At 72.1% G+C, this 55144-nt stretch carries 57 protein-coding genes and 4 pseudogenes (1 of these 61 cut by a window edge); 21 read left to right on the forward strand and 40 right to left on the reverse strand.

The annotated features are described in order from the left end of the window. Positions 1-106 precede the first annotated feature (106 nt). The 3 genes from AC069X_RS20870 to AC069X_RS20880 form a co-directional block, all read right to left on the reverse strand. Positions 107-655 carry a P-loop nucleotide/nucleoside kinase family protein gene (locus AC069X_RS20870; protein WP_478730107.1) on the reverse strand — a complete coding sequence of 183 codons (549 nt, stop codon included), beginning with the start codon at positions 653-655 and terminating at the stop codon, positions 107-109. A 240-nt stretch (positions 656-895) separates the two neighbouring features. Further along, positions 896-1465, reverse strand: coding sequence for a DUF7919 family protein (locus AC069X_RS20875; protein WP_478730109.1), 570 nt, complete (start codon positions 1463-1465; stop codon positions 896-898). Further along, positions 1437-1562 (reverse strand): hypothetical protein, encoded by a 126-nt coding sequence (locus AC069X_RS20880; RefSeq protein ID WP_478730111.1) that lies wholly within the window; start codon positions 1560-1562, stop codon positions 1437-1439. The genes AC069X_RS20875 and AC069X_RS20880 overlap by 29 nt, the downstream gene beginning before the upstream one ends. A gap of 261 nt (positions 1563-1823) precedes the next feature. Here AC069X_RS20880 and AC069X_RS20885 point away from each other — a divergent pair, with 261 nt between their 5' ends. Further along, complete coding sequence (locus AC069X_RS20885) at positions 1824-2444, forward strand: hypothetical protein (RefSeq protein WP_478730113.1); 621 nt, start codon at positions 1824-1826, stop codon at positions 2442-2444. Positions 2445-2618: 174 nt separating this feature from the next. Here AC069X_RS20885 and AC069X_RS20890 read toward each other — a convergent pair whose 3' ends face one another. Then, positions 2619-3629 carry a quinone oxidoreductase family protein gene (locus AC069X_RS20890; protein ID WP_478730115.1) on the reverse strand — a complete coding sequence of 337 codons (1011 nt, stop codon included), beginning with the start codon at positions 3627-3629 and terminating at the stop codon, positions 2619-2621. 186 nt (positions 3630-3815) lie between these two features. Further along, complete coding sequence (locus AC069X_RS20895; RefSeq protein WP_478730117.1) at positions 3816-5177, reverse strand: family 43 glycosylhydrolase; 1362 nt, start codon at positions 5175-5177, stop codon at positions 3816-3818. Positions 5178-5340: 163 nt separating this feature from the next. Between AC069X_RS20895 and AC069X_RS20900 the strand changes: the two genes are divergently transcribed. Further along, entirely contained in the window at positions 5341-7554 is a 2214-nt protein-coding gene (locus tag AC069X_RS20900) for an AAA family ATPase (RefSeq protein ID WP_478730119.1), read from the forward strand. Between the two features lie 330 nt (positions 7555-7884). Next, the gene (locus AC069X_RS20905; protein ID WP_478730121.1) at positions 7885-8430 is read left to right on the forward strand and encodes a hypothetical protein; all 546 of its coding nucleotides are present in this window, start codon (positions 7885-7887) and stop codon (positions 8428-8430) included. Between the two features lie 66 nt (positions 8431-8496). On the opposite strand, the gene AC069X_RS20910 is transcribed toward AC069X_RS20905, so the two are convergent. After that, the gene (locus AC069X_RS20910) at positions 8497-8970 is read right to left on the reverse strand and encodes a nitroreductase family deazaflavin-dependent oxidoreductase (protein WP_478730123.1); all 474 of its coding nucleotides are present in this window, start codon (positions 8968-8970) and stop codon (positions 8497-8499) included. 248 nt (positions 8971-9218) lie between these two features. Here AC069X_RS20910 and AC069X_RS20915 point away from each other — a divergent pair, with 248 nt between their 5' ends. Beyond that, positions 9219-9674, forward strand: a complete 456-nt coding sequence (locus tag AC069X_RS20915; RefSeq protein ID WP_478730125.1) for a hypothetical protein — start codon at positions 9219-9221, stop codon at positions 9672-9674. Positions 9675-9771: 97 nt separating this feature from the next. Here the strand turns inward: AC069X_RS20915 and AC069X_RS20920 are convergent, their stop codons facing one another. Beyond that, positions 9772-10755, reverse strand: a complete 984-nt coding sequence (locus AC069X_RS20920) for a LuxR family transcriptional regulator (protein ID WP_478730127.1) — start codon at positions 10753-10755, stop codon at positions 9772-9774. A gap of 153 nt (positions 10756-10908) precedes the next feature. On the opposite strand from AC069X_RS20920, the gene AC069X_RS20925 reads away from it, so the two are divergent. Both AC069X_RS20925 and AC069X_RS20930 read left to right on the forward strand, forming a co-directional pair. After that, complete coding sequence (locus tag AC069X_RS20925; RefSeq protein ID WP_478730129.1) at positions 10909-12321, forward strand: aminopeptidase P family protein; 1413 nt, start codon at positions 10909-10911, stop codon at positions 12319-12321. Between the two features lie 93 nt (positions 12322-12414). Then, positions 12415-12969 carry a hypothetical protein gene (locus AC069X_RS20930; protein ID WP_478730131.1) on the forward strand — a complete coding sequence of 185 codons (555 nt, stop codon included), beginning with the start codon at positions 12415-12417 and terminating at the stop codon, positions 12967-12969. 59 nt (positions 12970-13028) lie between these two features. Here the strand turns inward: AC069X_RS20930 and AC069X_RS20935 are convergent, their stop codons facing one another. Continuing rightward, positions 13029-13691, reverse strand: coding sequence for a hypothetical protein (locus AC069X_RS20935; RefSeq protein WP_478730133.1), 663 nt, complete (start codon positions 13689-13691; stop codon positions 13029-13031). Between the two features lie 141 nt (positions 13692-13832). After that, positions 13833-14144 (reverse strand): hypothetical protein, encoded by a 312-nt coding sequence (locus AC069X_RS20940; protein WP_478730135.1) that lies wholly within the window; start codon positions 14142-14144, stop codon positions 13833-13835. Between the two features lie 652 nt (positions 14145-14796). Here AC069X_RS20940 and AC069X_RS20945 point away from each other — a divergent pair. Together AC069X_RS20945 and AC069X_RS20950 are read left to right on the forward strand one after the other, a co-directional pair. Then, the gene (locus tag AC069X_RS20945) at positions 14797-15390 is read left to right on the forward strand and encodes a carbonic anhydrase (protein ID WP_478730137.1); all 594 of its coding nucleotides are present in this window, start codon (positions 14797-14799) and stop codon (positions 15388-15390) included. Between the two features lie 73 nt (positions 15391-15463). Continuing rightward, entirely contained in the window at positions 15464-16918 is a 1455-nt protein-coding gene (locus AC069X_RS20950; RefSeq protein ID WP_478730139.1) for a SulP family inorganic anion transporter, read from the forward strand. Positions 16919-17151: 233 nt separating this feature from the next. On the opposite strand, the gene AC069X_RS20955 is transcribed toward AC069X_RS20950, so the two are convergent. The 9 genes and pseudogenes from AC069X_RS20955 to AC069X_RS20995 all read right to left on the reverse strand — a co-directional run bounded on the left by AC069X_RS20955 (position 17152) and on the right by AC069X_RS20995 (position 24428). Next, positions 17152-17289: a hypothetical protein gene (locus AC069X_RS20955; protein WP_478730141.1), complete on the reverse strand. Its 138-nt coding sequence runs from the start codon at positions 17287-17289 to the stop codon at positions 17152-17154. Between the two features lie 99 nt (positions 17290-17388). Continuing rightward, complete coding sequence (locus AC069X_RS20960) at positions 17389-17916, reverse strand: hypothetical protein (protein WP_478730143.1); 528 nt, start codon at positions 17914-17916, stop codon at positions 17389-17391. A 442-nt stretch (positions 17917-18358) separates the two neighbouring features. Next, positions 18359-19069, reverse strand: a pseudogene (locus AC069X_RS20965) (IS256 family transposase); the annotation flags it as partial. Positions 19070-19362: 293 nt separating this feature from the next. After that, on the reverse strand, positions 19363-20388 hold the full coding sequence (locus tag AC069X_RS20970; protein ID WP_478730145.1) for a hypothetical protein: 1026 nt from the start codon (positions 20386-20388) through the stop codon (positions 19363-19365). Between the two features lie 134 nt (positions 20389-20522). Beyond that, positions 20523-20822: pseudogene (locus tag AC069X_RS20975) on the reverse strand (transposase); the annotation flags it as partial. A 3-nt stretch (positions 20823-20825) separates the two neighbouring features. Continuing rightward, positions 20826-21446, reverse strand: a complete 621-nt coding sequence (locus AC069X_RS20980; protein WP_478730147.1) for a hypothetical protein — start codon at positions 21444-21446, stop codon at positions 20826-20828. Positions 21447-22140: 694 nt separating this feature from the next. Continuing rightward, complete coding sequence (locus tag AC069X_RS20985; protein ID WP_478730148.1) at positions 22141-22686, reverse strand: hypothetical protein; 546 nt, start codon at positions 22684-22686, stop codon at positions 22141-22143. A 173-nt stretch (positions 22687-22859) separates the two neighbouring features. Then, positions 22860-23978: pseudogene (locus AC069X_RS20990) on the reverse strand (transposase). A 147-nt stretch (positions 23979-24125) separates the two neighbouring features. Beyond that, the gene (locus tag AC069X_RS20995; protein ID WP_478730150.1) at positions 24126-24428 is read right to left on the reverse strand and encodes a ferrous iron transport protein A; all 303 of its coding nucleotides are present in this window, start codon (positions 24426-24428) and stop codon (positions 24126-24128) included. A gap of 282 nt (positions 24429-24710) precedes the next feature. Between AC069X_RS20995 and AC069X_RS21000 the strand changes: the two are divergent. After that, positions 24711-25404 (forward strand): annotated as a pseudogene (locus AC069X_RS21000) (transposase); the annotation flags it as partial. A gap of 2 nt (positions 25405-25406) precedes the next feature. Here the strand turns inward: AC069X_RS21000 and AC069X_RS21005 are convergent. Together AC069X_RS21005 and AC069X_RS21010 are read right to left on the reverse strand one after the other, a co-directional pair. After that, positions 25407-26000, reverse strand: coding sequence for a CbrC family protein (locus AC069X_RS21005; protein ID WP_478730152.1), 594 nt, complete (start codon positions 25998-26000; stop codon positions 25407-25409). A gap of 531 nt (positions 26001-26531) precedes the next feature. Beyond that, positions 26532-26960, reverse strand: a complete 429-nt coding sequence (locus tag AC069X_RS21010) for an NHL repeat-containing protein (RefSeq protein ID WP_478730154.1) — start codon at positions 26958-26960, stop codon at positions 26532-26534. Positions 26961-27123: 163 nt separating this feature from the next. Between AC069X_RS21010 and AC069X_RS21015 the strand changes: the two genes are divergently transcribed. Further along, complete coding sequence (locus AC069X_RS21015) at positions 27124-27498, forward strand: VOC family protein (RefSeq protein WP_478730156.1); 375 nt, start codon at positions 27124-27126, stop codon at positions 27496-27498. Between the two features lie 43 nt (positions 27499-27541). Here AC069X_RS21015 and AC069X_RS21020 read toward each other — a convergent pair whose 3' ends face one another. The 3 genes from AC069X_RS21020 to AC069X_RS21030 form a co-directional block, all read right to left on the reverse strand. Next, positions 27542-27982 carry a VOC family protein gene (locus AC069X_RS21020; protein ID WP_478730158.1) on the reverse strand — a complete coding sequence of 147 codons (441 nt, stop codon included), beginning with the start codon at positions 27980-27982 and terminating at the stop codon, positions 27542-27544. Positions 27983-28007: 25 nt separating this feature from the next. After that, on the reverse strand, positions 28008-28658 hold the full coding sequence (locus AC069X_RS21025) for a hypothetical protein (protein WP_478730160.1): 651 nt from the start codon (positions 28656-28658) through the stop codon (positions 28008-28010). Positions 28659-28833: 175 nt separating this feature from the next. After that, a complete protein-coding gene (locus AC069X_RS21030; RefSeq protein WP_478730162.1) occupies positions 28834-29499 on the reverse strand; it encodes a class II aldolase/adducin family protein in 666 nt (221 codons plus the stop codon). A gap of 137 nt (positions 29500-29636) precedes the next feature. Between AC069X_RS21030 and AC069X_RS21035 the strand changes: the two genes are divergently transcribed. Then, entirely contained in the window at positions 29637-30038 is a 402-nt protein-coding gene (locus AC069X_RS21035) for a MerR family transcriptional regulator (RefSeq protein ID WP_478730492.1), read from the forward strand. A gap of 460 nt (positions 30039-30498) precedes the next feature. Continuing rightward, entirely contained in the window at positions 30499-30903 is a 405-nt protein-coding gene (locus AC069X_RS21040) for an aggregation-promoting factor C-terminal-like domain-containing protein (RefSeq protein ID WP_478730164.1), read from the forward strand. A gap of 192 nt (positions 30904-31095) precedes the next feature. Here the strand turns inward: AC069X_RS21040 and AC069X_RS21045 are convergent, their stop codons facing one another. Then, a complete protein-coding gene (locus AC069X_RS21045; protein ID WP_478730166.1) occupies positions 31096-31392 on the reverse strand; it encodes a hypothetical protein in 297 nt (98 codons plus the stop codon). A gap of 166 nt (positions 31393-31558) precedes the next feature. Next, positions 31559-32734, reverse strand: coding sequence for a winged helix DNA-binding domain-containing protein (locus AC069X_RS21050; RefSeq protein ID WP_478730168.1), 1176 nt, complete (start codon positions 32732-32734; stop codon positions 31559-31561). Between the two features lie 205 nt (positions 32735-32939). On the opposite strand from AC069X_RS21050, the gene AC069X_RS21055 reads away from it, so the two are divergent. Together AC069X_RS21055 and AC069X_RS21060 are read left to right on the forward strand one after the other, a co-directional pair. Then, complete coding sequence (locus AC069X_RS21055; protein ID WP_478730170.1) at positions 32940-33701, forward strand: class E sortase; 762 nt, start codon at positions 32940-32942, stop codon at positions 33699-33701. A 50-nt stretch (positions 33702-33751) separates the two neighbouring features. Continuing rightward, positions 33752-35359: a phospholipase D family protein gene (locus AC069X_RS21060; protein ID WP_478730172.1), complete on the forward strand. Its 1608-nt coding sequence runs from the start codon at positions 33752-33754 to the stop codon at positions 35357-35359. Between the two features lie 38 nt (positions 35360-35397). On the opposite strand, the gene AC069X_RS21065 is transcribed toward AC069X_RS21060, so the two are convergent. From AC069X_RS21065 to AC069X_RS21085, 5 genes are all read right to left on the reverse strand, one after another. Beyond that, positions 35398-36018 carry a nucleoside/nucleotide kinase family protein gene (locus tag AC069X_RS21065; protein WP_478730174.1) on the reverse strand — a complete coding sequence of 207 codons (621 nt, stop codon included), beginning with the start codon at positions 36016-36018 and terminating at the stop codon, positions 35398-35400. A gap of 47 nt (positions 36019-36065) precedes the next feature. Continuing rightward, the gene (locus AC069X_RS21070; RefSeq protein WP_478730176.1) at positions 36066-36887 is read right to left on the reverse strand and encodes an ABC transporter permease; all 822 of its coding nucleotides are present in this window, start codon (positions 36885-36887) and stop codon (positions 36066-36068) included. Further along, positions 36884-37969, reverse strand: a complete 1086-nt coding sequence (locus AC069X_RS21075; protein ID WP_478730178.1) for an ATP-binding cassette domain-containing protein — start codon at positions 37967-37969, stop codon at positions 36884-36886. Before AC069X_RS21075 ends, AC069X_RS21070 begins: the two co-directional genes overlap by 4 nt. Positions 37970-38178: 209 nt before the next feature. After that, positions 38179-38844 (reverse strand): response regulator, encoded by a 666-nt coding sequence (locus AC069X_RS21080; RefSeq protein ID WP_478730180.1) that lies wholly within the window; start codon positions 38842-38844, stop codon positions 38179-38181. Continuing rightward, a complete protein-coding gene (locus AC069X_RS21085) occupies positions 38841-39794 on the reverse strand; it encodes a sensor histidine kinase (protein WP_478730182.1) in 954 nt (317 codons plus the stop codon). Before AC069X_RS21085 ends, AC069X_RS21080 begins: the two co-directional genes overlap by 4 nt. Positions 39795-40074: 280 nt before the next feature. On the opposite strand from AC069X_RS21085, the gene AC069X_RS21090 reads away from it, so the two are divergent. From AC069X_RS21090 to AC069X_RS21100, 3 genes are all read left to right on the forward strand, one after another. Further along, positions 40075-40545 carry a cation:proton antiporter regulatory subunit gene (locus AC069X_RS21090; protein ID WP_478730184.1) on the forward strand — a complete coding sequence of 157 codons (471 nt, stop codon included), beginning with the start codon at positions 40075-40077 and terminating at the stop codon, positions 40543-40545. A 7-nt stretch (positions 40546-40552) separates the two neighbouring features. Continuing rightward, entirely contained in the window at positions 40553-41809 is a 1257-nt protein-coding gene (locus AC069X_RS21095; protein ID WP_478730186.1) for a cation:proton antiporter, read from the forward strand. Positions 41810-41917: 108 nt separating this feature from the next. After that, on the forward strand, positions 41918-42898 hold the full coding sequence (locus tag AC069X_RS21100) for a GNAT family N-acetyltransferase (RefSeq protein WP_478730188.1): 981 nt from the start codon (positions 41918-41920) through the stop codon (positions 42896-42898). A gap of 51 nt (positions 42899-42949) precedes the next feature. Here AC069X_RS21100 and AC069X_RS21105 read toward each other — a convergent pair whose 3' ends face one another. The 8 genes from AC069X_RS21105 to AC069X_RS21140 form a co-directional block, all read right to left on the reverse strand. After that, positions 42950-44026 (reverse strand): serine hydrolase domain-containing protein, encoded by a 1077-nt coding sequence (locus tag AC069X_RS21105; protein WP_478730190.1) that lies wholly within the window; start codon positions 44024-44026, stop codon positions 42950-42952. 354 nt (positions 44027-44380) lie between these two features. Next, the gene (locus AC069X_RS21110) at positions 44381-44893 is read right to left on the reverse strand and encodes a hypothetical protein (RefSeq protein WP_478730192.1); all 513 of its coding nucleotides are present in this window, start codon (positions 44891-44893) and stop codon (positions 44381-44383) included. A gap of 148 nt (positions 44894-45041) precedes the next feature. Continuing rightward, positions 45042-45395: a hypothetical protein gene (locus AC069X_RS21115; RefSeq protein WP_478730194.1), complete on the reverse strand. Its 354-nt coding sequence runs from the start codon at positions 45393-45395 to the stop codon at positions 45042-45044. 108 nt (positions 45396-45503) lie between these two features. Then, positions 45504-46148 (reverse strand): GNAT family N-acetyltransferase, encoded by a 645-nt coding sequence (locus tag AC069X_RS21120; protein WP_478730196.1) that lies wholly within the window; start codon positions 46146-46148, stop codon positions 45504-45506. Between the two features lie 118 nt (positions 46149-46266). Next, the gene (locus AC069X_RS21125) at positions 46267-47202 is read right to left on the reverse strand and encodes a RimK family alpha-L-glutamate ligase (RefSeq protein WP_478730198.1); all 936 of its coding nucleotides are present in this window, start codon (positions 47200-47202) and stop codon (positions 46267-46269) included. A gap of 145 nt (positions 47203-47347) precedes the next feature. Continuing rightward, on the reverse strand, positions 47348-48091 hold the full coding sequence (locus AC069X_RS21130) for a hypothetical protein (protein ID WP_478730199.1): 744 nt from the start codon (positions 48089-48091) through the stop codon (positions 47348-47350). 271 nt (positions 48092-48362) lie between these two features. Then, positions 48363-49103, reverse strand: coding sequence for a class I SAM-dependent DNA methyltransferase (locus AC069X_RS21135; protein ID WP_478730201.1), 741 nt, complete (start codon positions 49101-49103; stop codon positions 48363-48365). A 153-nt stretch (positions 49104-49256) separates the two neighbouring features. Then, entirely contained in the window at positions 49257-49664 is a 408-nt protein-coding gene (locus AC069X_RS21140) for a RidA family protein (RefSeq protein WP_478730203.1), read from the reverse strand. A gap of 106 nt (positions 49665-49770) precedes the next feature. Between AC069X_RS21140 and AC069X_RS21145 the strand changes: the two genes are divergently transcribed. Beyond that, positions 49771-50154, forward strand: coding sequence for a winged helix-turn-helix transcriptional regulator (locus AC069X_RS21145; RefSeq protein ID WP_478730205.1), 384 nt, complete (start codon positions 49771-49773; stop codon positions 50152-50154). Positions 50155-50251: 97 nt separating this feature from the next. Here the strand turns inward: AC069X_RS21145 and AC069X_RS21150 are convergent, their stop codons facing one another. Then, positions 50252-50827 carry a TetR/AcrR family transcriptional regulator gene (locus AC069X_RS21150; RefSeq protein WP_478730206.1) on the reverse strand — a complete coding sequence of 192 codons (576 nt, stop codon included), beginning with the start codon at positions 50825-50827 and terminating at the stop codon, positions 50252-50254. A 101-nt stretch (positions 50828-50928) separates the two neighbouring features. Here AC069X_RS21150 and AC069X_RS21155 point away from each other — a divergent pair, with 101 nt between their 5' ends. Beyond that, positions 50929-51822 carry an SGNH/GDSL hydrolase family protein gene (locus tag AC069X_RS21155; RefSeq protein WP_478730208.1) on the forward strand — a complete coding sequence of 298 codons (894 nt, stop codon included), beginning with the start codon at positions 50929-50931 and terminating at the stop codon, positions 51820-51822. Positions 51823-52191: 369 nt separating this feature from the next. On the opposite strand, the gene AC069X_RS21160 is transcribed toward AC069X_RS21155, so the two are convergent. Beyond that, a complete protein-coding gene (locus AC069X_RS21160; RefSeq protein ID WP_478730210.1) occupies positions 52192-53094 on the reverse strand; it encodes an RNA polymerase sigma-70 factor in 903 nt (300 codons plus the stop codon). A gap of 170 nt (positions 53095-53264) precedes the next feature. On the opposite strand from AC069X_RS21160, the gene AC069X_RS21165 reads away from it, so the two are divergent. Beyond that, entirely contained in the window at positions 53265-54323 is a 1059-nt protein-coding gene (locus tag AC069X_RS21165; RefSeq protein ID WP_478730212.1) for an NAD(P)/FAD-dependent oxidoreductase, read from the forward strand. 302 nt (positions 54324-54625) lie between these two features. Beyond that, positions 54626-55144, forward strand: partial view of a hypothetical protein gene (locus AC069X_RS21170; protein ID WP_478730214.1) — the 5' portion only. It continues 351 nt past the right edge of the window; 519 of the gene's 870 nt are visible here — the first part of the coding sequence; it begins with the start codon at positions 54626-54628; its stop codon lies off the right edge, out of view.

Here is a 55144-nt window from a genome sequence, read left to right on the forward strand (position 1 = left end):
AGCCCTCGTACTGGACGTACTCGGGCTGCCGCCCGGTGCGGCGAGAGCGCGTGCAAGGCGTCGCGGGGCAGACGGAAGTTCGACGACAGGCCCTAGCCCACGGCCCTCAGCGGACGAAGGCGGCGATCACCGAGGTGTCCGGCCGGTACCCGTCGGACGTGTCCACCAACAGGGCGGGTGCGTCGAGGGAGATGCCGGCGAACGCCTCCGGCGTGTAGGCGCCCGACGCGATGTCCGCGAGGAACCGCCGGTCGCCGTGAGCCGCCCGGTGCCGGTCCCCCTCCGCCCGTACGGTCATCCGCTCGACGATGACCGCCGTGGGCGCCGTACAGCGGATGATGCGGAGGTCGGCGATCGCCGCGAGGGGTTCGAGGCCGGGGCGCCAGAGCCGGTCCTGGTACGCGGCCTCGGCGACGACGGTGACGCCGGCCCGGAGCAGCACGCGGAGCGTGTCGAAGAAGGCGTGGTTGGCCGGGACGTTGAGGGGGTCGTCGCGGTCGGCGTCGTGGGCGGCGGCGTTCATGACCAGGCCCTGCTTGATCTCGTCACGGATGATCGCGGGACATCCGAGCTCGCGCGCCAGGCTGCGCGCGAGGGTGGTCTTTCCCGTGGCGGGTGGTCCGCTGACCACCACGAGGGTCGGCCGTGCCGGCATGAGTCGTCCTCCCCGGGGCGTGCGCGCCGACCGGAGGCCGGACGCCTGGCCGGGCGACGGATCCCGCCCGGACCTCGATGAGCCGGAAACGGGCGGATCCGGCCCGTCGGCCCAGTCTCCCGTACGCGACCGGGTGCCGGTGCCGCATCGAGACGGCGGGTCGGTGTCCCACGAGGTGCCCGATGACGAGCCCGGCTCGCCGGACGGTGCCGACGGGGGCGCGCGCGGAAGGAAACGGACCTACCGCCGACGTCCGCGCTCCGCCGCGTCATCCGGCACGCCGAGCGCGTCCGGTCCGGACATCCATCCTCCAGGGCAGATCAGCACGGAGTCGACGAACGATGCCGGCGGCAGGTAGTCGTGGTGGCTCACGTAGTGGGCTATCAGCGTTGGTGCGGCGAAGACCTCCCCAGGGGCACCAGGGACACGGATCTCACCGTTTCCCATCGAGATCGGACGACCCTCGTGCCCAAAGGCCAACGGGCCGCCCGTCTCCCTCTCGCGGCGTGGGCACAACCCGCAGACGTGGAAGCCCCGCATGGTGTTCACGCGTTGCCGGTGGATGATGTCGAAGAGCCGGGCGCGGAAGTCCGCAGAGCTGCTCCCTGTCGGGTACCGGTGCCATCTGCTGAGCCACCCGACGTTGATCCGGCGATAGACGGGAACGAATGAAGCCCTGCAGTGCCCCTCCGCCACGATGTCCTCGGGGTGGTAGGTGTAGTCACTCAGATCACGGAAGTAGGCCACAACGCTGTTTAACACGCCGTGCCCAGGCGCGTGATCACTTCCCGTCGGCCTCTCCCGGGTCACCGCGCCAGAGCACCACGGCCGCTCCGATGGGGGTGTGGACCCGGACCGGCATGTGCTGCTGCGGGGTGCGCGGCAGGCGTTGCGTGCGGACGAACATCGCCTCATCATCCACGAGGTCACGTCTCACCCGCTTGAGCACGCCCGTGCGGTGACCGACGGGCGGGCCTACGCGGATCGCTTCCCGGTCGGCGACGGCGCCGTGCCCTTCCCGGGCTGGGGCCCATGCGACGGGGCGGACTCCGCCGACCGGGACGACAAGGCCCGGAAGGGCTTCGCGCCCGCCGCTGCTCCCGCCCCCGCGAGCTCGCCCGCGTCCCGGCGGAGGCCGCGAACTCGTGGTCCTGCCTATGCTGCCGCCATGGGTTTGGGTCTCACACTGTTCATGGCGGACTGGAAGCATCTGAGCGCCGTACCCGTCCACAAGCGGGCCGAGGCGCTGGAGGATGCCGCCTGGCCACCGGAGCCGGACGACGAGGACTGCCTCAGCAGGCCGCGCCGCGGCTGGACGTGGCTGCCGGACCGCGAGTCCGCATGGTGCGCCGCGTACGACTTCTTCACCACCACGGGCGCCTACCGCCCGCACAGCCGTGCGGGGGATGGGTGGGCCGACATGCGGCCCCTCGTCGACGCGTCCTTGCGGGAGGCGACGGACACCTTCCTCGGTGGTCTGATCTGGGACGCGGACCCGGCCGACGACCCCGCGCTGACCGGGGGCGGAGGATTCTTCCCGCCCCCCACCGACCGCTGGCACCCATCGCTCCTCCTGGTGTGCCCGCCCCAGGAGCTGCCGGCGAAGGCCCGCGCGTGGACGCGGGTGGAACCCCGCCTCGCAGAGCTGCGCGAACCGTTCGCCGCCGAGTGCGAGGGCTGGGCAGGACGCCCGGACACCTTCGAGGACTTCACCGCGCTCCTGCGTGAATGGGGCGAGGTGACCGGCGAGGCCGCGCGCCGTGGCTGGGGGCTGGTGGGCCTGCCCTAGGTGCCTGGGTGTGCTGGCCCGGGAGGTCGTGGGCGGGTGAGCCAGGTCTCGGCCGAGGGATCTCGAAGCGGTGTGACCCGCTGAGCACCTGACGCCGTCGGGGATCTCGGCGAGGACGGTCGGGCATGCCCTCGACGTCTCAGTCTCCAGGATCCCCGACTTCGTCACCCACGGTCAGCTCCGCGTCTCCTCGCGGCGTCCGATGGCGGCCGCATCGGGTACGAGGAGCAGCTTGCCGGTGGTACGCCGCGCCTCCAGGTCGCTGTGGGCCCGGGCGGCCTCGGACAGCGCGTAGCGGCCCGTCACGGTGACCTCGAGCGCCTTGGAGCGCACCCACTCGAACACATCGGCGGCCCGTCGGAGCAGTTCGGACCGATCGGCGATGAAGTGCCCGAGGCTGGGCCGGATCAGGGTCAGCGAACCGCCCTGGGCGAGCCGCATCGGATCGAACGGAGGCACGGCACCACTTGCCGCGCCGAAGAGCACGAGATGGCCGCGGGTTCGCAGGCTGGCGAGGCTCGCATCGAAGGTGTGCGCGCCGACGCCGTCGAAGACGACCGGCAGTCCCTGACCGCCGTTGAGCCGCCTCACCTCGGCTGCGAGATCGTCGACCGCGGAGGAAAGGATCACCTCGGCGGCCCCGGCACGCTTCGCCAGCTCGGCCTTCGCCGTGGTCGACGTCGTGCCGATCACCCTGCCGCCGAGATGGGTGATGAGCTGGGTCAGGAGCAGCCCCATGCCACCGGCGGCCGCATGCACGAGCACCGTGTCGCCCCCCTGAACCGGGTAGGCGTCCTTGACGAGATAGTGCGCGGTCATGCCCTGGAGGAGCACGGCGGCGGCTGTCTCGAAGCCGATGTCGTCGGGCAGCGGCACCAGCCGGGAGGAGTCCACGACCGCCCGCTCGGCATACGTGCCGGGAATCTCCACCCAGCCGACCCGGTCCCCGACTGCGACGTCAGTGACGCCGGGTCCGACTTCGACGACCGTGCCGGCGCCCTCGGAGCCCGGGGTGAAGGGCAGCGGGAGGCTGTACCGGCCTTCGCGGTGGTAGACGTCGAGGAAGTTGACCCCGGATGCGGCGACCTCCACGACCGCCTCGCCCGGACCCGGCCGCGGCTGGTCCACCTCGGCCTCCCGCAGCACCTCGGGACCGCCCACTTCGTACACCTGAATCGCTCGCATGACCCTCCAATATCGGCTCGTCCACCACCAACTCCGTTGACGGCGATCCGATTCCCGGCAAGCAGACCGCTCCGCCGGCCACGCCGGCTCCTCCCGCGTCGGCGCGAAGAACACGGAGCTCATGCGCGGAGCCGGCCGCGCCGCACGGGGCGTTCCCCTTCGCCCGCCGCAGCCGGGGCTCCGTCGTCAGGCCACCTCCACGCCGTCCAGCTCGGCGAAGTACTCGCCCTTGGACAGGCGGATCGTGTTCCACCCTTCCTTCAGCGTGACGGAGGCCTCCGCCGTCGCCCAGTGGTCCCAGCCGGTGTGCCGGTAGCGGACGGTGCCCGCGGCCGTGCCGTTGACCGTCAGGCCGTGCGTGGCGTCCACCGGGGAGCCCGCACCGTCACGGGAGCCGTTGCCGAACCACACCGACAGCCGGTGCTCGCCCGGCGACGCGGCGAAGACCGTGAACTCCACGTGGCTGTCGGCGTGGTCGATGCCTCCGACCGCCCTGCCGTCGGAGGCCTTCGCGGCGTCGCGGACGGCCGCGTGGTGCACCCGCGCGTTCTCCGCCTGGTAGATGACCTTGCTGCCGCGCACGACGGGGTAGCCGTTCGCGAAGCCCAGGTCGGCCGCGTACATCACCCGCCGCCGCGGCTCGTCGCGCCAGCCGTGGAAGAGGATGCGGTCCCGGCCGCCGGGGCCGGCCACCACGTCCTGACCGCCGGGCCCGCGCACCGCGCCGGAGAGGGTCTCCGTCGTCATCAGCGGCCTGGCCGCCTTGGTGTACGGGCCGGTCAGGGACCGCGCCACCGCGTAGCCCGTCCTGTAGTGGTCGCCGCCGTAGTCGTCCGCCGAGTAGAACAGCACGTAGTGGCCCGCGCGCTTGACGAGGGTGGGTGCCTCCACCACCTTCCCCTCCCGGAGGGGGTCCTGCCTGATCAGCCTGACCGGGTCCCCGGTGGTGCGGGTGCCGTCCCACGAGGTGGGCTGGAGGTGGAGCCAGGTGTCCTGGCCGCAGCAGTTGCCGTCGTTCTTCCACAGCAGGTAGCGCTGCCCTCCCTCGGTGTAGGAGCCGGCGTCGATCGCACCGCCCTGCGCGGCAGGGCACACCAGCGGCCCGTCCCCGGCCGGCCGGAACGGCCCGTCCGGCGACGGGGCCAGCGCGACACCGATGCACTGGCGGTCGCTCGCCCGGTCACGTGCCGTGTAGTGCATGGTGAAGCCGTCGCCGTTGTCGTACACCTCCGGCGCCCACACCAGGTCCCGGCGGGGCTGCGCCCACGCGCCGAGCACTGGCAGGACGTCACTGCCGTCGGCCTTCCACCGCAGCAGGTCGCGGGAGGTGGCGTGCTGGATGTGCTTGCCGTCGCCGTTGGTGGCGTACGCGTGGTACGTACTGCCGGCCTTGACGACGTCCGGGTCGGCGAAATCCCGGTCGAGCACCAGGGCGGCCCCGGCCGCGGGGGCGGTCGACGCCTCTCCCGGGACGAGGGCCGTGGCGGCGGCGACCGCGAGGAGGGCGAGGCAGCGCCCGATCCGGGGCGTGCGGGGACGGGGTGGCATGGTGGTGCTCCGATCCGGCGTCTGGACGGTCAGAACTGACCAACGCCTCACCGTGCCCCGGGTTGCGCACGCGACCGTCACACCCCCACGGCACCCGCCGGCCCCCCACCGGGAGGGAGCGGCCCTTGCTGCGTTTCCCGGACGAGCGCGTGCCGCGGCTGCCATGGTGAGCACAGCGGACGGGGCCGGGCCGGGGGACATACATGAGCGCGGAGAACGAACAGCGGGCCAGGCGCGGATCACCCAGATCCAGGTGGCGGGCGACTACTACGCCACCGCCCGGCCCCCGCACTCCGGGGCCGCCGCGCACGGGGTGCCCGAACCCCCGCGCGTCCTCGTCGGCCGGGACGAGGAAGCCGCCGAGCTGCTCGGCCTGCTGGCCCCCGACGGCGCCCGCACCGTGGTCGTGACCGGGCTGGCCGGCGTGGGCAAGAGCGCGCTCGCGCACGCGGTCGCCCACCGGGCGCTCGCCGCCGGGACGTTCACCGGCGGGGCGCTGTACGTCTCCCTGCGGGGGTACGCCCCGGACGGCGGGGCGGGGCCCGAGGAGAGCGTCAGCGCGCTGCTCGAACAGCTCGGCGTGCCCCAGGCGGACCTGCCCGCCACCGCCGACGGCCGGCTGGCCCGCTACCGGTCCGAGCTCGCCGTACGGGCGGCGGCCGCGCAGCGGGTCCTCATCGTCGCCGACGACGCCGGGGACGCGGGGCAGTTGCTGCCCCTGGTGCCGCCGGGCGGGGAGGCGCACCGGCTGCTCGTGACCTCCCGGGACGTGCTCGTGACCCCGGACTTCACCCCCCGGGTGGTGTCCCTCGCGGAGCTGCCGGCCGGTCCGGCGGTCGAGCTGCTGACCGCACGGATCTGGGAGACCCGCCCCCAGGACCCCCGGCCCGGCGCGGAGCCGGACGCGCCCTGGGAGATCGCCGCGCACTGCGGCTACCTGCCGATCGCCCTGACCGTGGCCGCGGCCCTGGCCGCCGGCGACCCCGGCCTGCCGCTCGGCGTGCTGGCCCGACGGCTGGCGAACGCCCGGACCCGGCTGCGGACGCTGAGCCCGCTCGTGGGGCGGGACCGCATCCCCACCGGCGTGGCCGCGGCGCTGGACCTCTCGTACGACCGCCTGCCGGCGGAAGAGGCCCGGCTGCTGCGGCTGTTGACACTCGTCCCGGGGGAGTACGCACACACCCTGCTGGTCAGCCTCATGGTGGTGGTGGGGGAGGAGGAAGCCGACTGGCACGGCACCCGGGAACAGCTGGCCGCGCTCGCCCGGGCCGGGCTGCTCGCGGAGCAGCCGGTGGGCTCCGACCGCTGGCGGATGCACGACCTGGTCCGGCTGTTCGCCGCCGAAGCCGGCCGGCGGCACGCCGAGGACGACGGGCGGGACGATGCCGCGGGCCGGCTGCTCGACGCGTACGAGGTGCTGAGCACGGAGGCGGACCACGGCATGCGGAGCGAGCCGTCGCAGGAGCCCGGTCCGTACGGCCTCACCCTGTTCCGCGACAGCGGGGAAGCGGAAGCCTTCATGGCGCAGGAGTACACCGCGCTGCGGGGCCTGCTGCCGCTGGCCGCGCGGCTCGGGCGGCACGCCAGCGTGCCGGTGCTGTTCCAGAACACGTGGACGTACGTGATCCGGACCGGCCGCTTCGAGGACTGCGTCGAGGGAGCGCGGCTCGCGGTGGCCGCCGCCCGGACCCTGGGCGAAGCCGCCCTGGAGGCCCAGATGCTGAGCCTCCTCGCCGTGGTACTCGGCCACACCGGCGCACCGGAAGAGGCCGAACGGGTCTTCGACGAGGCCTTCGCCCGTCACGAAGCGGAGGAGGGGGAGGGCAGCCCGCTGGACCGGGCCGTGCTGCTCTGCAACCGTGCCGACGCCCTGGCCGCCGCCGGCCGTTTCGACGAGGCCGTCGTCGCCTCCGCGGAGGCCGTGGACCTGATGCGGAGTGCCGGCAGCCGGGAGGGTGAGGGCGAAGCGCTGTCGCAGCACACGCTCCTGCTCCTCCGGCAGGGCAGGGTGTCCGAGGCGGTGGCCGCCGGCCGCCGGGCCATGGGGATCCTGACGAAGACCCCGCACGCCCGTGCCGCCGCCCTCGCGGTGCGCAACCTCGGCTCGGCCCTGCTGGTGAGCCCCGATGGCCGGGAGGAGGGCCGACGTGCCATGACCTATGCGGTCCAGAGATTCGCGGAACTCGGCGAGTACCGCGAAACGGCCCGCACCATGGAGATGATCGCCGCCTTCCTCCTGGAGGAGGAGAACCTGGAGGCCGCCCTGGGCGCCCTGCGCATCGCCGCGGACAACTACGCCCTGGCGGACGACGTGGCCGACGAGTCCCGGGTCCGCTCGGTGGTGGCCCAGGGGGAAGCCATGGGACGCCAGGCGTAGCCGGACGCCGTGGAGTTCCGGCCCGGGGCCGGCCCTGAGGTCCCGGGGGCCGGGGACCCGAGGCCCCGGCACCCCAGTACCCCGGTACCCGAGACCGCGAACAGTTCGCGTCGCGTTCGCCGGTGCTTTCCCCGGGCCCTTCCAGACGGCCTGTGCGACCAGTCCCGCCAGGTCACGAACGGCGCACCGCGCGACGTGTCCCCCCGCGCACCCACACCAACTCGTGTCTCATACACCGACCCTGGCCGAATGTGCCCCTGGCCCGTGCGGGCCGGGGGGGGCGGAAGCATTCACGGTGTCGGCAGAACGTCCACGAGACAGGAGCGACCCATGTTCGCCCGTACGTCACACCTCGCCCTCGCCACGGCAGCCACCGTGCTCGCCCTGGGTGCGAACGCCGCGCCCGCCGCTCCCGAGAACTGCGTGCTCGACGTCGATTCGGGCAGCACGCGGTGCTACGGCACGTTCCGCGAGGCCATCGCCTCCTCCACCCATGGCCGGATCACCGACGCGCCGCTGTCGGGCAAGCACATCGACCAGAAGCTCGCGGACCGTCTCAAGAGCACCACGGACAGCACGGACACCACCGGGGCCCAGGCCGTACAGCTCGGCGTCGTCTACACGGACTCGAACTACGGCGGCAACGCCCTCGTCCTGACCGGCGGGAGCGGCTGTCAGAGCGGCAACGGCCGGGACGCCCAGATCAACCTCGAAGGCACCTGGAACAACTCCGTCAGCTCCCTGACCACGCTGTCCTGCTGGCTGGAGCTGTGGGACGCCCCCAACACCTCCGGTGTCCACCAGGAGTACCAGCAGTCGACCTCGTACATCGGGGACGCGATGAACGACCGGGCGAGTTCCGTCGCCCTGCTGTAGCACCCCGGCTCCCCGGCCCCCGGCTCCCGACCCCCCGGCTCCCCGGCCCCGGCCCCCGCCCCTGGATCAGGACGGCGGGGCGTCCGCGGTCCCCGCCGCCGGCGGGGGCTCCAGCACGAAGACGGGGATCACCCGGTCGGTCCTCGCCTGGTAGTCGGCGTACGGCGGGTACGCCGCGACCGCGCGCCCCCACCACTCCGCCTTCTCGTCCCCGCTGATCTCACGGGCCGTCATCTCCCGGCGCACGGATCCGTCCTGGAGCTCGACCCGCGGGTCGGACTTGACGTTGAAGTACCAGACCGGGTGACGCGGAAAGCCGCCGTTCGAGGCCACGGCCGCGTACCGCCCCTCGTGCTCCACGCGCATCAGCGGAATCTTGCGGATCTTGCCGCTCCGTACGCCCCGCGTCGTGAGGACGACGATGGGCAGACCCGTGTCCCAGAGCGTCCCCGCCTGCCTGCCGCCGGAGCTCTCGTACAACTCGGCCTGCTCGCGCACCCACTGCACCGGACTCGGCCCGTACTCGCCCTCAAGAGGCATCGTGGTCCCTCTCACCGCGTATGGATGGTGGGGAGCAGTTCAGCACAGGCGCCGCGCGGATTCACCCTCGCCGCACGGCCGCAGCCCCGCCCGACCCGTGCCCGGGCTCCTGCCACGCCGTCAGCGGGCTTCCGGTTCCCCGGTTCCGCGGCTCCCCGCACGTCCTGTGCTCCGCAGCACCCGGCCTGTCCTACGGTGGGCCCATCGCCCTGCCACTGACCGGGCAGGAAGCCCGAAAGGGGGATCTCATGCGAGTATTCGTCCACACGGCGTCCCGGACCGCAGTCCTGGCCGCGGTGGTGGTGGCGTCCGTCATGACGGGGACGAACGCCCAGGCGGCCGACGGCGGCGGCTGCGGCACCTACTACGCCGGGACCGGCAGCCAGTACGTCAAGATCAAGCCCTGTATCGGCTCGCCCCGGCGCGGGGTCGGCCGGCCCGACGCGTACATCAGCCTCGCCGCGGGGCACCCGGCCTGCAGGATCGCCATTCGGACGGTCCGGACGGGCAACTCGCAGGTGGTGTCGGACAAGGTGCACCCCTGCCCCGCCGGGGCCGTCCACGACAAGCACTTCACGGCTCCCGACTTCGGCGACACCACGGCCGAGACCGGTGAGGCGTACGCCAACTACACCCAGATCAACTGGACCGCCGACGGAACGTGGACCCTGCCGTTCCGCAGCCCCTGGCTGAAGCTCCCCTAGGCCCTGGACACCACCCCGTCCACGGACGACCCCGGCCGCCGGCCGGGCCTCGGACGGACCCGCCCCGCCCCACCCGGACCGCATGCCGGTCCGGGGTTCACAGCCAGCCGCTGCGCTGTGCCTGGAGGGCCATCTGGAAGCGGTTCTCGGCTCCCAGCCGGGCCATCAGGATCTGGAGCCGGCGGAAGAACGTACGCCGGCTGATGCCCAGTTCACGGGCGATGACCTCGTCGCTCGCACCGCCCGCGAGGAGGCGGAGCAGGCGGCGGTCCGCAGGCGGCAGGCCGGCCGGGCGGGTGGCGCGGCCGTGGAAGGGGAGTGCCTGCTGCCAGGTCTGCTCGAACAGCGCGAGGAGCGCCGAGAGCAGGCCGCACGGCTGCACCACCAGCATCGTGTTGTGCACGTCCGCCTCCCTGATCGACAGGGACACCAACGCGTACGCCTCGTCGATGATCACCAGCTTGACCGGTACCGTCGGCGCCACCCGGGCCTGCTCGCCGGCCTCGATGCATGGCTCGATCGCCGTCTCCAGCTGTCCGGGCACCTCCAGTGACGCCTTCGAGTACACGACCCGCTGCGTCACGCCCCGCGCGAGCGTCCCCAGCGCGTCGTCGAGGGCACCGGGCAGCGGGAAGTACGGCGGCGAGTCGAGCTGGCGGATCTGTTCCCGGGCGCTGGTCCAGGCACGGCGCATCCTCGGGCCGATGGCCTCGCCGGTCACCACCTCGACGAGGTCGTCGTTGTACGCCGCGAGCCGCTGCCTGCGGAACGACTCGAACGCCCCGCCCACGGCGATGCGCGACCCCTCCAGCTCCGCCGCCCGCTGCCGGGCGAGGAGCTCCAGCCCCGCGGCCGGAGGCACCGGCGCCACCACGTCGGCACCCTCGGCGGCGGCGCTCGCCAGCCCGGCGTCGACCAGCTCGCCGTACGCCGCGGCGAACCCGGCACCGTCCAGCCCCGCCGCCCGGCCGATCTCGGCGAGCGGGGCGGGGGCCAGTTCGAGGAGGGCCACGTACACGCGGCCCGCCGCGGGGCCGATCCCCAGCATCCGCAGGGCCTCGGTCAGTTTCGCGTTCGCCATGCACCGCATTGTCGACGACCCGACCGGTCGGGAGTGGCCGATCAGTGCCACTGGCACCGCCGCGTCTCCCCGGCCTGCCGTCCCGCAGTACCGTCCGGAGGCCGCCGGGGTCCCCCGGCAGCCGACGAAACCATCCGGAAGAAGGTGCACGCCGTGGCGAAGGGTCGCAAGAACGGCCTCTACTCGGAGATCTCCGGGGAACTGTCCGCCCTGATGAAGACGGGCTGGGCGGACACCGAACGGCACGACCTCCCGCTCGACGAGCAGTCCCCGTACGCGGCCCGCCGCCGCGCCGCGCTCTCCGCGCGCTTCCCCGGCGAGCGGCTGGTCATCCCGTCCGGAAACCTCAAAGTCCGCTCGAACGACGACACCTACCCGTTCCGCCCGTACTCCGGCTACGTCCACCTGACCGGGGACCAGGCCCGCGACTGCGCGCTCGTCCTCGAACCCCGCCCGGACGGCGGCCACGACGCGCACTGCTACCAGCTGCCGCGCGACGGCCGCGACACCGACGAGTTCTGGCTCGGCTACACCGCCGAGCTGTGGATGGGCCGCCGCCGCTCCCTCGCCGAGTCGGAGCGCGTGCTCGGCCTGCCCTGCCGCGACGTCCGGACCGCGACGGACGACCTGGCCGCCGCCTCCGGCGTGCCCACCCGCATCGTCCGCGGCGTCGACCCGGCGCTGGAGGCGGCCGTCACCACCGACCCGGAGCGCGACGCCGAACTGGAGGAGGCCCTGAGCGGGCTCCGCCTCGTCAAGGACGACTGGGAGATCGGCGAGATGCGCAAGGCGGTGGACTCCACCGTGCGCGGCTTCACCGACTGCGTCGCGGAGCTCTCGCGGGCGGTGGCGTCCTCCGAGCGCTGGATCGAGGGCACCTTCTTCCGCCGGGCACGCCTGGAGGGCAACTCCGTGGGCTACGGCTCGATCTGCGCCGCGGGCGACCACGCCACGATCATGCACTGGACCGACAACGACGGCCCGGTACGCCCCGGCGACCTGCTCCTGCTCGACGCCGGCGTCGAGACGCACACCCTCTACAGCGCCGACGTCACCCGCACCCTGCCGATCAGCGGCACGTTCACGGCCGTGCAGCGCAAGGTCTACGACGCGGTGTACGAGGCCCAGCAGGCCGGCTTCGACGCCGTGAAGCCGGGGGCCGCGTACCGCGACTTCCACGTGGCGGCGCAGCGGTACCTGGCGGAGAAGCTCGTCGAGTGGGGCTTCATCGAGGGCCCGGCGGACCGCGCCTACGAGCTCGGCCTGCAGCGCCGCTTCACCATGGCCGGCACCGGCCACATGCTCGGCCTGGACGTCCACGACTGCGCCGAGGCCCGCAACGAGGAGTACGTCGACGGCGTGCTGGAGCCGGGCATGGTGCTCACGGTGGAGCCCGGCCTGTACTTCCAGCCGGACGACCTCACGGTGCCCGAGGAGTGGCGCGGCATCGGCGTCCGCATCGAGGACGACCTGCTGGTCACCGCCGACGGCCACGAGAACCTCTCGGCGGGCCTGCCGCGCTCGGCGGACGAGGTCGAGGCCTGGATGGCCCGCGTCGCGGGCTGACGGCCGCAGGACCCGGCGGGCGGGCCCCTGACCGCGTCGGCCCGCCGGGCACCCCCTAGCCTGTGGCGAGCGCCGGGCCACAGGCTAGGGGGGATGAACGTGGGCAGGACCAGGGGCGCGGCCGTCGCCATGGCCGCAGCCGTAGCCGCGGGCATCGCCGTACTCGCGGGCGGCCTGCTCGTGGTCGGCGGGGCCGTCCGGGCTCCGGACGCCGGGCCCGGCGAGGACGGCTGGGTCAGGGAGCCCGCGGCGGCCGAAGTCCCGGCCCGCGCCGGGCGGGAGCTCTCGCGCGGCACGGTCACGGCGGAACTCGCCGCCGCCGCCACGGCCGCCGGCCTCACTCCGGGCGCTCCGTCCCCCGCCGAGGAGGGCGAGCTCGCCGACTGCATCGCGTCCTGGGCGGGCGACGGCCCCGCCGACACCGGCCGGCTGACGGCCCTGGAGGCCGCCCTGGAGGAACGCGGCTGGCAGGTCACGGCCCGGCGGGGACAGCCCGTTCCGGCCGTGGCCCTGAAGAGCGGCCCCTGGCGCCTGGAGTTCACCAACGGCGGCCTCCTCGACACCCTCTCGCTGGTGGCCACCCGCTCCGGCCGGACCTGCGACGAGGCCTTCCGCCGCGCGGAGGCGACCCGGGAACCCTACGGATAGGGGACGGATCCGCTCGTGGGCGTACTCGTCCCCCTGCCCCGTGCGGTCAGGGCGTCAGGTCACCCCGCCCCATGACCACGTGAACGGGGACGGCTTAGGGCACCAGGTGCGCGGCCCGCGAGCCAGACGGCGATCCGCTTCCGCAACTCCTTGTCGGTGCGGGGATAGTCCCACTGCGCGTACCACTCCAGGGCTTGCAGGACGTTCTCGGAGCGGGCCGGATCGGCCACCGCACTCACGTCGACGCCGCTCTCGCCCGTCGAGCAGCTGATGTACACGCTGCTGTCGAGCGCCATCATGCCGAAGCCCGGGTGGCCCGCACGTATGCCGAGGAACGCCGATGCCGCACCCCGGCCCATGATGTCCCAGCGGTCCAGGAGCCGGACCCGGGTCCAGACCCACGATGGGGTATGGCGGCCATAGTGCAGGTGCTCCTTCGGCAGGAGGGCCTGGTGCGTGTGGGTGCCGTGGGGAAGCAGGACGAGGAACTCACGACGGTGGTCGAAGAGGCCCGAGGAGACCGCCAGGTCGTACCAGTCCTCGTTGAGGCGCTCGATGAGCCGTGGAGTCTCGTACCGGTGGGAGAAGCCGCCGGCGAAGTCCTCGCGACGGTATCCGGAGACGAACGGCATCGTGCCGTCCGGCACGGCGTCCGGGATCACCTCGAGGCCGGCCCGCCGCAGCGGCCGGTACATCTTGCGTTCGCGCTCCTGGATACCCACGGGTCAGTGTTCTACCAGGTGCGGCGCGCCGGGAATCCCCCGGCCCGACGCGGCGCGTCTCCCGTTTCCCGGCCTCAGGGACCGGACCGGCGACCGGTGCCCGGCCCGGACGCGACCCGGTGAGCCCTTGCGGTCACGGCACTAGGTGCTGCATTCGGTGAGCTGGCCTCCCTGCCGGACGCTGTACTGGCCGGGAGGTACGTTCAGGATCTGGAAACCGCCGTTCTGGGCGATCTCGACGGTCCAGCCGTAGCCGGACGTCCCCGTCACGTAGGCCGCTCCGGGGGTGAAGCCGCCTCCCGAGAGGTGGACCTTCCCGTTTCCCAGCACGCCGGAGGTCGAGCAGGTCGCGGCCGGCAGGGTATCGCCCGGGCCGGCCGCGAGGGCGGGTCCCGTGGCGGACGTGGCGGCGACGAGCATGCCGATGACCAGGAGACGTGTGCTTCGGTTCATGGTGTTTCCTCTCCGGGAGGAACGGAGCGTCGACGCGCGGGAGCGTGAAGGCGGCGGGCGCGCCGGCGGTCGTACTCTCCTCCCATCCTGGCCCCGCCGGCGCGCCGGGGCGACCGCTGTGGCCCCGGCCGGGCCCGGCCGGGGCGCGCCGGCACGGACCGGGACCGGCGGCGCCCCGACCGCTTCGGCAGCCGGTCCGGCTCCGGCGGGGGCGTGCGGGCGCGAGCTGTCGCGGTGCAGCGGCGGTGGAGTCCGGGGCCAGTGCCGGACGAGGGGCCGGTGGTTTCCGGGTCCGGCGGCGGGCGGCAGGGCCGGTGGTCTGGTCCTTTCGCGGCGGAAGCGTGCCGAATTGGCCATGTATGAGCGACACTTGGCCGTTATTCAACCGTGACTCGCACCTGGCCCTTCAGGTAATGTCTATGCAAAGCGGAGCCCGTGAATTGACCAAGAGATCTGCATGCCTTGCAGCCCCGCGTCGAGTTCATCGCGATGTGGGGTGGGTGTCGCCCCGGCGACAACAGCTCTGTGCGTCGCGCCGACGATGACGCGCGCACCGGCGTAACGGGCTCGGGCCCTTCGGCCGCGCCTTCCCCTGATGACCTGAACACACCGCGCCCGCCGCCACTCCCGTGGGCGCAGGAGAAAGGCCACCATGAAATCCCTGGTAGACAACGTCCGGTCCTTCACCGCGCACGTCGCGGACCGCGCCGACGAATTCAGCGCCCTCGAGGCCGGGCAGAGCCCCGAAGTGCTGTTCATCACCTGCTCGGACTCCCGCGTGGTGCCGTCCCTGATCACCGGCGCCCGTCCGGGCGAGCTCTTCGAACTGCGGACCGCGGGCAACATCGTGCCCCGGTACAGCCACGACGACCCCTCCGCGGAGACGGCCACCATCGAGTACGCGGTACGGGTGCTCGGCGTCCGCGACGTCATCGTGTGCGGACACTCCCACTGCGGGGCCGTCGACGCCCTGGTGGGCGGCGGCGACCTCTCCGGCCTGCCCGCCGTGCAGGGCTGGCTGGAGCGTGCCGCTTCCCAGCCCGTGACCAGCGCGCCCCGCTCCCCGGACCTCGCGGAGGCGGTCCAGAGCCACCTGGTCACGCAGTCGGAGCGGCTGCGCACCCACCCCTGCGTCGCGGAACGCGTCGCGGCCGGCACCCTGTCGGTGCACGCCTGGTACTACGAGGTGCACACGGGGGCGGTGAAGGAGTACCGGCCGGACGACCGGTCCTTCCGGGCCCTGTGACCCGGATACGCCCGCCCCACGGGCCTCCGGGCACCCCCCACCTTCCGTTACCGCCGTGCGAGGAAACCCGCTGATGCTTGCCACCCTCAAGAAGCCCGCAGACATGCGGCGCGACGTCCTGGCCTCCGTGGTCGTCTTCCTGGTCGCCCTCCCCTTGTGCGTGGGAGTGGCCGTCGCCTCCGGAGTGCCCGCCGAACTCGGCCTGGTCACCGGGATCGTCGGCGGCCTGGTCGTCGGCTGCCTGCCCGGCAGCTCCCTCCAGGTCAGCGGCCCCGCGGCCGGACTGACCGTCCTGGTCTTCGAGGCCGTCCAGGAGTTCGGCCTCGGTGCCCTGGGGGCCATCGTCCTGGTCTCCGGCCTGCTCCAACTCGGCCTCGGTGCACTCCGGTTCGGCCGCTTCTTCCGCGCGATCACGGTCGCGGTCGTCCAGGGAATGCTCGCCGGGATCGGACTGGTCCTGATCCTCGGGCAGCTCTACACGATGGCGGACGTCAAACAGCCCCGCTCCGGAATCGACAAGATCGCGGGCCTGCCACGCCTGGCCGTGGAGATCGCCACCTCCGGCGCGGCCCTGACCGCGTTCGCCGTCGGGGCGGCCACCATCGCCGTCCTCGTCCTGTGGAAGAAGCTCCCGGCCAAGGCCCAGACGGTCCCCGCCCCGCTGGCCGCCGTCGCCCTGGCCACGGCCGTCACCTGGGCCGGCGGCTGGTCCGTGCCCCGCGTCGAGCTGCAAGGGCTCCTCTCCGTCATCCAGCCGCCGGGGACGTCCGACTTCGCCGCCCTGGGCAGCCTCGCCGCCCTCGGCACGGTGATCGCCTTCGCCCTGATCGCGTCGGCCGAGAGCCTGTTCAGCGCGGCCGCCGTCGACCGGATGCACGACGGTCCGCGGACCGACTACGACAAGGAGCTCATGGCGCAGGGCGCCGGCAACGCCATCTGCGGCGTACTGGGAGCCCTGCCCCTGACGGCCGTCATCGTGCGCAGCGCCGCCAACGTGCAGGCCGGCGCCAGGACGAAGCTCTCCCGCGTCCTGCACGGACTGTGGCTCGTGCTCTTCGCCGTCCTCCTCCCGGCTGCGATCGGCATCATCCCGCTGGCCGCCCTCGCCGGGGTGCTCGTCCACGCGGGCTGCAAGCTCATCCCCTTCAGGGACCTGCTGCCCCTGTGGCGCTCGCACCGCGGCGAAGCCGTCGTCCTGGCCGTCACCGCGGTCGCCATCGTCACGACGAGCATGTTCGAAGGGGTCCTCCTCGGCATCGCCCTCGCCGTGGTCAAGAGCGCCTGGGAGACGTCGCACGTCCACCTCGACGTCCACGAGACGACCGACGGACGGTTCCTGGTCACCCTCACCGGTTCCGCGACGTTCCTGCGGCTGCCCCACATGCTGGAGACGCTCGAAGCGCTCCCCGCCGGGCCCGTGCAGCTCGACCTCTCCGGGCTGCGCCACCTCGACCACGCGTGCCGCGTGACCCTGGAGAACTGGGCGGAACAGCGCGGAGCCACCATCGGGGAACTGACGAGAACCTGACCGCAGCCGAGGAGGCTGCACCGCCCACGACCGGGACGGGAACGACCGTGGCCGGAGCCGGAGCGAGGCGATGCCGCCTCAGAGGCGGCTCGGCCAGGCGAGCGGCTTCCCGTCCCGGCAGAAGCCGCCGGCGGGCCCGGGGCCGGGAAGGGCGGCGGCCTCGCGGGGCGGGCGGCCTCGCGGGGCGGTTCGGAGCCGGGCGGTTCGGAGCGGGGGCGGGGGCGGGACGACCTCTAACCCAGCACGATCTCGCCCAGCTCCTCCAGCCAGTACCGCACCCGGTGCCACCGGCTGCAGAACCGCTTCGGGCGCCCCCAACGGCGCCCGTCGAGCGGCCGCCGGCACTGCTTGCACTGCTTCACACGCGTCATGCTGTCCCCCATGACCACGACCCTAACCCCCGCTCCACCCGCCCCCGGCGGGGCGGGGTACGGCCGGGGCCCAGGCCGAAGCACGCCCTGCGGCGGACCTCAGAGGCGCGTGCGGCCTCCGTACGAGGCGGCCAGGGCTTCGGCGACGGCGGCCGCGTCCGCGTCGGCCACGTCCGCCGGGTACTCGGGCAGGAGGTCGTCCCAGACGGGCAGCCACGACCCGTACAGCTGGGCCTGTCCCTCGGGCCGGGCGAAGAACCACACGTGCAGGTGCGCGGACCCGTCCCCGATGCGGTAGACGTGGGCCCGGCTGACGTGGGGCAGTGCCTGCACGTGGCGGACGACGTGCGTGGTGAGCACGCCCAGCTCGGCGGCGAGTTCGTCGGGCAGGTCGGCCATGTCGTAGTGGTCGCGCGGGTAGAGCATCAGCACCAGGGGCACACCCACACCCGGTATCCGGGCCAGCCGCCAGCGGTCGTCGAGCCAGATGCCCTCGTCGCGGGAGCGGCACTCGTCGCAGTCCGCCGGATCCTCGCCGTGCCGCGGCGGCTCGGGGACGACGGGCGGCCGGAGCACGGAGACGCGCAGACCGTCCGGCTCGAAGGGGCTGATGTCCCATCCGGTCATCCTCGCCAGCGGGAGCCGAAGCCCGTCATCCGCTGCCGCACGAGCGTGGTCGTAGAACTCATCGGGTCGCAAGGCCATGATCACAAGACTAACCGGCCCCGCCCTGGGGGCTGTTGACTCGCCCTACCTACCTACCTACCTACCTACCTGCCGGGCGGTCACGGCGGGTCCGGTGAGGAAGGCCACTGCCGCTCCTCGCCGTGCCCCAGGCGGGCCCCCGTCGGGGGCACCGCGAGACCCGTCGGGGTGTTGAGTGGCTGTTCCATATCCCCAGGTCCGCAAGGCCGTCGGCGGCGACGCCGGCCCGACCCCCATCGCCCCACGCCGGGCCGTGGTCCGTCGCCCCGGGAAGCCGTGAACCAGAGGGAGCCAGCAGCGCCGACAGGAACTTGCCGATGCCCGGGCCCGGATGCGGTCATGTCCCTTGGCGTGGTGTAGCTGATCATTCGGTGGTATCGGGCAGGCAGGTGGTGTTGTCCGGATAGAGGCTGTCCATGCTTTCGACGGAGAGGTAGCGGCGGGGGAAGGCGATCCACTCGTCGTGGAGCTCGACGAGGACAGCTGTGGCCAGGCGGGTGACGGCGGCGGTGTTCGGGAAGACCTGGACGACGTCGGAGCGTCGCTTGATCTCCCGGTTCAGCCGTTCGAGCGGGTTGGTCGACTGGATCTTCTTCCAGTGCTGGTTGGGGAAGTCCGCGAACGCGGTCAGGTCCTCCTTCGCCTCTAACAGCATCTCTTTGACCTTGGGGAACTGTCGGCCGAGCATGTCCGCGACGGTGTCGAGGTGGGACCGGACCGCTTCGGCGGTGGGCTGGGCGAAGAGCGTGCGGATCCTCGCGGCGACCATCTCCGCGGACCCCTTCGGGATGACGGAGAACACGTTGCGGACGAAGTGAACGCGGCAGCGCTGCCAGCCGGCCCCGATCATGACCTTGCGGATGGCTTTGACCAGTCCGCTGTGGCTGTCGGAGATGACCAGGCGGACACCGCTCAGGCCGCGTTCGCGCAGCGAGCGGAGGAACTCGGTCCAGAAGGCTTCCGTCTCGCTGTCGCCGACCATGACACCGAGGACTTCACGGCCGCCGTCCTCGGTGACACCGGTCGCGATGACCACGGGCTGGGACACGATCTGATGGTCGACGCGGGCCTTGATGTGAGCAATTGTCAAGACCTGTGGATCAGTGAGGCACCGAAGAAGTGGGCCTTACCGAGTGACGTAACGCAGGCAGGGGCCGGTCGGGCACCGTCAGGATGTGCCTACGTTCGTGCCCTACCGACCGTCGTGGAAGGGCATGCTGGCCCACCTGCGCGGGCACTCCACGCGTCAAAGGTAACGTTCCTGCAGGTCAACGTACTCCGTCGGTTGTTCGGGACCCTGAGCCTCGTGGCCACCCGGCGTCATGGCATGCCCGCACCATGATGCCCCGGCTGCACACTGCGGACGGACTACGTCATCAACTCGATGTGCGGATGCTCGGGCTCGGCTGGGCAGACGAACAGGTGCTGCCGGTAGCCGCTACCTATCTGGACGCCGGTCGCGTTGTAGCCGCGGTGGCCGGGGTACGGTCCAGCGCCTGGGTGGGGGTGCGGTGACCAGCTGTTCGCGTCGTCGTCCCCTTCCTCAAACGTGGCGACGGTCATCAGAATCTCCATGCCGGTGCCGCACTCGGAGCAGTGCTGCGGGCTGGGGTCGGTAGAGCTCCAGCCAGCCCAGCCGCCCACCTTCCAGCCGGGCGCGTTGGACAGCACAAGGTCGTAGTACGTGTCCGCGGTCAGGTCTTCCTCTGCTGCCTGCGGCACACTCCACTGCTCGATCTGCTTCCGCAGTTCTTCGCTCAGCTCCAGATGGTCGGGGTACTCGGTGATCTGCTCCGGTTCGAGTACGCACGGATCCGGTAGATAGCCGTCGAACTGCACTGCGGGCGGCTCGGGGGGCGTGTCGAGGACGTCGGTGACGGCGGCTGCCGAACGCCAGAAGAGCAGGGTCCTGGGCATGATCGGATGATCGAAAGGGCACCACAGAACCTGCAGCAGGTCCTTGCCCTCCGGCGGGCTCAGATCGGGCACATCCCGTACGTACAGTTGCGCGACGGGCAGCATCGCTATGGGGCCCTCGTACGGCTGGACCGCCACCTTCACCGGATACGTCTGAGGGGGTCGGATCCGCGCCAGAGTCTCCCGCTCCCCCGGAGTCATTTCCCGGCCGTGCGAGGCGGCGAAGATCCGTCGTTCTAGCCGCAGATCCGCCGGGGACCGGGCTGGGTTGATGCCGTCCACCACATGCGGTTCCTCGCAGTGCGGCCACGGCTCCTCGGCTGGCCACAGCAGCGGCCCGCCGATCGAGCTGTCGTGCCACGTCGGCGCCCCGGGGCGGGGGTGCAGGCGGGTCGCCGTGCGGGCCAGCGGAGCCAGTTGGGGAAAGACCGCGACAACGTCGATCGGCCGTGGCGGAGTGACAGGAGTGACATTCATGGCCGCAATCTTGCCAATCGCCTGTGACAACGGCCCTGATGGCCGCCCCACGACGAGCTCGGGATCCCACATACGTGACCGAAGCCATCAGCGCAGGTCAGCACATTTCGTCGGTGGCCCTCAGTTGAGGTGGATCACGCTGCGAGGGTCTCGTCTCGTTCGACGAGGAGGCCGTTCTCGAAGCGGGCGCCGGCTCGAACGAGGGCGACGAGGTGCGGTGCGGTGACCGCGCGCCAGCGGGCCTGGGCGGACTCAACGCGTTTGAAGACCATCGCGAGGGCCGCGGCCGGGCTGCCGGCGCCGCGGGTGACCTTGGTCCGAAGCTTCACAGTGGAGAAGGTCGACTCGATCGGATTCGTTGTCCTGAGATGGACCCAGTGCTCGGCGGGGAAGTCGTAGAACGCCAGCAGCTCGTCGACCTCGCCGGTGATCTTCCCTTACGGGTGCTGCGGGGGTCCTATGATCTTCTGGCCGATCTGCTCGGCAAGCCACTGCGCGAAGCGGTCCTCGTAACCATCACCGTTGCGCCGCCGAACGTGGACAAGGACCGTGTGTGTATCGGCCTGGATATCGAGTCCGCGATCGGCGCAGTGGAGCAGGAGCGTGACCTTGGCGTTGTTCGCCTCACCGCGCAGGCCGCGCTCCGGCGCGTCTGGCCAGTACATCGAATCCCAGTGGATCTCGGCCGGGTAGGGGCCCACCACGGTGGCGAAGTGATCCTCGATACTTCCCACAGGTTGGTCCAGCATCGAGACGGAAAGCGGCAGGTATTCATCCAGGCCGGGACTGTCGACGGGAAGTTCTCTTGCGGGAACCGAACGGAACAGATCGGGTATATCGGTAGGTGGGACCGCGGCCATGCCTCTCTGCCAGCAGGTGAACCAGGAATCCGGCAAAGCCTCTCTTAGCCGCTTAACCTCGGCCAGGGTGGGTACCGTGGCGTCCACGGACACGTCGGAATAGGACTGCCCACCGAACGCCACCATCTGCCAGGCCACATGCAGGGCCAGGTTACGGTCAGGCGAGCGGAAGATGGGGTAAGCAACATCGGTCGACATGAGGCGACTCTGACACGATCCCCAGCAGGCCGTCCTCCTGTTTACGCTGCCGGACCAGCGGAGTCCGCAGGAAGCCGGCACTCGTCCAGGCCGTGTTCTCGGATCATCTCGCGGACCAGATGAATGCAGCCGGGTGCTGCAACCGCGGCCCCAGGACCCGCCGATCTTCACACCGCGGGGCGGGCTCAGATCCGCAAGGGCGACAGGCGAAGTAGGTCATGCTGGGACAAGGCCACCGGGCCCCCTTGGAGCGAACTGGCAGTTCACCAAGGACAGTTGCGTGACGGCCTGCCCCGTTCTGAGGGAGCATTCGCCAGCAGTTGATGCACGTGAGGGCACACGAACGGCGCACTTCCCAGCCAAGATCCGTTACACCACTCCGTGGGACGCCATCCCGCCCACTCCACCACACCCTTTGCCATGATGGATCAGGATCAGGTACTCAGCGGATCTCGGACCTGTTCCTCTCCAGCGGACCATGCGGCTCCAGCGAACTCCTGGAGAGGACGAAGCACAAGTACACTTGTACGCGGAGTACAACAATGCCCCGACGCTGGGGCTACGCCTGCCGGAGACGGACGCGGAACCAGGCATTGGTACAGGGCCTGGATGGCGGCACGAGACTGACGGGCCCTCACGCAAGATCGAGATTAACCGACCGCCGGACCGCGGGGTCGATGCATCGTCCGCGGTGTCATTCGGCGACGTTCGCACAGATGACGAAGAAGTTACCCTGAGCCGCGCCTAGGCCGCCCTCGTGGGTCACCCCGACAACCCATTCCGTCGGATCGATCTGGTGTGGGTAGGAATAGATCAGACGGAGGTTGTCGACGTCTCCGCCACCAGCCTGCACGCCACCACTAAGGGGCCGCTTACCCGCGGGGCAGAAGATGGCAGCGCTGTCGGTCTCGCCCGGAAGGAGACTGAAATCATCGCCTTGGACCACCTCGTAGCCGGTGATGCCGCCACCCGCGGGGGTCGTGGTCGAGGACGACGCGCCCTGGTTGCACTGGGTGTTTTGGGGCGCGGTGAACTGGTTGCCCACACCTGACTGGACGGGTGTGCACAGTTGTTGCGTGAGGATGCCGCCGCCGAGGAGGCCGTCCAGGAGACCGTCGGCTTGGGCCTTGTGAGCTTGTGACACATTGATGACGAGCGCGCCCGCCGCCACTGTCAGAGCTGTGATCAACCGTCCTGCACGGTGCACGAAGTCTCCCTGATTATGATCGCGTTCGGTCATGACAAGCAGGTGGAAACTAGCTGCATAAGGCCATGCCTTGGTGCGCGACATGCCGCCCGGCAACGCATTTGGTAGCCATCACCGATTGGTTCACCCTGACAGATGCAGAAGATCCCACGTCCTGGCCCTTTAGATCGGTGATGGGCTTTAGGAACAGGTACTGAGCTTGTTCTTTATCTACCAAGATCTTCCGGGCTGCCGATGGCCGTGAGGGTCTCGGGCCGTTTGACGGTTCTCCCGACGTCGTAGCGGGGTGCCTGGTGTCTGTTCTTGACGCCGGGTGGCCGTCCCGGGCCGGCGCCTCGGGGTTTGGGGACACGGGCCGGGTAGGCGAGGTGAGCGCGGATGTTCCTGAACCCGCGGCGGACCCGGGCCGGGGTGAGTCGGCCGGATGCGGCGGGCTTCTCCCAGGGCCGACGGAGGTCCGCAGCCAGAGGCCGGGCGAGCCGGAGTTGGGTGTGGGCCACGATTAGGATCCAGGTCCAGCGGTCCGCGGCCTCGGGAGTACGGAGTTTCGGGGTGATCCAGCCGAGGGTCTGCTTTGCGAAGCGGAAGGTGTGTTCCAGGTCGAAGCGGCGGAGAAACGCCTGCCAGAAACGGTCCACATCGTCCGGGGTGGCGCCGGTCTTGGAGGACCACAACCACACCGGCGGGGCCTCCCGGTCCTTCGACAGATGCTCGACCTTCAACCGCATCAGCGTCCCTTCGACCACTGGGAGTTCACCGTCGTGGTCGAGCCAGGAGGAGCGGTGGGTGGCCGGGGGTGGACCCGGTCCCACGCCTTAGTCTCGGCCGTGCCGTAGTTCGTGGTGTCGGTGACCGTGGTGATCGCGGGCTCGGGCCAGGTCTCCGGCTTGTTGAAGCGGAACTCTGGCCCGTGCTTGTTGCCAGCCCGGGATGAACTGCGAGGCCGTCTTCGCCCGGCCGTAGACGTGGCAGAACAGCCGCTCCGCTGAGCACGGCGCGTCCGAGCGGAGCCACGGCGACACATCGACCGCCAGGACCAGGCGCCCGCCCTCGAACCGTGGCAGCGACAGCCCGGCCAGCACGGTTCGCAGCCGGCCGAAGTCGATCCGGCCCTGGTTCAGGCCGCCGTACACCGCTCCGTGCCCACGGCGGTGCTCGGGCAGCAATGTCAGGTCCACCGGGGACTTCACCGCACCGTCCGCACACAACACGGCGTCGGCAAGCTCGAACAACTCGTCGCGCCGGGCGGTCAGGCACTCGTAGAAGTCTCCCCGGAAGCGTGACGCTTTCGCGAACGCTTCCCTCCGGACAGCATCTGGCAGCAGACTCACCTCACGGCCTTCGTCGTAGTCACGTGCACCTTGGTCGGAGCACGTGATCAGACGAAGGCCGCCCCCACGTCCGACGAACCCCCAGGTGAGCGACCCAGTTCGACAGACGATTCGAGCGCGACAACATGGTCTGTGGAACGTCTATCCTTCGGGCTCTGACTCGGTCCTCAGGTACCGGCCCCAGATCTGGGCCTTGCGATAGGGGCCGTTCCCGTCGCTGTCGTACTGAGGGGTGTCGAAGGTGACCCAGTACAGCAGCTCGCCATCAAGCGCCTGGGCATGTTCGTTGGGTTCGGGTGCACCCAGGGCATCGACCGTTCCGGCAAACTCGGCCTGCCAAGGACCATCCCAGTCCAGGGCGCGAACGACCACGACCCGGCTACCCGGCCCCAGCGCACCCGCCGGCCATGTCTGGCTCAAGGGACGACCGAGTATGTGCTCCATCACCTGACGGTCATCTACGTCCACAGGAACAGAGCCGGAACTGTCTCTCATGCCGCCCACTCTGCCCGCACCACTTCAGGAGTGCCAGAAGATAAAGAACAAGCTGAGCTTGTCGTTATTGGTCCGCCGTCGAACGGGGTTCGAACTGTTCGGGGTTTCTCCTGTTCACGGCATGTCCGTGGGCCTGGGGCCTGATCCTGCGGGAAGGAGTGGCGCGGCGGTGGAGGCCGGATCTTGGAACAGGTCGAGCACGGGGTCCAACGAGACGCGTTCGCGGCGGTGATGGCGTTCCGTACCGAGCTGTACGAGTCCCTACTCGCCGGGGGCGACGCCCTCTTCGAGCTGTGCGACGCCTTGCTGTCCACCGACGGTCCGGTCCGTACGCTCGTGGACCTGGCTCTGGCGCCCGAGCATCGGCGTGGGCACGGTGCCCTGTACGCCGGGTTGAATCAGGGCCAGATCGACGTCGCCCTGCTGCGCCGGTCCTTGGTCGGAGTGCCGTTGCCCCGGGCCGCCGACGGGCGCCTCGTGCTCGCGGTGGATGTGTCCTCGTGGCTTCGGCCGGACGCCGACACATGCTCGGACCACCCTCGTCTGACCCGCAGGGCCGTGTGGGGGAAGCACGACGGGGCCGTTGCCGATCACCGAGGGCACCGTGGTCAGTCTGACCGTGGAGAAGCTACCCAGCGGCGGGGTCAACAAGCCGGTCTGGTTGTGGTGGTCGGGCACCGGAGCCACCTCTGAGGACGTCGATCGGTGTTGGCGGGCATTCCTGCGGCGGTTCGATGTCGAGCACACCTTCCGCCTGCTCAAGCGGACCCTCGGCTGGACCCGGTCCACGCTCCGTGACTCCTCTGCGGCCGATCGCTGGACCTGGCTCGTCCTGGCCGCCCACGCACAGTTCCGCCTCGCCCGTCCCCTCATCGCAGATCTCCGCCGGCCGTGGGAACGGCCGGCGGACCCGAACGGGCTCACCTGTCAGCCGATGTCCCAAGATGCCAGGCTCGTGTTGCAGTGCAAGCAGCGGAACAGGTAAGCGGTTGGCTCGCCAGTGCGGTCCAGCCCCCGCAAGAACTCCTCGGTATCTGCCGGCGACCAGCCGTAACGCTGGTGATCTTCACGGAGCATGGCGAGGGCCTCGGGGTAGGCCTGAAGCTCGCGATATCCGGCAGGGCCGAGAAATGCCGCGCCGTCGCCACAGTGGTACAGCCAGGCCTCCTGCTGCCAACCCGCAAAGCCGGGCGTGCGTCGGGTGATTTCTTCGACGACCGACAGCGGTACGTCGTCGGGGACGTCAACGGCATCGCTGAACATCGCAGCCATGTCGGGGTGCTCATCGCCTCCGCTTGAGATGCTCAGGGCCCGTGACGCTGCCCCGGAGTCGATGCAGTGGAGGCAGAGGGAATCAGGTTGCCGACCGTAGACAGGCCCTAGATAGCGGATCTGTCGATTCGTGCCGCAGACACTGCAGACATGGTCGGTGCGCAACGCGGACCCGGAGGCCAGCGGATCGGGGTGGTATCGAAAGGTCGGCTCTGCCACGGGACCATCATCCCAACCAGAATCGGGCACCGCGAAGCTGGTATCCGTTTGCCGTGATGCGGCACCCGCTTGAGCCGAGGCTCGATAGTTGTCACCGTCGGCACCAGATGGCCTGCGAAGGAAGCAGGTCGAAGCACTCGGACTGGCACCAGAGAGGTACTGCAGTTGTCACACGCGGGCGATGACTGGGTCGTACGGGCACCGGCGCACAGCGTGACGCGCGAGGACCTCATCGCCATGCTTCGGGAACAGACCGCGGCATGCGGGCCTGCCCGTGATGCCTTGACGGCCGGGGGTCCCTTCGCCGTCTGGGACGGTCTGGTCCCTGCCATCCGGCACGCGGGGGTGTTCGGGCTTCGAATCCGCTCAGCTGCTCGGCACGGCCACACGATCGAGGGCCTTGCCGCCTCTGTCGACATCCTGCGGCAGGCCGGGGAAGAGCTTGTCCGTACCGGTTGCATCGACTCTGTGGACAGGTCGTCCGTGTTCACGATCTTTCTGAACTCCTCGGCGACAGAAGTCCTGGCTTGCGCAGGCGGGCGCCGGCCCAACCCGCTGCCATCAGAAGTCAAACGGCAAGCTGAGGCCCGTTGAGGCGAGCGTCACCCGTCCGCCGCCCGTCTCGCCGACGCGCATCACCCGGTTGTCGAACCCGTCGGCCATGTACAGGCCGCCGGCGCCGTTGAGCGCGAGCCCGAGCGGGGAACTCAGGCCGCTCACGGGTACGGTGCTCTGCGTACCGTCGGCCCCGGCCACCTTCACCACCCGGTTGTTGCCGGTGTCCGACACGTAGAGCCGGCCCGCGGAGTCCCAGGACAGGCCCGTCGGCCGCACCAGACCGTCGAAGGGGACGGTGACCTGGTCGCCGCCGGCCGCGGGCAGGGCCAGCACCCGGTCGTTGCCGTAGTCCGACACGTACAGGGGCGGGCCCGCGGGCGACCGTACGCCACCGGGCGGCGCCGCGCCCGCCGTCGTCGACGTGGCCGTCATGTGTTCCACCACTCACCCCCGGAAGCCACGCCACCGGCCATGCGCCCGCCACTCGAATGCCGGGCGGCCTCGGGGACGCGGCGTACGACGGGCGGAGCGGGGTACGACTGCTCCGGTACGGGGGCCGTCGTGGAGCGGCGGCCACGACGAGAGGGTGTCGGAAGTGATCCGGAAGCTGCAGGCGATCGCACTGGACTGCGCCGATCCGGTGCGCCTCGCGAAGTTCTACGCGGACCTGCTCGGTGGCCGTGTCGTCACGGACCCCGAGGACCCCGGCTGGGTCGAGGTGCACGGCTTCGAGGGCACGCCGCTGGCCTGCCAGCGGGTGGAGGGCTACCGGCCGCCCGAATGGCCGGGCCGGCGCTACCCGCAGCAGCTGCACCTGGACTTCGACGTGGACGACCTCGAAGGGGAGGAGAAGCGGGCGCTGGCCCTCGGCGCGACCCTGCTGGAGCGGACGGACCAGCTCCGCCCGGAAGCCAACTGGCGCGTGTACGCGGACCCGGCCGGCCACCCCTTCTGCCTCTGCCTCCACTGACCAGGCGCCCGGGGGTGTTGTCGAAATCGCGCGAGCGGCCCGCTCAGCGCAGTTGTTCGGCCAGCCCGACGATGATGCCCTCCGGCCCGCGGAGGTAGCAGAGCAGGTGGCTGTCCTCGAACCGCGCGATCTCACCGACGAGGTAGGCGCCGTGGGGACGCAGGCGGGCGACGGTGTCCTCGATGTCGTCGACGGCGAACATGACGCGGTGCGTGCCCAGGACGTTGTGCGGCCGGTCGCGCGGCCCGGCGCTGATGGCCGCGGGGCTGCGGTACTTCGCGAGCTCCAGCCGGCCGTGGCCGTCCGGGGTCCGCATCATCGCGATGTCGCAGTGGACGCCGTCGAGCCCCGTGCACTGGTCGGCGAAGGGCCCCTCGACCTCCGCCCGGCCCTCCAGCTCCATGCCGAGCTCCACGAAGAACGCGATGGCGGCGTCCAGGTCCTCGACGACGATGCCGACGTTGTCCATGCGTTGAATCGCCATGCTGCCTTCTCCTCCTCCTTCTCGTTCAGCGCCGGCGGCTGTACGCGGCGGCGCCGGACCGGGTCGCCGCGGCGGACCGCAGGACGCGCAAGGGGCCCTCGATCAGTCCGGCCGCGTCGAAGTCGGGGGCGTCGCCCATGACGGTCATCCATTCGGTGATCCGGGCGAGGACCCGGCCGCGCCGGGCGCCGGTGAGGTCGAGGGCCTCCTCGGCCCGCGGGAGGGCGGCCGCCACCTCGTCGGCGTCCAGCAGGAAGTCGCCGAACCATCCGGGGAACAGCTCGGATGCCCGTGCGCCCAGGCCGTGGTACAGGGCCGCGGCCGGGAAGGTGTTGCGGGCCGTCGCGACGAAGAGTCCCGCGCCCTCGGTCGCGGGCATCGCGCTGCCGCCCGCGTCCTGCATCGCGGTCACGGCGGCGGAGGCGGTCGTGGCGAGGTCCATGAAGTCCGCGAACCGTCGGGCGGCGGACGTGGCCCTGGCCGGGCCGGCCGGTCCGTCGGCGTACTCGAAGAACGGTTCCTCGTCGCCGCCGCCCGACCACCAGGCGAGCGAATCCCTGTAGGCCTGCGTCCTGTCCCCGTCCTCGGGCCGGAAGAGGTGGAGGAAGCGCTCAGGGATGGCTCGGGCCTCTTCGTCGGGCAGTACGCCGACCACCCACACACCTGTCGAAGTCACTGCGCGGCCACCCACTGGTCTTGCCGTCGGAACCCGGTTCTGCCGGACATCGTACGGTTCGCGACGCCACATCAGGGTTCATGACATCAGCCGGCCGCCCGCGGTGACGAGCGGGTCGCCGTTCAGCGGTGGCGGTCCCGTACGGCCCCGGTCCGGGAGGCGGGCGTGTCCCGCGTCATGGCGCCACCCGCGCGATCGCGGCGCGCACGGCCTCCTGGGCGCCCGGGGGGAAGTCCACGGCCCCTCCGATCGCCGCGGCGGCGATCTCGGCCTCCGCGCTCTCCTCGATCGCCACCACCAGGGCCGCCGCGGCGGCCGCGTCCGGGCCGAACACCAGGAGACCGTGATTGGCCAGCAGTACCGCGGCCGTCGTCGGGCACCGATCCAGCACCTCGGAGATACCGCGCACCGATACGTCCGATCCGCGCGGCCCCCAGGGGACCACGGGCACGTCCTCGGCCTGTCCCATGCGGAGCATCGGTTCCGTGCGGCAGGGGAGGGGCCGGTGGGCCACGGCGAAGGCGGTCGCGGAGGGCGAGTGGGTGTGGATGATCGCCCCCACCCGGGGCCTGGCCCGGTACACCACGCTGTGCATGGCGATGATCTCGGTGCTGACGGACTGCAACGCGCCGTCGAGGACCCGCCCGTCGAAGCCGACGGTCGCGAGCTGCTCCGGCCGCAGGCCGCGGACGTACCCGGGCGTCAGCAGGAGGCGTTCGCCGTCGAGCCGCGCGCTGAGGTTGGCGTGTCCGGAATGGCCCATCACCCCGGCCGTGAAGAGGCTCTCCGCGGCTCGCGCCAGCTGTCCGGCCCGCTCGTCCCGTACGTACGCATCGCTCATGGGGCATCTCCAAGTGTGCTGCCGGCGGCCGCTCTTCGGCCGCCGTCCACGTATGGACCACTCTTCAACTTGAACTAAGGTTCAAGTCAAACGCCCTGGGGGCGGGCGGCGGGCAACAGGAGGAGCGGTACGTGCGCATGACGATCGGCCGGCTCTCCGAGGTCACCGGAGTTCCCGCCTCCGCCATCCGGTACTGGGAGCGGCACGGGCTGCTGCCGGCGCCCGAGCGCGTGAGCGGGCAGCGGCGGTATCCGCCGGAGGCCGCCGAGCGGATCACGGTGCTGCGCAAGTGCCAGCAGGCGGGATTGACCCTGGCCGAGATCGGCGAGTTCCAGCAGGAGCAGCGGCGCAGGGAGGCGGTGATCCGCGCCAAGATCAGCGAGATCGAACAGCGCATGGTCGATCTCGACCACGCCCATCAGCTCCTGTCCCACGCCCTCGGATGCGGGGAAGAGGACATCGTCCGGTGCCCGAGGTTCCGGGAACTGATGGCGGCATGGCGGACGCCGCAGGCGGGATCCGCGGTCGGGGACCCGTAGGACCGTAGGACCCGTAGGGCCCGGATGGCGCACGGAGGGGCCGCCGCGCGGGACGGGCGGCTCGGAAAGCCGCGTTCGATGCCCCGGTTTCCTTCGGTTCGGGGGTCGGGAGTGACGGGGGACACCCACCTCAGAGGGTGTGAGCGGTTACGGGGGGTGACTTCGGGGGTGTGGGGCGGTGAGGCGGCCCACAGGACCCAGGTCACATCCGGTCCGGGTTAGTAGGCCCGCCGGCCTGTCCCGCACGGGCTGGGGGCCGGGTCCAAGGTCCCGGTGTGCGGGGGTGGTTCGTAGGCGGGGGGCGTTGCCAGGGCGGCGCCGGGCTGGCTAACTGGTGTTGTCGCCGAGGCGGCCGGGGCGCACCGCCCCCCGCCGGACGATCCCCTCTCCTTCGCGTGAGTGGCTCACGCATGTCTTCGGCATGCCGCGACCGTCCTTGTCCCCGTCGGAAGGTTCCTCCGTGTCCAACGCCGTCATCCGCCGCATCGCCGCTTCGAAGAAGGCCCTCGCCGGTTCCGTCCTCGCTCTCGGTGTCGCGGGTTCCCTGCTCGCCGCGGTTCCCGCGCAGGCCGCTCCGGTGGGCGCGAAGGCGATCGCCCAGCAGATGATCAAGGACCCGGCCCAGTTCGCCGCCTTCGACAAGATCGTCACCCGTGAGAGCGGCTGGGACTACACCGCGGTCAACTCCTCCTCCGGCGCCTACGGCCTGGTCCAGGCCCTGCCCGCGTCGAAGATGTCCTCCGCGGGCTCCGACTGGAAGACCAACCCGGCCACCCAGATCAAGTGGGGCCTGGACTACATGAACGAGCGCTACGGCAGCCCCGTCGAGGCCTGGAACTTCTGGCAGGCCAACCACTGGTACTAAGCCACCGGTGAACCGCGGCGCAGCACCGCGGACGCCCGAAGACGCCCGGCCGGGACCCCTCGGCCGGGCGTCTTCGCGTTGGTGACCGGGCGCACCCCCGGGTAGACGCCGGGAGCGGGGTGCGGTTCCGCCACCATGGCTGCGACGGGGACCGCACCCCGCGCCGGCGTACGCGCGCACCGGCGCCCTGCGCTAGCGGGTCACGACGGTGTGTACCGGGTAGATCCTGGGCTGTACGTCGGCGACCCCGAGCTCGCGCAGGACCGGCATGATGAACGCGCCGAACCGCTCGAAGGCCTCCTCCGACTCCCAGACGTCGACGACGAGCCAGCCGTCCGGCAGGGGAGCGGCGGTGTGGGAGATGAGGCCGGGGACGGGCCAGTCGCCCGGGCCCGTCACGGCGCCGCGCCCGCCGGTGACCTTGTCCGCGCTCTGCTCGTACTGCTCCCGGGTCATGCCCGGCGCCTCGAAGACTGCGATGATCGCCACGGTGACTTCCGTTCGGTTGGGATGCTCCGATCCTTCCGGCCCAGTCGACCACCGCGGGGTGCCGCGAGCGGGTCGGTCCGGTGCGTGGTTCATCCCCATGGACGCATTGCGGTGACCGCGGCCCCGCCTCCGGCCGATCCCGCTCGCATACGGCCGCCGCCTCCGCTCACGGCCGCAGGGGCAGCAGCCGCACCTCGGCTTCGGGGAGCTTCGCCCACCAGTGGTGGTAGCGGCTGTAGGGCGCGGCCTCACGGCCGGCGAGGAGGGCCGTCAGGGACTGCGCCTCCGCGGCGAGTCCGTCCCAGGCGGCGGGCGGGAGGGGGTGGAACGCGGTGGCCTCGATCCCGCCGTCCGCCGGCCGCCACACTCCCGCGACCCGGCCGTCCACCAGCAGGGTGGGCAGCACGTCGCCGTTCTTTCGGATCACCAGAGGGCGGTAGGCCGGGGGTATGACCCGGCTGCGGTCCGCGTAGGCCAGGAGCACGCTGTCCCACATCGCCATCAGCCGGGGCGGGGCGGGGGTGTCGGCGGACGGCCGGAGGGCCCCGGGGAGGTCGAACAGCGTGGCCCCGTCCGGTCCGCCGAGCTGTTCGACACGGCCCTCCAGGGACCGGAGGGCTTCGCGTACGGGCGCCCGCGCCACCATGGCGAACTGCGCGACGTCCGCCACCGACGCCGGCCCGAACCCCGCGAGGTAGCGCAGGACCAGGGTGCGCAGCGCCTCGAAGTCCACCGCCCGTCCGGCTGCCGCGCACCCGGAGCCGAACCCGGAGCCGCACCCGGAGCCGCTCCCGGACGCGACGAAGTGCGGCCGGACGCCGAACGACCACGTCGCGTCCGTCGGGGCGTGGTGCAGCGGCGCGTACCCCTTCAGCCCCCACCACGCCCCGTCCTTCCGCCCGGCCCCCACCCGCTCCTCCAGCCAGGCCTGCATCTCGGCCCCGCTGCGCGGCCGGGCCGCGAAGGCCAGCAGCTCCGGCACCAGCCGGGCGGCGTCCGCGGGGGTCAGGCCCGCGGCGGCGAACCGCTGCCCGAGCCGGGAGCCGTACAGGGTGGGCTGCATCGCCGCACGGAAGGCCGCGTAGTCCTCCGCGTGCACGGCGTGCAGGGTGATACGCATCAGGGTCGCCTTCACCACGGAGCGCTGCGCGAAGGCCGCGTCCGCCTCGGCCGGGGAGAAGCCGGCGAGCCGGTTCCAGAGCGCGAGGTACGGCGACGCCGGGTGCTGAGCCTGGAGCGCGACCACGCGCCGCACGCCCTCCGGCACGCTCAGCGGCTCGCGCGCCAGCAGCAGCTGCCGGCCGAGGGTGGCCCGGTTGAGTTCGAGCTCGGTGATCTTCATGCACCGGGATTGTGCCGTGCCCGCGGGGCCGGGCGGGGAGCCAGGTCACATCACCGGGCCCTTATGGACGGCTTGCTCCGTATGCCACCCTGGCCGGAAACCGCGCCCCGCTGCCGCACGACCCCGCGGCACGACCCCGCGGCACGACCCGGCCGACCGACCCTGCCGCACCACCCCGCCGATCGACCGACACGGGAATCGCCCCATGCCCCTGCCGCTCCGCTCCCGAGCCGTACCCGCCGTGGTGGCCGGCTCCGTCGTCGCCGTCCTCGCGGCGTGCGGCCCCTCGGCCGCCGCCGGTACGGCCGCCCCGGCCCCGGCCTCAGCCCCGTCCGCCGCCTCCGTCCCGTCCCCGCCCGCCCCGGAACAGTCCCGGACGGCCCCCACCGCTCCCTCCACCGCCCCCTCCGCCACGCCCTCCGCGCCGGCGTCCGCGCCCGTCCCGATCCGGGAAGCGACGCTGTCCATACCCTCGGTGGGCATCGCCGGGCTGCGCGTCGTGCCCTACGAGGGCACGACCGACGACGCACCGGGGACCCGCATACAGGACCGGGGCGTGGCGGCCAGCCCGTACGGGAAGGGCGGCGGAGCCGGAGCGGGCCAGGTGGGCAATTTCCTGGTCACCGCGCACCGCCTCTCGGCCGGCGGCCCGCTGCGCGACCTGCCCGCCGTGGACGAGGGCGACACGGTCCTCGTCACCTCCGGCGGCCGGACCTACACCTACGAGATCGTCGAGACCCGCAAGACGTCCTTCCGCTCCGAGCGCTCCCTGAGCGAACAGCGCGCCGCCGTACCCGGGAAGCCGGGTGCGACCCCCACCCAGGCCATGATCACGATCTCCACCTGCGCCACGCCCGAGGACCACGCCGAGGGGAACTTCTGGAGCGACGCGCAGGGCAACCCCGAGCACCGCATCGACAAGGTCGGCGTCCTGCGCACGACCTCCCCGGCCACGCCCGCCGCCTGACGCGGGTGCGCGGCCCCGCAGTGGGTAGGCGCACCGGCGGAGGTCGTCCCATGGCCCGCTCTGACTGGCTGCTGGAGCCCGGAGAACGCGGCAACACCGCCACACGGCTGGAGAGGCGCCGTGCGGACGGGGCCGCCTGGTCCGAAGGCAACGACGCCCGGCCCCTGGTGCACGGAGCCGCGTACTTCGCGGAGCTCCTCGCCAGGATCCGGGACATGCGCGCGGGCGACCTGCTCCTGTTCACCGACTGGCGCGGCGACCCCGACGAACGGCTGGACGGAGCCGGTACGGAGATCGCGACCGTACTGGGCGAGGCGGCGGAGCGCGGTGTCGTCGTCAAGGGGCTGCTGTGGCGCTCCCACCTGGACGGCTTCCGCTTCAGTGAGGAGGAGAACCGTTCCCTCAGCGAGGACGTCGAGGCCGCCGGCGGCGAGTGCCTGCTCGACCTGCGCGTACGGCCCGGCGGCTCGCACCACCAGAAACTGGTCGTCCTGCGCCACGCGGGCCGCCCGGAGCGCGATGTCGCGTACGTCGGCGGGATCGACCTGTGCCACAACCGCAACGACGACGCCGCCCACCGGGGCGACCGCCAGTCGCTGCCCATGGCCCCGGCGTACGGCCCCCACCCGCCCTGGCACGACGTCCAGCTCGCCGTGAGCGGGCCCGTCGTCGGAGACGTCGAAGCCGTCTTCCGCGAACGGTGGGAGGACCCGGCTCCGCTCTCTCGCAGTCCCGTCATCCGCCTCCGGGAACTGTGGGACCGGGAGGACACCGCCGCCGACGAGCTGCCCCCGCAAGGGCCCGACCCCCTCCCGTGCGGCACCCACACCGTCCAGGTGTTGCGCACCTACCCCAACCGCCTGCTGCGCGGATACCCCTTCGCCCCCGACGGCGAGCGCAGCATCGCCCGCGGCTACCTCAAGGCCCTGCGGCGCGCCCGGGCGCTGATCTACCTGGAGGACCAGTACCTGTGGTCCCCGCGCGTCGTGGACTGCTTCGCCCGGGCGCTGCGCGCCCACCCCCGGCTCCGGCTGATCGCCGTCATCCCCTCCGTCCCGGACCAGGACGGCTGGCTCACCCGGCCCATGAACCTGATCGGGCGGATCACCGCCCTGGAGGAACTGCGCCGCGCGGGCGGGGACCGGGTCGCGGTGTACGGGCTGGAGAACCACGCGGGAACCCCCGTCTACGTGCACGCCAAGGTCTGCGTGATCGACGACGTGTGGGCCGCCGTCGGCTCCGACAACGTCAACCTGCGCTCGTGGACGCACGACTCCGAGCTGAGCTGCACCGTCCTCGACCGCAGCCGCGACCCCGATCCGCCGTACGACCCGGGCGGGCTGGGGGACGGGGCCCGGCCCTTCGCCCGCCGGCTCCGCCTGGAGCTCATGCGCGAGCACCTGGACGAGGCGCCGGACGCGGCGGGGCCGGAGCTGTGCGACCCGGAGACCGCCTTCGACCGGTTCGTACGCTCCGCCGCCGCCCTGGACGACTGGCACGCTTCCGGCCGCCGCGGACCGCGCCCCGCGGGCCGGCTGCGCCGCTACGTGCCGCCGGAGCTGTCGCGCCCGAGGCGCCTGCTCGCCACGCCACTGCACCGCGCCCTGATCGACCCGGACGGCCGCCCCTTCAGGATGCGCCGCCGCAACGGCTTCTGAGCAGCGTCCGCCGGCGCGGCTCCCCGGTGCCGCCGGCGTCAGCCGGAGCCGACGACGAGGTCGGCGCGGTGGCGGCCGCGGGCGACGAGCCGGGCGTTGGCCTCGTCCGACCGCTCCACCCACGCGCGCGCCTGCGCGGGTTCCTTGCCGTGGCGTACGTGCCGGTCGACGAGGCGGTCCACGCGCAGGGCCTCGTCCGGCGCGAGGTACCAGGCCTCGTCCAGCAGAGGCCGTACGGGCGCCCAGCCGGCCGCGTCGTGCAGCAGGTAGTTCCCCTCGGTGATCACCAGCGGTACGGCCGGCCCGACGGGGATGCTGCCGGCGACCGGCTCCTCCAGGGCGCGGTCGAAGGCGGGCGCGTACACCGTGGCTCCCCCCTCGGGCGTGCGCAGCCGGCGCAGCAGGCAGACGTACCCGGCCGCGTCGAAGGTGTCCGGGGCCCCCTTGCGGTCGGCCCGCCCCAGCCGGTGCAGCTCGGCCTGCGCGAGGTGGAAGCCGTCCATCGGCACCACCACGGCCCGCTCCGGCCCGAGTGCCCCGGCGATCCGCGCGGCGAGCGTCGACTTCCCGGCCCCCGGCGGCCCGCTGATGCCGAGGATCCGCCGACCGCCCCGGGCGGCCAGCGCACCCGCCCTCATGACCAGCTCCGTCGTCTGCACGTCCGTATCCTGCCCCGGGCCGCCGCCCGCCCGCGCGGAACCGGGCCTCACCGCCCGTGGGTGCGGTACGCGCGCATCGCCAGGGGCATGAACACCGCCGCGATGCCCGCCGCCCACAGCAGCGACCACATGACCGGCGGGCCCGCCGGGGTGCCGAGCAGCAGCCCGCGGAAGGCGTCCGACAGGTGGGTGACGGGATTGACCTCCACCCATGCCTGAAGCCAGCCCGGCATGGTGTCGACCCGGGCGAACGCGCTGCTGGTGAAGGTGATCGGAAAGATGAAGGTGAAGGCGTAGACCTGCACCTTCTCGACGTCACCGGCCACCATCCCGATGAGCACCGCCGTCCACGCCACGGCGGCGGCGAACACCAGGAGCAGCAGGGCCCCCGCCGCGAACCCCGCCACGCCCCCGGTGACCCGGAATCCCAGCAGCATGCCCAGCGCGACCATCAGGATCATCGCCCAGAGCTGTTTGGCCAGGTCAGCGGCGATGCGCCCGAAGAGCGGCGCCGAACGGGCCATCGGCAGACTCCGCAGCCGGTCGAACACCCCCTTGGTGAGGTCGGTGTTCAGCGACATGGCGGTGTACATGCTCATGAAGAGCGTGTTCTGCACGATGATCCCGGCGAGCGCGTACTGCAGGTACTCCCGGGGAGAGCCCGCCATCTGCCCGCCGAACACATAGGTGAACAGGAAGACGAACATGATCGGCGTGATGCTGTAGTCGACCAGTTCCAGGGGGTTGTGCTTCACCGAGACCAGGCTGCGCCACGCCATGGTCGCGGTCTGCCGGAGGGCCGGCAGGGGGCGCACCCGGCCGCTTCCGCCGATGCCGGGGGCGATCGTGCCGGGGGTCGTCGCGGTCATGACGGGCTCCCCGCGTTCACGCGCCGGCTGTCTGCGTCGGGATCGGTGTCAGGACCGGTGCCGGTATCGGTTCCGTGGCCGGGATCGGTGCCGGTACCGGTGCCGTCGGCGTCCGTCGTGGCATCCGGCCGCCCGGGCGGCGCGGCCTCCGCCTCCGCGTGGTGGCCGGTCAGCACCATGAACACCTCGTCCAGGGACGAGCGCCGCAGCGTGAGCCCGGCGACCTCGATGCCCGCCTGGTCCAGCCGCCGCACGACCCTCGGCATGACGGCGGGGTCGTTCACGGGAGCGGTGATCCCCTCGCCCTCGATCTTCGACAGGGGACCGGCCTCCTCCGCGACGAGGGCGTGCGCCCCCGCCAGGTCGGCGGAGCGGGCGGGCCGCATCTCCAGAACCTGGCCCCCCACCTGCGACTTCAGCTCGTCGGGGGTGCCGTCGGCGATCACCGTGCCCTTGTCGATCACCACGATGTTGTCGGCGAGCCGGTCGGCCTCGTCCAGGTACTGGGTGGTGAGCAGGGTGGTCATGCCCTCCGAGACCAGGGCGCGCAGCATGTCCCACACCTCGCCGCGGCTGTGCGGGTCGAGCCCGGTGGTCGGCTCGTCGAGGAACAGCACCCGTGGGCGCCCGACCAGGCTGGCCGCGAGGTCCAGGCGCCGCCGCATGCCCCCCGAGTAGGCCTTGGCGGCGCGGCCCGCCGCGTCGGTCAGGTGGAAGCGGTCGAGCAGCTCCGCCGCCCGCGCCCGGGCGTCCCCGCGGGGCATGCCGAGCAGCCTGCCGATCATCAGCAGGTTCTCCGTACCGGTCAGGTTCTCGTCGACGGCGGCGTACTGGCCCGTCAGCCCGATCACGGAGCGGACCAGCCCCGCCTCCCGTACGACGTCGAAGCCGCCGACCGTCGCGCGCCCCCCGTCGGGCCGCAGGAGGGTGGCGAAGATGCGGACGGCGGTCGTCTTTCCGGCGCCGTTGGGACCGAGCAGGCCGCACACGGTACCGGCCGGAACCCGCAGGTCCACCCCGGCCAGGGCGCGGGTCTCCTTGTACCGCTTCGTCAGGCCCTCCGCCTGGATCGCGTGCGTCATGGGATCGCCTCGTCTCCCCGCGGTGGTTCCTCGGTGGGCGTTCCCCTCAACTGTGACCCATGCCACTGACAGCCCGCACTCGGGCCCGGCGCCCGCAGGCGTCGGGCCCGCCGGCGAGTCACAGCGGGGCGGGTCGGTTCGACGGGCGTCGTGCGCAGCGCCGCGGGCCCCTGGTGTACCGCGGGCCGGTACCGGCCCGCCACGGCCCGCTACGGCTCGATCAGGCCGACGCGGATGGCGTAGCGGGTGAGTTCGAGGCGGTCGCGCAGTCCGAGCTTCTGGAGCAGGTTGGCGCGGTGGCGTTCCACGGTCTTGGGGCTGATGACGAGGAGGTCGCCGATCTCCTTGGAACTGTGGCCCTCGGCGACGAGTTTGAGGATCTCCTCCTCGCGTTCGGTGATCGGCCGCTCCGGCAGCGGACCGCCGGTGCGGGCCCGTTCGAGATAGCTGCGGATCAGGGTGGTCTCCGCGCCCGGGTAGATGAACGGCTCGTCCCGCAGGGCGGCGCGGCAGGCTTCCACGAGGTCGCGGTCGGCGACGGATTTGAGGACGTAGCCGGCGGCGCCGACGCGCAGGGCCTCGAAGAAGTACTGCTCGTTGTCGTACATGGTCAGCATCAGGATCCGCAGACCGGGCCGGGTACGGGCGAGTTCGCGGGCGGCTTGCAGGCCGGTCCGGCGGGGCATGGCGATGTCGAGGACCGCGAGGTCGACGTCGAGGGCGCGGGCCTGGGCGACGGCTTCGGCGCCGTCGGCGGCTTCGGCGACCACGGTCAGGTCGGGTTCGGCGTCGAGGATCAGGCGTACGCCGCGGCGGACGAGGGTGTGGTCGTCGGCCAGGAGGATGCGGGCCGGTATGGGGCCGGACCTGGTCATCGGGCGGTCCCCGCGCTGCCGGTGACGTCGAGCCGGACCTCGGTGCCGCCCTGCGGGCCGCTGCCCACGTGCAGTTCGGCGCCGATGAGCAGGGCGCGTTCGCGCATGCCGCGGATGCCGGCGCCCTCGGGTGCCTCCCCGAGACCGGTTCCGTCGTCGCCGACGAGCAGGCCGACGCCGCCGCAGGGCAGGGGTCGCAGGTGGACCTGGACGCGGGTGGCGCCGGAGTGGCGGGCGGCGTTGGTCAGGCCCTCCTGCGCGACGCGGTAGAGGACGAGTTCGGCCGCCGGGTCCAGGAGCGGCAGGCCGGGGGTGATGTGGGCGGTGACGCCCAGGCGCGGGGTGGTGAACTCGCCCGCCAGGGAACGCAGCGCGCTGTGGAGGCCCAGTTCCTCCAGGACTCCGGGGCGCAGGCGGCGGGCGATGCGGCGGATCTCGTCGAGGCTGGCGCGGGTGGTCTCCTGGGCCTGGCGCAGGTCGCTGCGGACCGGCTCGCCGGCGCGGTCGGCGGCGTACTTGATCTGGAGGAGGACGGCGGTGAGGGTCTGGCCGATCTCGTCGTGGAGTTCCTGGGCGATGCGTTTGCGTTCGGCCTCCAGCGCGGTGAGCACCCGGCCGCTGCTGGTGGCCCGTTCGGCTTCGAGGCGGTCGAGCATGGCGTTGAAGGTCCGTGTCAGGGCGGCCGTCTCCCCGCCGCCGGTGACCGTCGGGCGCGTGGCGGGCCTGAGGAGGTCGGCGGTGGCCATGGCCCGGTTGAGGCGGGCGAGCGGGGCCAGACCGACCTTCAGGAGGACCGCGTTGACGACCAGCATCGCGGCCAGTCCGCCGAGCAGCACGACCGCCTCCCCGAACAGGACCGGCGTGGACACGGTGACCGGGCCCAGCAACAGGGCCACCGCGACGGCCAGAACACCCGCGTTCAGGAGGAAGATCCGCCAGTACAACGACACGGCCACACGCCTTTCCAGCCGGTCCCCCAGCATCCTTCACGGCCGCCCGGCCGCCCCCTCTCCAGGCGCTGTGACCTGCAGCGGAACCTACTTCTCCGCCCCCATCCTCATGCCGCCGGCGGCTGCTGTCCATCCGTGCGGGCACCCATGTTCCGGACCCGCGTGAACTGGCAGGATGGGCTCGCCGAGCGGCCCTTCTCCTGCCCGGGACCGACTGTCCGCCGCAGCGGCGTCACGTACGAAAGCGAACACGAGGGGGACAGCCGTGCCTGCTCCACGGATGAGCACCACGCCACTGCCCGGCATCGGGGTCCAGTACGACCTCACCACCCGCGAACGCCGGCACCTGTCCGTGGTCGCGCACCGCGACGGCACCCGGACGGTGAACCTCTACCGGGCCGATGACCCCGACGCGTGCGCGCAGTCGCTGCACCTGACCGCGGCGGAGACCACCTCGCTCATCGACGCCCTGATGCCGGCCCACCACAGCCCGAGCCTCCTGCACACCACCGGTCTCGGGCTGGTGGCCGAGCGGATCGAGCTGTCCGGGCACTCGTACTGGAACGGGCGGCTGTTGGGGGAGACCCGGATGCGGACCGAGACGGGCGTGTCGATCGTGGCCGTGCTGCGCCGGGCGGAGGCCCGCCCCTCGCCCGCACCCGACTTCCGCCTCGCCGGCGGGGACACGCTCATCGTCATCGGCACCCGCGAGGGCGTCGACGCCGCCGCCTCCATACTCGGACGGGAGTGAGACGGCCGTGCACTCCGCCGTGTTCCTGATCGAGTTCGGTGCGATCATCCTCGGTCTGGGCCTGCTGGGCAGACTCGCCGGCCGCTTCCACTTCTCCCCGATACCGCTCTACCTGCTGGCCGGTCTCGCCTTCGGCACCGGTGGGCTGCTGCCCATGGGGGCGAGCGAGGAGTTCGTCGCCATCGGCGCCGAGATCGGCGTCATCCTGCTCCTGCTGATGCTGGGCCTGGAGTACACGGCCAGTGACCTGGTCTCCAACCTCAAGACCCAGTACCCGGCCGGGCTGGTCGACTTCACCCTCAACGCCGTCCCCGGCGCCGTGGCCGCGCTCCTGATGGGGTGGGGTCCGGTCGCCGCCGTCGTCCTCGCGGGGGTCACCTGGATCTCTTCCTCCGGCGTCATCGCCAAGGTCATGGGCGACCTCGGCCGTGTCGGCAACCGCGAGACCCCCGTCATCCTCTCCATCCTGGTCCTCGAAGACCTCGCCATGGCCGTCTACCTGCCGATCATCACCGCCCTCCTCGCCGGAGTGAGCCTGGCCGCGGGCAGCGCGACCCTGGCCATCGCGCTCGGCGTGGCCGGCGCGGTCCTGTTCGTCGCGGTCCGCTTCGGCCGCCACATCTCCCGCTTCGTCTCCAGCGACGACCCCGAGAAGCTCCTCCTCGTGGTCCTGGGCCTGACCCTGCTGGTGGCGGGCATCGCCCAGCAGCTCCAGGTGTCCGCCGCGGTCGGCGCCTTCCTCGTCGGCATCGCCCTCTCCGGCGAGGTCGCCGAGGGCACCCACACCCTGCTGAGCCCGCTGCGGGACCTGTTCGCGGCCGTGTTCTTCGTCTTCTTCGGCCTGCACACCGACCCGGCCAGCATCCCGCCCGTGCTGCTCCCCGCGCTCGCGCTGGCCGTGGTCACCGCGGGGACGAAGATCGCCACCGGCTACTGGGCGGCGAAGCGCGCCGGGATCGGGGTCAAGGGCCGCTGGCGGGCGGGCGGCACGCTGGTGGCCCGCGGCGAGTTCTCCATCGTCATCGCGGGCCTCGCCGTCACCGCCGGCATCGAGCCGGCGCTGGGACCCCTCGCCACCGCGTACGTGCTGATCCTCGTGGTGATCGGGCCGCTGACCGCCCGCTACACCGAGCCCGCCGCAGCCTGGTTCAGCCGCCGCCGCACCCCGTCGGAGCCGCTCCCGGCGGCTGTGCCGTCCGGGCCGGGATCCCCGGAGGGCCTGGAAGAGCAGGTGCAGGATCCGGCCGGCCGCGTCGGCGGCTGAGGCACCCGCCCGGGCCCCCGGCCGGTCCGGCGGCCCTTCGCCTCGCCCGCGGCGCCCGTCCGTGGTGCGATGAAATGGGTGGAACAGGGGGTCGGGAAGGAGAGGGCGATGACCCCACCGGCAGAGGAGCGCAAGGGTGGCACAGGCCCGCTGCTGGTCCGCCCGCTGGGCGAGGCCGACCTGGACCGGGCCGACGAGATCTTCAGGGTCGCCTTCGGGACGTTCCTCGGGATGCCCGATCCGAGGACGTTCTTCGCGACCGCCGACTACGTCCGCACCCGCTGGGCGGCCGATCCGGACGCGGCCTTCGCGGCGACGGTCGGGGGCGAGCTCGCCGGATCGAACTTCGCCGCCGACTGGGGCAGCGTCGGGTTCTTCGGTCCGCTGACCGTGCGTCCGGACCTGTGGGACCAGGGCATCGGCAGGCACCTCATGGAGCCGGTCATGGACCGCTTCGCCACCTGGGAGAACCGCCACCTGGGCCTGTTCACCTTCTCGCACAGTCCCAAGCACCTCGAGCTCTACCGCCGGTACGGATTCTGGCCCCGCTTCCTCACGGCCGTCATGAAGAAGCAGGTGACAGGCAGTGCCGCCGTCCCCGGCCGGGTGCTGTACGGCCGGCTGCCGGCCGCGGAGCGGCCCGCCGCCCTGGACCTCTGCCGCGCCCTGACCGGGGCCGTGTACGAGGGCCTGAGCCTGGACCGCGAGATCCTGGCCGCGCACGCGCAGGGGCTCGGTGACACCGTCCTGCTCCAGGGCGCCGGCTCCGAGCTCGACGGCCTGGCCGTCTGCCACTGCGGAGCCGGGTCGGAGGCCGGCGAGGACGTGTGCTTCGTCAAGTTCGGAGCCGTACGCCCCGGCCCGGAGGCCGGCGACCGGTTCGAACGGCTGCTCGACGCGTGCGAGCAGCTGGCCGCCGAGCGCGGACTCGGCCAGCTGGACGCCGGGATGAACCTGGGCCGCCCGGACGCCTACCGGCGCCTGATCGACCGCGGGTTCCGCACCTGGTTGCAGGGCGTGACCATGCACAGGCCCAACGAGCCCGGCTACAGCCACCCCGACGCCTACGTGATCGACGACTGGCGCTGAGGCGGTCCGGTGACCGCGACCGCGGCCGGACGGCGACGACAGGACGGAACCTCAGGCCGTTCCGGAGCGGGCGGCGCCGGACGCGGCCTGGTCCTGGAGGGCGCGCAGCAGTTCGAGGGCGGGGCCGTCGACGGGGTGCTGGGTGTTGCTGAGGACGATGACGCCCGTCTTGGTCTCGGGATCGAACCCGACGAAGGACGCGAAGCCTCCGGTCCCGCCGTTGTGCCAGATCTGGAGGTGGGCGCCCTGGCGGCGGTGCAGGCGGTGCGCCCTCCAGCCGAGGTGCATCCAGCCGAAGCCGTTGCCGCGGTGCTCGATCTCCCGGGTGAGGCGGACGGCCTCCGCGAGCTCGGCGGGACCGCCGCCGTCCACCTGGGCCCGTACGTAGGACACGAGGTCGATCGCGGATGACCGCAGGCCTCCCGCCCCGGCGAGATCGGCCAGATTCCACGGCGGGGTGGGGCGCCGCCTGCTGTCGTGCCCCTGGGCGAGCCGGCCGGACCGGGCGGCGTCGGCCGTCACGACGGTCTCGGACATGCCCAGCGGGGCGCACACCAGGCTGGTGACCAGCTGCTCGTAGGTGGTGCCCGCACGACGGGCGAGGGCCAGTCCGAGGAGTCCGGCGCCGAGGTTGGAGTACCGGACCCGTCGGCCCGGGGTGGAGCCGAGGCGGGTGCGGGCCAGCCCGGACAGCAGCACGTCCGCGGTGCAGTCGGCGTACGGGTCGGGGGTGCGGGGGTGCAGCAGGGCCCGCAGCATCATGCCCTTGGGCAGCCGGGGCAGACCGGAGGTGTGGGTGGCCAGGTGCCGCAGGGTGATCTCCCGCCCGCCCCGCGACGGTACGGACGTGCCCCCGGGCAGGAGCCGGGCCAGCGGCTCGTCGACCTCCACCGTGCCGGCGACCGCCATCCGTGCCAGGGCCAGCGCGGTGAAGGTCTTGGTCACCGAGCCGATCTCGAAGAGGGTGTCGGCGCCCGGTGTCCCGCCGTCGGCCCTTCCGGTGGTGCCCGCCGCCGCGTACCTGACCTGACCGCCGGCCACGGCGGCGACGGCGACGCCGACGTGCCGCCGCGAGAGCCGCTCCGCGGTCGCGAGGGCGAGCGTGCCGAGTTCCTGAGCTTTGTCCATGTCCCGAATCATGCGGGCGTGACGACACCCGCCGACACCGCCCGGATGCTGATTCCCCGGCCGTCGCCGTGCTCCCTGAGGAGGAGGACGTCCGAGACGAAGGAGACTGGCGCCGGGCCGGGCCGGGCGGTGCGGTGCCGGTGTGCGGATCAAGGCGTCGCGGGCGACGACGAGCGCGCGCCGTCCGGGGGCCGTCCGGGGGCCGCCCGGTCGGGGGTCCGGCGAGGAGGTCCCGCACGCGTGGGGCCGCGTCGGCCGGCGCTTCCCGGGCGCCGGCCGGCCGGCGTCGCGGCCGCGCGCGCCGTCCGGGCGTGCGTCACGGCCTGGACGGCGGGCGGCGGGCGGCGTCGTGCCCTACTCGCTGGTGCCGTAGTAGTCGCGCAGCATCTCCTCCAGGTCGTCCAGGGACCGCTCCACGTCGCTGACGCCGAGGCCGTCCAGGATCTCGATGCACACGGCTGCGTACGCCCCCAGGTCGACGATGAGGTCGAGGTACGCGTCCTGGTCCCGGTCGAAGAGCGTCATCAGCCAGTCGGCGGCCTGGGCCATCCCCTTGGGGCCCGTCATCAGCGTGCGCAGCATGCCGGCCACCGCTGCCTGGGGGCCGTCCCCCGGCATCCGCCCCAGGACCTCCTCGACGTCCATGTGCCGCTCCTCCGCGAGCCAGAACGTCAGGCCGGACGCGGCCACTCCCGCCCCCGCGGCCAGGTCGTGGATCGGATGCAGCCCGTCCGTCATCTCGGTGGCCCGCGCCACCTCGAGCACCACGCGGCACGCCGGCAGGTCCCGCCGGGGCGTCAGCTTGTCCTCCACCGGCAGCAGTGACGCCCGGACCAACTCCATCACTGGTTCATGTGAGACCGTCATCACACCATCCTCCCGGCCAGGACGGGCAGCCGGTCCCCGAACGGTGCATTCCGCATCCGGCGCTGAGGCCGGCGGGCGGGCGGCGCCGGGCGGGCCGGGCGGGCCGGCCGGGTCAGGCGGGCCGGCCGGGTCAGGCGGGCCGGCCGGGTCAGGCGGTGAGGGTGACGCAGGGAAGGCCGACGCTGGCGCCGCCGCGGAAGCCTTCCGCGCACAGCCGGGTGCCGGACGGGAAGTGGCGCTGGGGGTAGGCCTGGTCCCGGTAGGTCCGGAACGCGGCGACGTTCTCGGTCTTCGTCCTCGCGCTCCAGCCGTTGGTGGTCCATACCCGCGCGGAGATCGTGTGCGGCTGGTTGGTGTTGGTCACCGACACCTCGACCCTGCCCAGGTAGGTCCCGGTGTCGTAGGTCTGGATGCAGACGGAGTGGTTGCACCACTTCCCGTCGGCGGCGGCCGGGGACTGGGCGGCGAAGACGAGGCCGCAGGCCGCGGCCGTTGCGGACATGCCCGTGATGATCTTCCGGAATGCGGTCATGTTCGATCAACGAAGCGTGCGCGTGCCTGGTCACGGACGGTCCGGACACGACGTGTGCAGCCGATGCCGCCGGATCGGTCAGCCGACGGGGTGGCGGCCCAGCTTCCGGGTGAGCCGTTCGCTGACGCGGGGCCAGTCGTCGCGGGTGATGGAGTAGAGGGCGGAGTCGCGTATGCCGCCGTCGGCGGCGAGGAAGTGGGCGCGGCGGATGCCTTCGAAGGCGGCGCCGAGGCGTTCGATGGCGTCGCGGGAGCGGGCGTTGCGGGCGTCGGCGTGCAGGGAGACGCGGTGGACGTTCCACTGGTCGAAGGCCAGGCGGAGCAGCAGGTGCTTGGCCTCGGTGTTGATGCCGGTGCGCTGGGCCCAGGGGGCGAGCCAGGTGGAGCCGATCTGGCCGGCGTCGGGGATGGTGTCGGGGTTGGTGTGGCCGGGGCGGGGCGGCCACACGCCGGCGTGCCAGTGTTCGAGGTCCCGCAGCCTGCTGGTGCCGGCGATCTTCCCGTCCTCCGCGCGCAGGATGGTGTAGGTGACGGCCTGGTGGGCTTCACCGTCGAGGCGGGCGCGCTCGATGTACCGGTCGATCGCGGCGGCGTCGGCGGGGACGTAGGTGTAGCCGTACGTGCTGCGGTCCTCGGTGGCCGCGGCCAGCAGGCCTTCGGCGTGGGCGGGGACCATGGGTTCCAGGCGCACCAAGTGGCCGTGCAGGGGGAGGGCTTCGGGCATGATGTCATGATCGCATCACAGAGTGCGTGCGCGTGTACGGGCCGTTCCCGTCCGGCCTTCCGCGCACGGCCCCGGACGGGCGGACGGGCGGACGGGCGGGCGGAGCGGGCACGCGGTCTCAGGCGTGGGGCAGCAGCGCCGCGCAGGCGGCGACGATCGCGGGCGTGACCTGGGGCAGGGCAGCGGTCCAGTTGGGGCAGGGGTTGACTTCGCACACGGTGAACGCGTCGTCGCCGGTGAACAGGAGGTCCACCCCCGCCACGTCGACGCCCAGGGTCTTCGCCGCCCGCAGGGCGAGTTCCTCGCCCTGCGGGTACCGCCCCAGGCAGGGATCGGGTGTCCCGCCCTGTGCCAGGTTGGACTTGAACCCGCCGCCCTCGTTCGTCCGGACCTGCGCCGCCACGACGTGACCGCCGACGACCACCACGCGCAGGTCCCGGCCCCGGGAGGCGGCCACGTAGTCCTGGAAGAGGTACGGCACGTCCTGCCGCAGGCTCCCCGCGATGTCCGCGAGCAGGGCCCGGTCGGGGGCGAGGAAGACCCGGCTGCCCCGGTTGCCGCGCGCGGCCTTCACCACCCGCGGACCCTCCCAGCCGGGCATCCGCCCCACGACCTCCGCCAGGTCGGCGTCGGCGTAGGACTGGGTGTCGGGCACCGGGAGCCCGGCCACGGCCAGGTCCTGCAGCTGCTGAAACTTGTTCATGCACACCAGATACGCGTCGGCGTCGTTGACCACCCGCACGCCCATGCGCTCCAGATGCCGCAGCAGGGTGATCTCCCGGTCCCGCACGATCCGGTCGGTCGACAGACGCGCGTACACCACCCGCGGCGCGGCGATCCGGCGCCCGGCGAGGTCCTCCAGGGTCAACTCGCCCCCGCGGACGCCGTACAGCACGTGCTCCGACAGCACGGCAGCGCCCGCCCCGAACGCCTCGGTGAACGCCGAGGACAGGACGTGGCTGAGCCGTCCCCGCATCGCGGGCCCCAGCAACAGCCACACCGGCGACACCGCGCCTTGGACGCCGTCCTCCCATCCGAGCCCCTCCGACGCCATCACACCCCGCCCTCCTGCCGATGCCACGTCCGCGCGTCCGTGCGCCACCACCCCGGTACGCACATGATCCACATCCGCGTGCGGGCGGGGCAACACGGGTGGTCCGGGCCCCGGGCCCGGGCCCTGGGCCAGGGCGGCAGTCGGCTCAGCAGGCTGCCGCGCAGCGGGTGTGGCCGCAGTTCATCTCCTGCCGCTTGGCCGCGATCTCGGCGAACCGGGACGCGTTCACGCCCTCGCCGCGCCCTAGCTGCCAGAACACCTCCTTGTAGCTGCACAGGATGTCCTCGACCTGCCACGCGTCCAGTCCCCGGAACGGCACCGGAAGGCCGTCGAGGTTCGCGGTCGTCTGACCAGACTCCTTGCGGAAGCCGAGGCTGCGGTATCCCCAATCGGTACCCGAGTGCAACCACACCTCCTGCGGTTCTCCCCCGAGGTGCCAGGCCAGCATCAGCGCGGCGTCGTAGCGCAGCAGGTCGGACGGCTTGAACGGACGCACGCCCCCGAGGCGTCGGCCGAGGGCGGCGGCGGCCTCCTCGACGACGGCGTGGATCCCGGGGAAGGGCATGTTCTCGTGCAGCGCCCCGGCGCGCTCCACGAGCTCCTCCGAGAACGCGATGAGCGAGGCTTCACGGCGCGCCGTGCGCCCGGCCTTGTCCTCCTCCTTCTTCGGTCCCTGGACCCACCGCTCGGCATGACCGTGCCGCTGCCCGTCGTGCCGCAGAAGGAGCCCCGCAGAGCGCGCGGCCTCCTCCAGGGTGAGGCCGCGGTAGTACTTCCGGTCCTCGTCGGCTCCTGGCAGGAAGACCTTCTCGTAGTGCTTCACGGCGGCTGTCAGGCCGGCCTGGCCCTCGGGGCTGTCGAACACCTCGTCGTACGTCTGCTCGCCCAACGCGAGTTCCCCTCCTTGCTCGTGCCGCGCCGCAGGCGAGCCTAAGGGGTGTCCCCCGGTGATCCGTGAGCCGCCGGGGCCCGGCCGGTCCGGCGGACGGTCCGCCGGCCCGGCCGGGCCCGTACGGATGGACCCGTCGCGGCCTCCGGTACCGCGGGCGCGCGTTCCGGCGCCGCGTGGCGTGGTGCTGGGCGGCGGCGGACGCAAGCGCTGACTCCGCCGACCGTCGGCAGACAGCCGCGGCCTACGCCGACGACCCGGCGGCCGGCGCTCAGGCCGGCTTGCGCCACACGGAGACGTGCTTCGCCGAGTCCTGGGTGAACGGCGTCCCGTCCCAGTCCGCGACGCGCCGTTCCGGCTCCAGCCCGGCGATCCGCGCCATCAGGTCGAGTTCCGCCGGCCAGGCGTACCGGTGCCGGGAGTTCTCGCGGCGGTAGCGGCCGTCCTCGCCGTCGCGGGTGAAGTGGTGCGAGACCAGGACCTGTTCGACCAGGTCGAAGGTGTCGAAACCGAGATGCCGCTCGGAGACGTCGAACGGCACCGCGACCTGGCCGGGCGGCAGGAACCGCAGCGGTGGCACACCCAGCTCGATGACGAACCGGCCGCCGGGCTCCAGATGCCGTGCGGCGTTGCGGAAGCACTCGACCTGCTCGTCCTGGGTGAGCAGGTTCGTGATGGTGTTGTAGACGAGGTAGACGAGGGTGAACCCGCCGGGAACGACGGTGGTGGCCATGTCCCCGATGACCACCGGGAGCAGGTCCTCGTCGATCTTGCGGCGCAGCACCGCGGCCATGTGCTCGGACAGTTCGATGCCCACCACCGGCACGCCGCGTTCCCGGAGCGGGACTCCCACGCGTCCGGTTCCGATGGCGAACTCCAGTGCCCGGCCGTCTCCGGCGAGTTCGGCGAGGAAGGCGAGGGCCGGTCCGAGAACGGCAGCCGAGGAGGCTTCGGCTTCCTCGGCGTCGTAGCGGTCGGCGGTCGCACGGCTCCACAGTTCACTGCTCGTCACGGAAGGGCACTTTGCCGGGTCCGAGGGGCGCTGTCGACGCATTTTGCTTCCCCCGAGGCGCAGCGTGCACCGCCCACCCGCCCCCGGCGCCGCGCTCCCCGACGGCCGGGCCGGGACGTCCTGGGCGTACCCCTCCCTGCCGGCCTGACCGGATCAGCCGAGGACCGCGGTGGCCTCGATCTCTACGAGGTGCTCGGGCACGTCCAGGGCTGCCACGCCGATCAGGGTGGCCGGGGGTGCGGACACGGCGCCGAGCCTGGCGGAGGCCCGGGAGATGCCCTCCATGAGCAGGGGCATCTTGTCGGGCGTCCAGTCGACCACGTAGACGGTCAGCTTCGCCACGTCGTCGAAGGAACCGCCGGCCCCCGCCAGGGCGGTAGCGACGTTCAGGTAGCAACGCTCGACCTGTGCGGCCAGGTCGTCCCGGCCGATCGTGGTTCCCGCGGCGTCCCAGGCGACCTGCCCGGCGACGAAGACCATCTTCGAACCGGACGCGATCGCCACCTGCCGGTACGCGTCGATCACGGGCAGTCCGCCGGGGTTCAGCAGGGTGACGGTCATGGCTGTCCTCCACGTGTTCAATGCTCTCTTGTGGTTACCGGGTAACCGTAGGAGAGTGGCAGTCGACCTGGAAGAACGCACTTTTCCGAAACTGGGGAACCTGAAGGTGACCAAGCAGCTCAAGGGCACTGCCGAGGACGAAGCGGATGTGACGCGCGCGGATTCCCTGGCACGAGAGATCTTCACCGACATCGCCAACAAATGGGCCCTGCTGATCATCGAGGCGGTGGGCGACCGCACGCTGCGCTTCACGGAGGTGCGCAACGGGATCGAGGGCATCAGCCACAAGATGCTCACGCAGAACCTGCGCCTGCTGGAGCGCAACGGCCTGGTCGAACGGACCGTGCACCCCACCGTGCCGCCGCGCGTCGAGTACACCCTCACGGAGCCGGGCCGCGCCCTGCGGGCCGTCGTCGACGGCATGTGCGACTGGACCCACCACTACCTGGGCGACATCGAGAACGCCCGCCTCCGCTTCGACGACGTCTGAGGGGCTTCGAGCCGGCCACGACGTCATCGCGGTACGGAGTTCCTGCCGGTTCGGCGGGGGGCAGCACCTCTCCTGACGGGACCGGGCCCCCGGCGGGTCAGAGCAGTGGTCCGACGAGCGCCCGGGTGAGGGCTTCGGCGTGGGAGCGCGGGGCGGCGCCGGCGTCCGCGCCCAGGGCGTAGTAGCGCAGGAACGCCTCGTGGAAGCATCCGCCGACCAGCAGGGCCGCGTACGCGTCGGGGTCCGCGTCCTGCGCGACGCGCCCGAGAGCCTGCTCGGCGCGGAGGTACGCGGCGAATCCGGCGACCGCCTTCTCGGGGCCGGCGCCGTGCCGGCTCATGGCCGTACGGTGCGCCGCCATGCGCTGCGGATCCGCCAGGAGCGCACCCAGCATCGGAATCGAACGCCGGTAGAAGTCCAGGACCGCGTGGGCGAGCTCGGCGAGGTTCTCCGCGACGTCCCCCTCGCCCGGGCGGACCGGGACGCGGGACGGACCGGGCACCCTTTCTTCGAGGACGGCGAGCAGCAGCCGTTCCTTGTCCCCGAAGTACTTGTACAGCGTGGGCTCCGACACGCCGGTCGCCCGCGCGATCTCCTTGGTCGTGGCGTGTACGACGCCCCGGGTGCGCAGGATCTCCGAGGCCGCGTCGAGGATCCGCTCACGTGTGCTCACGACGGGTCCTTCCTTTCTCCGCTTGACAGTTAGTGAACACTAGCGCACCCTGAGGCGAGGTTAGTGTTCACTAACCCCCCTTCCTGACCCGGAGGTTCGTCATGCGTCGTACGCCCCTCGGAACCACGGAAACCACCCAGACCACCGGCGCCGCCCGCCCGGTGCCCGGCGCACTGACGAGGAAGCGGATCGTCATCACCCTGTCCGCGCTGCTCCTCGTCCTCCTGGGGGTCGCCGGCACGGTCGGCTACCTGACGTTCCTGCGCACGCCCGCGCATCCGCCCGCGAGCGCCTGCGCCGACGGGCGCCCGAAGGCGAGCGGACCGGTGGTCGTCGCGGCCGGCGCGAGCATGACCCAGGGGACGCTGGGCCGGGACTGGGTCGGCGACCTGCGCAGACGGCCTGAGTTCCGCGGATTCGAGTTCGTCAACGCCGGCGACAACGGCAACACCAGCGCGGACCTCCGCGGGCGCGTCGACAGGGACATCGCGGCCTGCGACCCGGATGCGGTCACCCTCCTCATCGGCGCCAACGACGTCCGCGACGGCGTTCCCCCGCAGGAGTACCGGGACAACCTCGCGGCGATCGTCGACCGCGTGAAGGACACCACGTCCGCCCGGATCGCGCTGATGTCCCTGCCCCCGCTCGGCGAAGACCTGGACTCCGGGATCAACCACCGGCTCCGCGACTACAACACCGCGATCAAGGAGACCGCCACCCGCGCCGGGGTCGACTACGTGCCCGTGAACGAGGAGTTCACCGGCCACCTCCGGAACAGGAGCCGCGGGCCCGCCTACGACTTCGGGTTCACCACCGCCTACCTCGCGGCCGCCAAGCACTACCTGCTGGGCCACAGCTGGGACGAGACCGCCCGAGACAACGGTCTCGAACTGTACGTCGACCACATCCACCTGAGCGACACCGGCGGCGCGATGGTCACCACCCTCGCCGCCCAGTGGCTCTCCTCGACCGGACGAGCCGCCCACCGGCCGTAGCCGCCCACCGGCCGTAGCCGCCCACGGGCCGTAGCCGCCCACGGGCCGTAGCCGCCCACGGGCCGTAGCCGCCCACGGGCCGTAGCCGCCCACCGGCCGTAGGCGGCCTTCCCGGAACAGAATTGCCGTACCGGACGCCGAAGTCGTGGCCTGTGGTGACCGGGACTGGAACGCCGGTCGGAACGTCCTCCACGAAGGCCGCCGCACCCTCGCGGCAGCCTGACCCAACCGAACCACCCACCCCCGGACGGGAGGCCCTCCCTCGGCAACGAGCGAGGTAAACGGCTGCGGAGCGCACGTAGGACCGGACGCAGGCCTCCTGGACGGCGCCCCTGCGCGACAGCTGAAGCTCCGACACCCTCGGCGGCGTCACCGGCCCACGGCGGTCTCCTGCTCCATGCGCGTCAGTTTCTCGGGGTTCCGCACGGTGTAGAGGCCGGTGACGAGGCCGTCGTCGATCCGCATCGCCACGACCATGTCGATCTCCCCGTCCATCCGTATGACCAGAGCGGGATGGCCGTTGACCCGTGCCGGTGCCACGGTCGACGCGGGGCCGAACACCGCGACGCCGGCGGCGAGTGCGCGGGCGACCTTGCCGGCCCCCACGAGGGGACGCGGCATGGCCTGCTTGATGCCGCCTCCGTCGCTGAGGGCGACGACGTCCGGCGCGAGGAGGTCGAGCAGGCCCTGCAGATCACCCGTCTCGACCGCTCGTTGGAAGGCTCCGAGCGCGGCACGGGACTCGGCCGCGGAAACGACCCCGCGCGGCCGGCGCGCGTCGACGTGGGCCCTCGCCCGGTGGGCGATCTGCCGGACCGCGGCCCGGCTCTTGCCGACGGCCTCGGCGATCTCGTCGTACCCGAGGTCGAACACCTCGCGCAGCACGAACACCGCCCGCTCGGTCGGCGCGAGGGTTTCGAGCACCAGCATCATCGCCATCGACATGCTGTCGGCCAGTTCGACGTCCTCGGCCGCGTCCGGTGCGGTCAGCAGCGGCTCGGGCAGCCAGGGTCCCACGTACGACTCCCTGCGCCGGCTGAGCGCACGCAGCCGGCCGAGCGCCTGCCGGGAGGTGATCCGGACCAGGTACGCACGCCGGTCCCGCACCGCGTCGAGATCCACGCCCACCCAGCGCAGCCAGGTCTCCTGGAGGACGTCCTCCGCGTCCACCGCCGACCCGAGCATCTCGTAGGCGACGGTGAACAGCAGCCTGCGGTGGGCGATGAACGCCTCGGTGGCGGGGTCGGGACGGCGGACGTCCTGGTCGCTCATGTCGGTGACTCCTGCGGCTTGGTCTCGGACGGGTCGTCCACAAGACGCCGGGCCCCACCGCTCTGTGACACCGGTGCCCTGTGACGCACGACACGCCGGCGGGGCGTCACAGACGCCGGTCCGCCGGCATCTCATGTCCGACCGACCGGTCACCGAGACAGGAGGCAGACATGAAGGTCGTAGTGGTGGGCGCCGGATACGCGGGCATGTACGCGGCGAACCGGCTCGCCAGGAAGGTGCGGACCGCCGAGATCACGGTGATCAACCCGCGCCCCGACTTCGTCGAACGCGTGCGGCTGCACCAGCAGCTCGCGGGGACCGCTGACGCCGCGACGCCCCTCACCTCGATGCTCCGCGCGGGGATCACCTCACGGATCGCGACCGTGGACAGGATCGGCGACGGCGGTGTCCGGCTCGACGACGGAACGCGCGTCGGCTTCGACTACGCGTTCCTCGCCGTGGGCAGCACGGCCCGACCCATGCCGGGAACGGTCCCGGTGGGGACGTGGGAAGGGGCGGAACGGGCCCGCGTGGCGCTCGCCGCACTTCCCGCGGCCAGCACGGTCACGGTGATCGGCGGCGGCGCCACGGGCATCGAGACGGCGGCCGAGGTCGCCGAGGCGAGGCCGGACCTGCGGGTACGGATCGTGGGCCCGGCGGTCGCCGAGAGCTTCTCCGACCGCCCCCGCCGGCGGGTCCGGTCGGGACTGGAGCGGCTGAAGGTCGACATCGTCGACGACGGAGCCACGGAGGTCACCGACGGCATCGTGCGCCTCCGGTCGGGAGCCGCCCTCGCCTCCGACCTCACCCTGTGGGCCATCGTGTCGGGCGTCCCCGACCTCGCGGCACGCAGCGGGCTCACGGTCGACGCGGAAGGCCGTGCGCTCGTGGACGGGTGCCTGCGCAGCGTCGACGACGAACGGATCTTCGCCGTGGGCGACTGCGCGGCCGTACCCGGAGCCCGATTCGCCTGCGCGCTCGCCGCGCCGCAGGCCGCCCACGCGGTGGACACCCTGGCCCGCCTGACCGAGGGCCGCGCGCCCAAGCCGTACTCCCCGCGCTACGTCGCCCGGGCCGTCACCCTCGGACGGAACGACGCGGTAGGGCAGTTCACCCGCTCCGACGACACCCTCAGGCGTGCGTACGCCACCGGGCGCACCGCCGTCGTGATCAAGGAACTGGCATCCCGCGGCGGGAAGTACGGCGCCCGCACGGGCACCGGCGCCTGAGCACCGCCCTGACGCCGGCCGGCCCGCACGGGCCCCGATGCGCTGCGCGAGCGGCTCGCCGCCGCGGGGTTTGCCCAGGGACGCAGCCGGGAAGCCCTGCTCGTGGGCGAGGGCAGGGGTGGGCAAGGGCAGGGGTGGGCAAGGGCAGGGGTGGGCAAGGGCAGAGTGGGCAAGGCAACCGTCGTCGCCGGCGATCTCCCGGCGGCTGTCGGCGGGTTCGACGTTCATGGTGATCTGGAAAGGACTGGCCTTCCCGAAGACGGCGCTGGTGACCGGATGACCTGGTAGGGGGGTATCGTCCCGTGAGCCTGATGGAGATCCCGCAGGAACGACGCAGACTTCTGGCGATCGACGACGATCAGGCCAGTCGAAGAATGGGCCTCGCCGGACAGCACGCCGGCTACCAGGCAGGCCATGACCTGGTGGGCCAGATCGCCTTTGGACTCGCCGGAGCGGCGGTGGGCGGCGTCATGGACGCGCTGAGGAAATCCCGCCTTCGTGAACTGGGCCTCACGCCGGCCACAGTCGGGGAGGCGAGCTGCTTCACCTTTCCCGAGGGCCATCCCGTCGAAGGCAGGGTGTACGCGGCTCACCCCCATGACCCCGACAGCTACTATCCGCTCAGTGACCTCCATGGCTACCTCCTGCGCGGGTGGGTGGAGGAGATGGTGGGCCTCCTGCGGTCGGCTGGAGCCGGCTTCATCCACGTCTCCGGGGCAGACAGCGCGAGCGACGATGAGCTTCGGCTGGCTCTCGGGCTGCCACTGACGACGGAGGGGCTTCCCATCGGGGAGGCCGACGGCAGCATCACGATCCGTTCG

Source organism: Streptomyces sp. NPDC043896, assembly GCF_056435605.1.

What these genes read in the sequence shown, in the direction of transcription:
- AC069X_RS21055 (WP_478730170.1), top strand. Translation starts at nt 32,940, where the DNA reads ATGCCCCTGCCGCTCCGCTCCCGAGCCGTACCCGCCGTGGTGGCCGGC.
- AC069X_RS20905 (WP_478730121.1), top strand. Translation starts at nt 7,885, where the DNA reads ATGTTCGCCCGTACGTCACACCTCGCCCTCGCCACGGCAGCCACCGTG.
- AC069X_RS21160 (WP_478730210.1), bottom strand. Translation starts at nt 53,094, where the DNA reads ATGAGCGACCAGGACGTCCGCCGTCCCGACCCCGCCACCGAGGCGTTC.
- AC069X_RS21010 (WP_478730154.1), bottom strand. Translation starts at nt 26,960, where the DNA reads ATGACGGCCACGTCGACGACGGCGGGCGCGGCGCCGCCCGGTGGCGTA.
- AC069X_RS21090 (WP_478730184.1), top strand. Translation starts at nt 40,075, where the DNA reads ATGAGCACCACGCCACTGCCCGGCATCGGGGTCCAGTACGACCTCACC.
- AC069X_RS20915 (WP_478730125.1), top strand. Translation starts at nt 9,219, where the DNA reads ATGCGAGTATTCGTCCACACGGCGTCCCGGACCGCAGTCCTGGCCGCG.
- AC069X_RS20970 (WP_478730145.1), bottom strand. Translation starts at nt 20,388, where the DNA reads ATGAATGTCACTCCTGTCACTCCGCCACGGCCGATCGACGTTGTCGCG.
- AC069X_RS20950 (WP_478730139.1), top strand. Translation starts at nt 15,464, where the DNA reads ATGCTTGCCACCCTCAAGAAGCCCGCAGACATGCGGCGCGACGTCCTG.
- AC069X_RS21110 (WP_478730192.1), bottom strand. Translation starts at nt 44,893, where the DNA reads ATGACGGTCTCACATGAACCAGTGATGGAGTTGGTCCGGGCGTCACTG.
- AC069X_RS20900 (WP_478730119.1), top strand. Translation starts at nt 5,341, where the DNA reads ATGGTGAGCACAGCGGACGGGGCCGGGCCGGGGGACATACATGAGCGC.
- AC069X_RS20995 (WP_478730150.1), bottom strand. Translation starts at nt 24,428, where the DNA reads ATGGAGCACATACTCGGTCGTCCCTTGAGCCAGACATGGCCGGCGGGT.
- AC069X_RS20985 (WP_478730148.1), bottom strand. Translation starts at nt 22,686, where the DNA reads ATGACCGAACGCGATCATAATCAGGGAGACTTCGTGCACCGTGCAGGA.
- AC069X_RS20960 (WP_478730143.1), bottom strand. Translation starts at nt 17,916, where the DNA reads ATGACCGGATGGGACATCAGCCCCTTCGAGCCGGACGGTCTGCGCGTC.
- AC069X_RS20870 (WP_478730107.1), bottom strand. Translation starts at nt 655, where the DNA reads ATGCCGGCACGGCCGACCCTCGTGGTGGTCAGCGGACCACCCGCCACG.
- AC069X_RS21070 (WP_478730176.1), bottom strand. Translation starts at nt 36,887, where the DNA reads ATGACCGCGACGACCCCCGGCACGATCGCCCCCGGCATCGGCGGAAGC.
- AC069X_RS20920 (WP_478730127.1), bottom strand. Translation starts at nt 10,755, where the DNA reads ATGGCGAACGCGAAACTGACCGAGGCCCTGCGGATGCTGGGGATCGGC.
- AC069X_RS21060 (WP_478730172.1), top strand. Translation starts at nt 33,752, where the DNA reads ATGGCCCGCTCTGACTGGCTGCTGGAGCCCGGAGAACGCGGCAACACC.
- AC069X_RS21140 (WP_478730203.1), bottom strand. Translation starts at nt 49,664, where the DNA reads ATGACCGTCACCCTGCTGAACCCCGGCGGACTGCCCGTGATCGACGCG.
- AC069X_RS21080 (WP_478730180.1), bottom strand. Translation starts at nt 38,844, where the DNA reads ATGACCAGGTCCGGCCCCATACCGGCCCGCATCCTCCTGGCCGACGAC.
- AC069X_RS20885 (WP_478730113.1), top strand. Translation starts at nt 1,824, where the DNA reads ATGGGTTTGGGTCTCACACTGTTCATGGCGGACTGGAAGCATCTGAGC.
- AC069X_RS20940 (WP_478730135.1), bottom strand. Translation starts at nt 14,144, where the DNA reads ATGAACCGAAGCACACGTCTCCTGGTCATCGGCATGCTCGTCGCCGCC.
- AC069X_RS20880 (WP_478730111.1), bottom strand. Translation starts at nt 1,562, where the DNA reads ATGTTCGTCCGCACGCAACGCCTGCCGCGCACCCCGCAGCAGCACATG.
- AC069X_RS21155 (WP_478730208.1), top strand. Translation starts at nt 50,929, where the DNA reads ATGCGTCGTACGCCCCTCGGAACCACGGAAACCACCCAGACCACCGGC.
- AC069X_RS20980 (WP_478730147.1), bottom strand. Translation starts at nt 21,446, where the DNA reads ATGTCGACCGATGTTGCTTACCCCATCTTCCGCTCGCCTGACCGTAAC.
- AC069X_RS21100 (WP_478730188.1), top strand. Translation starts at nt 41,918, where the DNA reads ATGACCCCACCGGCAGAGGAGCGCAAGGGTGGCACAGGCCCGCTGCTG.
- AC069X_RS21075 (WP_478730178.1), bottom strand. Translation starts at nt 37,969, where the DNA reads ATGACGCACGCGATCCAGGCGGAGGGCCTGACGAAGCGGTACAAGGAG.
- AC069X_RS21120 (WP_478730196.1), bottom strand. Translation starts at nt 46,148, where the DNA reads ATGCCCGAAGCCCTCCCCCTGCACGGCCACTTGGTGCGCCTGGAACCC.
- AC069X_RS21125 (WP_478730198.1), bottom strand. Translation starts at nt 47,202, where the DNA reads ATGGCGTCGGAGGGGCTCGGATGGGAGGACGGCGTCCAAGGCGCGGTG.
- AC069X_RS21020 (WP_478730158.1), bottom strand. Translation starts at nt 27,982, where the DNA reads ATGGCGATTCAACGCATGGACAACGTCGGCATCGTCGTCGAGGACCTG.
- AC069X_RS21035 (WP_478730492.1), top strand. Translation starts at nt 29,637, where the DNA reads ATGACGATCGGCCGGCTCTCCGAGGTCACCGGAGTTCCCGCCTCCGCC.
- AC069X_RS21105 (WP_478730190.1), bottom strand. Translation starts at nt 44,026, where the DNA reads ATGGACAAAGCTCAGGAACTCGGCACGCTCGCCCTCGCGACCGCGGAG.
- AC069X_RS21050 (WP_478730168.1), bottom strand. Translation starts at nt 32,734, where the DNA reads ATGAAGATCACCGAGCTCGAACTCAACCGGGCCACCCTCGGCCGGCAG.
- AC069X_RS21165 (WP_478730212.1), top strand. Translation starts at nt 53,265, where the DNA reads ATGAAGGTCGTAGTGGTGGGCGCCGGATACGCGGGCATGTACGCGGCG.
- AC069X_RS20945 (WP_478730137.1), top strand. Translation starts at nt 14,797, where the DNA reads ATGAAATCCCTGGTAGACAACGTCCGGTCCTTCACCGCGCACGTCGCG.
- AC069X_RS21115 (WP_478730194.1), bottom strand. Translation starts at nt 45,395, where the DNA reads ATGTCCGCAACGGCCGCGGCCTGCGGCCTCGTCTTCGCCGCCCAGTCC.
- AC069X_RS20930 (WP_478730131.1), top strand. Translation starts at nt 12,415, where the DNA reads ATGAACGTGGGCAGGACCAGGGGCGCGGCCGTCGCCATGGCCGCAGCC.
- AC069X_RS20910 (WP_478730123.1), bottom strand. Translation starts at nt 8,970, where the DNA reads ATGCCTCTTGAGGGCGAGTACGGGCCGAGTCCGGTGCAGTGGGTGCGC.
- AC069X_RS20895 (WP_478730117.1), bottom strand. Translation starts at nt 5,177, where the DNA reads ATGCCACCCCGTCCCCGCACGCCCCGGATCGGGCGCTGCCTCGCCCTC.
- AC069X_RS20890 (WP_478730115.1), bottom strand. Translation starts at nt 3,629, where the DNA reads ATGCGAGCGATTCAGGTGTACGAAGTGGGCGGTCCCGAGGTGCTGCGG.
- AC069X_RS20955 (WP_478730141.1), bottom strand. Translation starts at nt 17,289, where the DNA reads ATGACGCGTGTGAAGCAGTGCAAGCAGTGCCGGCGGCCGCTCGACGGG.
- AC069X_RS21030 (WP_478730162.1), bottom strand. Translation starts at nt 29,499, where the DNA reads ATGAGCGATGCGTACGTACGGGACGAGCGGGCCGGACAGCTGGCGCGA.